The sequence below is a fragment of the Halomonas alimentaria genome, from assembly GCF_009902005.1.
GTDB classification, from domain to species: Bacteria; Pseudomonadota; Gammaproteobacteria; order Pseudomonadales; family Halomonadaceae; genus Halomonas; species Halomonas alimentaria.
Map to the genome: position 1 here is coordinate 2,693,862 of NZ_WUTT01000001.1, position 56,243 is coordinate 2,750,104.

Here is a 56,243-nt window from a genome sequence, read left to right on the forward strand (position 1 = left end):
GCCTATGGGTACCGCGACACGGAATACTTCTTCCTGAAGATCCGTGCCGCGTTTCCCGGCAAAATGCGATGAACCATTTTTCTTCCAGCTTCAAGCTTCCAGGCGCGAAGCGCCGCTCTTCAAGCTTCTGGCCCGGCGAAGCCGGGTCAGGGAAGGAGGATGGTGGAGCCGGTGGTCTGACGGCCCTGCAGGGCGTCCTGGGCCTTGCCCGCCTCGGCGAGCGGGTAACGGCTCGAGATATCGACCTTCACCTTGCCGCTCTCGAGCATCTCGAAGAGCTCGGCGGCCATCGCCTCCAGGCGCTCGCGGGTGTCGGCATAACCGTTGAGGCTGGGACGCGTGGTGTAGAGCGAGCCCTTCTGGTTGAGGATCCCCAGGTTGACGCCTTCCACGGCGCCGGAGGCGTTGCCGAAGCTGACCATCAGCGAGCGTGGCTTGAGGCAGTCCAGGGAGGTCTCCCAGGTATCCTTGCCCACCGAGTCGTAGACCACGTCGCACATCGCGCCGTCGGTCAGCTCGCGCACCCGCTCGACCACATCCTCCTTGGTATAGTCGATGGTCGCCCAGGCGCCGTTCTTCTCGGCCAGCGCCGCCTTCTCCGGCGAGCTGACGGTGCCGATCAGCCTGACGCCCAGCGCCCTGGCCCACTGGCAGGCGATGGAACCCACCCCACCGGCGGCGGCATGCCAGAGGATGGTCTCGCCGGCCTCGACCCGGTGGGTCTGGCGCATCAGGTACTGCACGGTCAGGCCCTTGAGCATGCTCGCCGCGGCGGTCTCGAAGTCGATACCGTCGGGCAGCACCACCACCTTGTCGGCGGGCAGGGTGTGCAGCTCGGCGTAGGCGCCCAGGGGGCCCTGGGCGTAGGCGACGCGATCGCCCGGCTTGAGGTGGGTCACTCCATCGCCCACGGCGTCGACCACGCCGGCCGCCTCGGTGCCCAGCCCGGAGGGGAGCGAGGGTGCCGGGTAGAGGCCGGTGCGGAAGTAGATGTCGATGAAGTTGAGGCCGACGGCACGGTTGGCGACCCTCACCTCGCCGGGGCCCGGCTCCGCCGGGGTGACGTCGACGAGTTCGAGGACCTCGGAGCCGCCGGTACGGGCAAACTGGATACGCTTGGCCATGAAGGTGTTTCCTTGTGCTGCCTGCTGGATGAGCCCACCAGTCAAGCGCCATGGCCCGGCAGGGTCAAGTCACCCCGCCTTTACAGCGTGGCAGGAAAGGCTTCCAGGCCACGGATAAAACGCGCCTTGTAGTCATCGAACTGCTGGCGGTCCTGCTTGAAGGACTGGATCACCGCCGCCTCGTCGAAGGTCAGCGCCCGAGGCAGGTCCTCGAGGGAGCTGGCCGGATGCCGGGGCCCCAGCCCGATGCGCACCCCGGCCTTGCCGTCCAGCCAGCGCGAGATGCCCGCCTCGCGAAAGCGTGCCTCCTGCTCGGCGTCCCGGGCATCGACACGCAGGGGCGCCTTCTGCGCCAGCTCGGCCACCAGCCTCTCGGCGGGTCTGGCCACGCCCGGCGGCTCCTGATCGAGTTCGGCCAGCAGCATCACGGTCATGCTGCTGCCACGCTCGTCGAGCACCAGCAGTGCCAGCGCCACCGGGCGTGAATGATCATCCACCAGCGCCAGCACCCTGGCTGCCTCCTGCTCGATCAGCACCCCCAGGGTACCGGCGAAGGTCGCCAGCGGCCGCAGTCCCGCCTCATGGCCATAGGATTCGGCACACAGCCGGGCCAGGCAGGCCTCGCGCTGCCCGGGATTCTTGATATGCACGACTCTCATCTCGCTCTCCTCGCATCGTGGGTACCGCTACCACCGGGGCCCAAAATCGCGCAGCCTACCATATCCAGGCCAGGGTGGATGGCGCTACGCTACCGGAAGGTTCCTCGCCGCCAGTGACGGCGCCTCGCTGACCAGGATGACGGCCCATGCCCCACCCCGACATTTCGCTTCCCCGCCTGATCGCCCACCGCGGCCTCTCCGCCCATGCCCCGGAGAATACCCTGGCCGCCGTGCGCGCCGCCCACGCCACCGGCTGCACCTGGGTCGAGCTGGATGTGCAGCTGCTGGGCGATGGCACCCCGGTCATCTGGCACGATGCCGGGGTGCGCCGCTGCTCGGACGCCAGCGGCCGACTCGCCGACCTGGACCTGCCCACGGCCCGCCGGCTCGACGTGGGGGCCTGGTTCGGCGACGCCTTCCGTGGCGAGCGCATCGCTACCCTGGCCGAGATGCTCAAGCTGATCGACGAGTGCGGGATGGGCCTCAACCTGGAGCTCAAGGTCAACCGCGGGCGCAGTGCCGCGGCGCTGGTCGAGGAGGCGGTACCCGCCGCCCTAGATGCCCTGCCGCCGGAGCGGCTGATCATCTCCTCCTTCAATGACGACGCCCTGGCCTGCACCCGCGAGCTGGCGCCCGCCTCACGGCTCGCGCTGGGTGTGCTCTTCGAGGGGATCGGTCGTGGCTGGCGGAGTCGCTGCACGGAGCTGGAGGCATTCAGCGTCCATGCCGACTGGCGTCGCCTGAGCCGGCGCGGGACCACGGCGGTCAAGGATGACGGCTACGCCCTGCTCTGCTACACGCCCAACGACCCGGCTGCCTTCGCCCACCTGTGGCAGTGGGGCGTGGATGCCGCGATCAGCGACGATCCGAGCCGCTTCATCTCTCACCTGCCCTGACTCTGCGCCGCGATCCTCCAACACGACGACGGGCCGCCCTTGGGCGGCCCGTCGTGGCTCGAACGCGGCCCAATCAGCGTGTGACGGGCTCAGGCTCCTCGCTTTCCACCGCCATGTCATCCTCGACATGGATCGGCTCCTGCTCTTCGGCCTCGCGGGCGCCCCGCAGGCGGTGCTCGACCATGAAGTAGAGCACCAGGCCGACGCCCAGGCCCCAGGCGGCACCGTGGGTGGCCAGCACCACGCCCATGATCCCGGCCACGCCCATGGCGGTGGCGTTCTTGATCTGCTCGACGGCCACGGCGATGCACAGGTAGCCGGTGATCAGCAGGGTGATGGAGAGCGCGATGGGCAGCACCGGACGGAACAGGGTGATCAGCGGCAGCATGAACAGGGCCAGGAAGCCGATGATCCAGAACACCGAGGCACCACCGTAGATGGTATCCATCGCCTTGCGCCCATACCGGTAGCGCTCGGCCACGGTGGCCATGGCACCGGTGAACAGCGGTCCGGCCAGGCCCGGATAGGGGGCCAGCAGCGAGTGCATCAGGTTGCGCAGGCCGGTGATCAGGTGGACCCGGTCCACGTTGACCTCGATCTGCTCATCGGGGCGCAGGTGATCGACGCGCTTGATCAGGCTCTGGCCGACGATGATGTCGCCGAAGGCGATGATATAGGCGATGATCGCGGTGGGGATCGCGGCAATCAGCAGTTCGATGCCGGGCAGCCCCACCGTGAAGGGCAGGTAGGCCCAGATGCCGCTGAAGTCCGGAACGGCCACGCCCCACTCAACGGTGGGCAGCGGATACTCGCCCATGCCCCAGCCAATGGCCATGGTCACCAGCATGCCGGGAACCATGCCGTAGGCGGCGATGTTGCGCGCCCAGCGATACTTCTCGGTGAGGTCGCGGAAGGAGAGCGAGAACAGCACGTAGAGGGTCACCAGGCCACCGATGCCCAGCGAGATCGGCGTGTTGTAGAGACGCCCCCCTTCGCTGATCTCGCCGCTGATGGCGGCGATGCCGGCGCCCAGCAGGATGCCCGCCTTGATCGAGTCAGGCACGTTGTTGACCAGCTTCGAGCCGAGTCGAGTGACCGCCATGATCAGGAAGATCGCGGTCACTACCAGCTGCAGCGCGACCATGGCGCGAATCGCTTCCGGGCCGGGCGTGAAGTCGCTCAGGAACAGCAGCACCACCGGAATCGCCGGGGTAATCCAGCCGGCGATGAAGGGCACCCCCAGCAGCGGCGGCAGCATGAAGCCGACCCCGCACACCACCACATAGGCCAGCGCCACCTCGTAGGGAAGCCCCAGGTACTGCTCGAGCAGCGGGATCATGCCCATGGCGATGACGAACATCACCAGCGCCTGGATGGTCTCGGGAATCTCCCAGCGGAAATGGATGAAGGGCAGGCGGAGCTTGAAGGGGCCCAGCGGCCAGTAGGGGTGTTCCTCACCGTGTTCACGTTTCAGCAGCACGTCGTATCCTCATGATTTCTGGTTATTCACCTGTGGGTCCTCTCGTCGTTGTTGTTATGGTCATGGGGTTTTACGTGCATGCTGCAGTTGCGAACATTCGACTTTGGGTCAGAGCCACAGGTGGGGATATCGCCGAGATTGTCGACAGAAATCCGCGACAACGATGGCTTGTCGACGGATAACGGCGTGTTAGACGCAAATAGGCGCCATTTCTGTCGACAGAAATGGCGCCTATCCGGCAGGTGACGTTGACGTAAACTTTAGTCCTGCTCGACCTTGGTCACCCCTTCTTCACCTTGCTGATCACCCACAGCAGGATCACCGCGCCGACCACGGCACTGAACAGCGAGCCCAGGAAGCCTCCGGTGCCCATGCCGAGGATCTGCTGAAAGATGAAGCCACCGATCACCGCGCCGACCACGCCGACGCCGATGTTGCCGAGGATGCCGAAGCCCCCTCCCCGCATGATATGGCCAGCGATCCAGCCGGCCAGCCCGCCGATGATCAACCAGGCGATGATTCCCATGGTGCCTCCTGTTTTCGTGGATAGGATGAGGAACGTGACATGGTGAAGATGCTAGAAGGAGGAGCCCGGCTGCGCCAGGAACGCCAGCTCCGCCGGAGTGGAAACCCGGCCGAGGATGGCGTTGCGATGCGGATAGCGTCCGAAACGCAGGATGATGTCGCGATGGCGATGCTCGAAACGCAGGTTTTCCTCGAGCCCCGGCTGAGTGAACAGCCGCAGTGCCTGCTCGTGGATCGCCGCCGACTCGCTGTGCATGAAGGGCATGTAGAGAAAGGCCCGCCACGCCGGTGGCAATGCCGCATCGTCGCCGCGGGCCACCGCCTCCTGAGCGAGCCCCAGGGCCAGCGGGTCGGCCGCGAAGGCGTCAGGCGTGTCGCGATGGACGTTACGCGAGAACTGGTCGAGCACGATCACCTCGGCGAGGCGACCCTCCGGGGTCTCGCGCCAGCCCCACAGCTCGGCGCGTCGGGCCGCCTCCAGGCAGGCAGCGAATCGCTCGGCGATCTCGGCGTCCAGCGCCGGATCCTTGCGAAACCACTGCGCCGCCTCGAGCTCGTCGAACCAGAAGCTCAGTACCTCGTCCGGCGTCGTCATCTTCACCTCCCTGTCCGCTGCCGCTGGGCCCGCTCTCCTGATACCATCCCCGGCGAGACACCACAAGCGAGGAGCGGCATCGCATGAATCCCGACCCCATCTGGTCGATGATCACCTACGTCTTCAACATCCTCGGCATGCTGGTCTGCCTCGGCGGCCTGACCCTGGCCCACACCACTCGCCATGTCTGGCCGGGGCGGGTGATAGCCGGCGCAGGATTCCTGCTGGCCGCCTCACCGACCCTCTACGGCCTCATCACCGGCTGACGGAGCCCACTGCATGCGCCAGCCCCTCGCCCGTGAACTCCAGGACCTGCTCGAGCGTGGCCGCGACCGTCAGCTGCGCCTGGCCGTCACCGGCCTCTCCCGCTCGGGCAAGACCGCCTTCCTTACCTCCCTGGTCAACCAGCTGCGCCATGCCGGCCTGGAGGCGCACCTGGACCTGCTGCCCGCCGCCAGGGAAGGCCGTCTGCTGGGAGCCCGTCGCGTCAACCAGCAGGACCTCGGCGTGCCGCGCTTTCCCTATGACCAGGCTATGGCGGCGCTGTCGGCGACGCCGCCGCGCTGGCCGGAGCCCACCCGAGGCATCAGCGAGCTGCGCCTGGCAATCCGCTATCGCCCGGCACGACGCGGCCTGCTCGGTGGCGATTCCCGCCAGCTGACTCTGGACCTCTTCGACTACCCGGGTGAGTGGTTGCTCGACCTGCCGCTGCTGGGGCTCGACTACCCCGGCTGGTGTGCGCGCCAGCGCGCCCTGGAGGGGCGACAGCGGGCATCCCACTTCAGCGCCTGGCAGGCCGCGGTCGCCAGGCTCGACCCCGCCGCCGAGGCCGACGAGGCGCAGCTGGCCGAGGTCGCCGACCACTTCGCCGCGGGACTGCGCGGCGCCCGGGAGGCAGGCTTCGCCGACCTGCAGCCGGGCCGCTTCCTGCTGCCGGGGGACCTCTCGGGTGCGCCGGTGCTGCAGTTCTTCCCGCTGCCCGGTGTCGCCGAGGCGGATCCCGAGACGCTGGCCGCTCTGCCCGATTCGAGCAACTACGCTACCCTGGCGCGACGCTTCCGCTACTACCAGCAGCATATCGTGCGTCCCTTCTACCGCGACCACTTCCGACGCTTCGATCGCCAGATCGTGCTGGTGGACCTGCTGGGGGCGCTGAACGCCGGGCCCGAACGCTTCCAGGACCTCTCCCGGGCGCTCGCCAACCTGATGCAGAGCTTCGATTACGGCCAGCGCAGCCTGCTCTCGCGGCTGTTCGCCCCGCGCATCGACCGCCTGGCCATCGCCGCCACCAAGGCCGACCATGTGACACCGGAGCAGCATCCCCGCCTGGTGGCACTGCTCGAGGCGCTTCTTGCCGAGCCGCTCAAGGACCTGCGCTATGCCGATGTCCCGGTGCGCGCGCTGTCGCTGGCGGCGATCCGTTCCAGCGAATCACGCGAGGTCGAGACCCAGGGGCGGCGCACGCCGGCACTGCGCGGCACCGACCTCGACGGCGAGCCGCTGCTGATGTATCCGGGCGAGGTACCGGAACGGCTCCCCGACGACGCCTTCTGGGCCCGCCAGGGCTTCGACTTCCCGGCCTTCCGCCCGCTCCCCCTGGAGAGTGGGGCCCTGCCCCATATCCGCATGGATGCCGCCCTCGACTGGCTGATCGGAGACAAGCTGACGTGAGCACGCCCCGCGACCCCCGCCCCGGTCGGCACTTCACCCCCGAGGAGCCGGCCCCGGCCTCCACGGCAGCCGACCCGCGCCCACCCCGGGCCTTCGCTCCCGATCTGCCGAGCCAGGCGCTGACACCGAGCGAGGAGCCGGCCGAGCCAGCGCTTGCGGCCAGCCTGGGCCGGCCACGCCGACGCCGCTGGGGGCTGCTCATGCTGCTGGGCGGTAGCCTCGGGCTGGGCGCGGTCGAGGCCGGCACCACCCTCTACGCCGCCGGCCTGGGCGGTGACTGGCTGGCCGGCGCCTGGAGCCTGCTGCTGCTGCTCGCCCTGGCACTGGGCGGAGGTGCCCTCGGCCGCGAGCTGTGGCGCCTGCGCCGGCTGCGTCGCCACGATCGGCTGCGCGAGCGACTGGGCGATCTCTCCGCGGCCTCCCGCCGCGAGGCCGATGCCACCGCCGAGGCCCTGCGTCGTGCCCTGGACCTGGAGACCGACCACCCTCATTGGCAGGCCTTCCTGGCCGCGAGACAGCCTCATCACGGCGGAGCCGAGCTCCATACCCTGCTCGACCATCACCTGCTGGCCCCCAGAGATCGAGCGGCTCGCCGCCTGGTGTCGCGGATGTCCGGCGAGACCGCGGTGATGGTGGCGGTGAGCCCGCTTACCCTGGTCGACATGGCGCTGGTGGCCTGGCGCAGCCTGGCCATGGTCGATCGCCTGTGCCGGCTCTACGGCCTGGAACTGGGCTATGCGGCGCGGCTACGCCTGCTGCGCGAGGTATTGCGCCAGATGGCCTTCGCCGGGGCCACCGAGATGGCCGGCGACGCCGGCATGGAGATGCTCTCGATGAACCTCGCCGGACGCCTCTCCACCCGGGCCGCCCAGGGCCTGGGTATCGGCCTGACCAGCGCCCGGCTGGGGCTGCGCACCCAGCGCCTGACCCGCCCGCTGCCCTTCCGCGCGGACCAGGCCCCGCGCCTGGCCGACCTGCGCCGGGAGCTGTGGCAGCAGCTGCGTCGCCTCGAGGCAGACGGCGAACGCCAGCAGCCGTGATGCAGGTCAAGGTTGCGCCTGCCGGGCGGCATGGCAGATGACCCCGGCGGGGAAAACCGCTAGGCTCGAGATAGCCCCCACCGACAAGGAGTCTCTCCATGTATACCTCCATCCTGGTTCCCGTCGACGGCTCCGAGCACGCCCAGAAGGCCCTCGCCGTGGCCTGCCAGCTGGCCCGCCAGGAGGGTAGCCTCCTGCACCTGCTGCATATCCCCGAGGAGCTCTCCCACGAGACCACCCTGGTATGGGGCATCGGCGCCATCGCCATCGAGGCCTCCCGCGAGGAGCGTGAGGAAGCCGGCAAGCAGGTGATCAGCCGCGCCGCCGAGGCGGCCCGCGAGCAGGGAGCGACCAAGATCGAGACGGTGATCGCCCAGGGCGACCCGGCCCGCGCCATCCTCAGCGAATCGCGCAAGCGCGGCGTCGATGCCATCGTCATGGGCAGCCGCGGCCTCAGCGACCTCAAGGGCTTCGTGGTCGGCAGCGTCTCTCACAAGGTGGCCCACACCGCCGAATGCACGGTGATCACGGTACGCTGATCCCGCTTCCCCGGGTGACTTGCGACGGCGTCGACAGGCGCCGTCATGCGTTCCGCAGCCCTGGCCTCGCGCCAAGCCACTGATTCGCGGTATCCCCCCGACGCCAGGTTTGGCGCGGCGCACGGGAATCCGTATAGTGGCCAGCCTACCCCCGCCACACGTTCGTGATCATGCTGCAGAACAACGCCCTGCTTGCCCAACTCAAGCAACAGATTCGCTCCACCACCCCTCGTGTCGAGGGCGTGATCAAGGCCACCGAGAAGGGCTTCGGCTTCCTCGAGACCGACGAGGGCGACTCCTACTTCGTGCCGCCCCCCGCCATGAAGCAGGTACTGCACGGCGATCGCGTCGCGGCGGTGCTGCATGAGGAGGGCGACAAGAAGAGTGTCGAGCCCGACACCCTGATCGAACAGGGCCTCGACCGCTTCATCGCCCGGGTCCAGAAGCGCGAGGGCCGTCTGGCCGTGGTGCCGGACCACCCCTCGATCAAGAATGTCCTCAAGGCACGCATCAAGCGCAGCCTCGATGAAGCCACCATCGGTGACGCCGACTGGGTCGTCGCCCGCCTGGTGCGCCACCCCCTCAAGGCCGACGATCGTGGCTTCTTCACCCAGATCGACGAGCTGGTGGCCAAGGCCGACGACCCCGCGGTGCCGTGGCGGGTGACCCTGGCTCGCCACGCGCTGGAGCAGGAGTGCCCGGATGCCGGCGACGACTGGCCGCTGCGCGATGAGGGCCTGGTGCGTGAAGACCTGAATGCCGAGCCCTTCTTCACCATCGACGGCGAGAAGACCCGCGACATGGACGATGCCCTGCGCATCGTGCCCCGCGCGGATGGCGGCTGGGACCTCAGCGTGGCCATCGCCGACCCCACCGCCTATGTCGAGGAGGGCCACGCCGCCGACCTCGAGGCCCGTACCCGCGCCTTCACCGTCTACCTGCCGGGGCAGAACGTCACCATGCTGCCCGAGCAGCTGGCCGACGACCTCTGCTCGCTGTGGGAGGGCAAGGAGCGCCCGGTGCTGGCCTGCACGCTGACCGTGCATGCCGATGGCAGCCTGGGCGACTATCGCTTCTTCGCCGCCACCGCCACCTCCCACGCCAAGCTGGTCTACGACCACGTCTCCGACTGGCTCGAGGGCCAGGGCGACTGGGCGCCGGCGGCGGAGATCGGCGAGCAGCTCAAGGCACTGCGCGACCTCACCGAGGCCCGTGCCGCCTGGCGCGCCGAGCATGCCCTGGTATTCAAGGACCGTCCCGACTTCGTCTTCGACCTGGATCCGGCCGGCAACGTGCTGGATATCCGCACCGAGGAGCGGCGCATCGCCAACCGCATGATCGAGGAGTCGATGATCGCCGCCAATGCCTGCTGCGCCCACCTGCTCGCCGAGCACGTCGGCCACGGCATCTTCAACGTGCACCGCGCCTTCGAGGACGACAAGGCCGAGGCCGCCCAGGAGTTCCTGGCCAGCCAGGAGATCGAGGTGGAGCGCGAGGCGCTCACCGAGCTCTCCCGCTACAAGGAGCTCAAGCGCGAGCTCGAGGGGCGCGACGATGCCTGGCTCGACGCCCGCCTGCGTCGCTTCCAGGGCTTCACCAGCATGTCGGCGAAGCCCGGCCCGCACTTCGGCCTGGGGCTGCCGGCCTACGCTACCTGGACCTCGCCGATCCGCAAGTATGGCGACATGGTCAACCATCGCCTGATCAAGCGGGTCCTCAAGGGCGAGCAGGCCCCGGCCGAGGCGAGCCTGGCGCTCACCGAGCAGCTCACCGAGCGTCGTCGCCTCAACCGCATGGCCGAGCGCGACGTCAAGGACTGGCTCTACGTGCGCTACCTGAGCCCCGCGGCCGAGGCCCAGGAAACCTTCGACGCCGAGGTCATCCAGATCAACCGTGGCGGCATGCGCGTGCGCCTCACCGCCAACGGCGCCACTGCCTTCGTGCCGGCACCGATGATGCACAGCGAGCGCAACAAGGTGGCCATCGACGACAAGGAGGGACGCATCCAGGTGGAGAGCGAAGAGCGCTACAAGCTGGGCGACCATCTGCGCGTGGCGCTGGTCGAGGCCCGCGAGGAGACCCGCTCCCTGGTGGCCCGCCCGGCCGACTGAGCCGCGCATCCCGGCCATTGGCAATGACCGACACCACGGCGGCCCTCGGGCCGCCGTGTTGCGTTATGGCCGGACACCCCGCCGCTGTCTTCGAAGTGTCGCATACAGGCCCTAGCCTGACGGTTCGACCCACCGCCAGGAGGCCAAGTGCACCTCGTCGATATCACCATGTTCCACGCCCCTGCCAGCGGCGGCGTTCGCACCTATCTGCAGGCCAAGCATCGCCTCCTGGCCCGCCACCCCGATCTGCGCACCAGCCTGCTGGTTCCCGGCGCGGAGCGCGGTTCGCTGGGCGGTGTGCACACCCTCCCCGCCCCGCGCCTGCCGCTGGGCCAGGGCTATCGCTTTCCGCTGCGCCGCGTGCCCTGGCGGGAGGCACTGATCGACATGGCGCCGGACCTTATCGAGGCGGGCGACCCCTACGTGACCGCCTGGGCCGCCGTGGAGGCGGGCCAGCGCCTCGGAGTGCCCACGGTCGGCTTCTTCCACTCCGACCTGCCACGGTTGATGGGAGATCGCTTCGGCGGCGGCGTCCGACGACGCCTGGAGCGCTATGTAGGGGAGCTATATGGCCACTTCGACAGCGTCCTGGCGCCCTGCACCGCCATGGCCGAACACCTGGCCGACTGGGGCGTGAGCAAGCTGCGTGTTCAGCCCCTGGGAGTCGATCTGGAGACCTTCCACCCCCGCCATCGCGATCCTGAACTGCGCCGACGCCTGGGGCTCGGCGATCAGCAGCATCTGCTGGTCTTCGCCGGGCGCCATTCACCGGAGAAGCACGTCGATGTACTGCTGGCGACGATGGGGCGGCTGGGAGCCGACTACCACCTGCTGCTGATGGGCCCGGGGATGCCCGCTCGGGTCCCCGCCAATGTCAGCGTGGTGCCTCGCTACTGCCCGCCAGGAGAGGTCGCCACGGCCCTGGCCAGCGCCGATGCCATGCTGCACGCCGGCACCCGCGAGACCTTCGGCCTGGTGGCCCAGGAGGCCATGGCCAGCGGGCTACCGGTCGTGGCGGCACGCGCCGGTGCCCTCAAGGAGTATGTGCCGCTGGGTGCCGGCATCCTCTGCCGCCCCCGTGATCCCGACGACATGGCGCGGGCGACCCGCGAGCTGTTCCTCAACGACCCGCAGGCCATGGGACGCCACGCCCGGCGTCACGTGGAACGCCACTTCGACTGGGAACGGGTCATCGATGATCTGCTGGGCCACTATCGGCAGCTGTGTCACGGCAACCAGGACCAGGCGACCTCCCGGAATGGCTGATCCTCGCCGCCATCTGCCACGCTGGCGGCCATGGCACGGCCTGCTGATCCTGATGGCACTGCTGGCCCCACTGGGGGTGACCGCCTGGCTGGGCGGTGCCGATGCCCTGGCGGCGGCCAGGGACTTCCCAGCGGCCATGCTCGCCCTGATGCTGCTGATCGCATTCCTGTGCTGGAACCTCAACGCCGCCCGGCTGCGCCTGATGCTGGACGGCCGCGCGGGCCGGCTCGGACAGCGCGGCGCCCTGGGCATCGAGCTGGCCTCCAAGTTTGCCTTGTGCGCCACCCCGGGAGGCGGCGGAGGCCCCGCCACCCTGCTGGTGCTGCTCTCCCGGCGCGGCCTTCCGGCCTCACGGGGAGCCGCCGTCTTCCTGCTCGACCAGGGCTGTGACCTGCTGTTCTTCCTGTGCATGCTGTCAGCAGTGGTGGCCTACTCCCTGTTGGGTGAGCCACGCTGGCCCTACCCTTCGCTGATCCAGCTGGCCCTGCTCGCACTCGCCCTGGTGACGCTTGGCGGCGGCCTGGCGATCGGCTGCCTGCCACGCCTGCTGCGCCGCCCCTCAGCATCGGTGGCACGCTGGCTGAGCGGCTACCGTCGCCGTTGGCTGGCACGCCGCCTGCTCAGGTGTCGGCAGGCGCTCAGGACGACCCTGGGGCTGCCCATCACCACGCTGTTGGCGGTGTTGATGCTCACGGCGGCGCATTGGCTGCTGCGCTACAGCCTGCTCTACCTGGCGGTGCTGGGTGCCGGTGGCAACATCGACTGGCTGTGGACCTTCCTGACCCAGATGCTGGCCATGGCCGCGAGCCAGTTCAGCTTCCTGCCCGGCGGTGCGGGAGCGGCCGAGCTGGGCGTCGGCGGGCTGCTGCTGCCGGTGGTCGGTCGCGAACAGGCCGCTGCCGCGGTGCTGGTATGGCGCCTGGTCTCCTACCATCTCTATCTGGTCGCCGGGGCGCCGATGTTCCTGCTGCTGGCCTGTCGACGACGCCTTTCGCTTTCACCCTGTCGGTAACTGCGATAGCCATGGGCTTGAACCGCCTACGGCGCATTCTCCGGACAAGCGTGTTGCATGTAACAAAGGATTGCTCTACTCTGTTGCATGAAACAAGGGGAGAATTCGCCATGGTAGCTACCAATGACGTGAACAACCGGGTGAAGAGGCACCGTGACGCCTTGCGTGCGGCCGGCCTGCGCCCGATCCAGATCTGGGTGCCGGATACTCGCCAACCCGGCTTCGCCGAAGAGGCCCGCCGCCAGTGCGCTGCCGTCGCGGCCGCCGACGCCGGGGATCAGGATCTGCAGGACTTCATGGATGCCGCTCTCCTGGACCTGGACGACGACGAGTGTGACGCATGAGACGTGGCGATCTGGTGACCATTGCCCTGTCGGGTGACTTCGGAAAGCCGCGCCCCGCTCTCATCGTCCAGTCAGACCAGTTTGCCGGAACCGGCAGTGTGACGGTGCTGTTGCTCTCCAGCACCCGGGTCGATGCCCCGCTGATCCGCCTCGATGTGGAGCCTACTACCGAGAATGGCCTGCGGCGACACTCCCAGATCATGGTGGACAAGCCCATGACGGTGAAGCGAGAGAGGGTGCGAGAGGCCTTCGGCCACCTCGATGACAGCACCATGGTCGCCGTCAACAGAGCGCTGGCTGTCTTCCTGGGCTTCGCGTGAGTTGCTGGAGAATGCCGCCGGCGCTCATCAACCGCAGCGGGCGGGGTCGGCATCGCGGTAGCGCGCCAGGGCCGCGTCCATGGCGGCCTCGAGGCCCTGGATGCGTGATTCATGGGCCGGGTGAGTGGAGAGGAACTCCGGCGGCTGACCATCGCCGGCGGCGGCCATGTTGCGCCACAGCGCGGTGCTCTCGCGGGGATCGAAGCCCGCCTCGGCCATGATGGCGAGCCCCATGGCATCGGCCTCCTCCTCGTGGGCGCGGCTGAACGGCAAGGCGATGCCCAGGTGGGCACCCAGACCCAGCGCCCGCATCAGGGGTTCGCCCGCCAGGTCGCCCCCGCTGAACAGCCCCACCACCAGCAGCACCGCGCGGATGCCGAGCTGCTGGGTGAGACGCTCGTTGCCGTGCTCGGCCAGCACATGGGCCACCTCATGGCCGATCACTGCCGCCAGTTGGGCGGGGGACTCGGCGACCCGCATCAGCCCGGTGTGCACGCCGATGCGCCCACCGGGCAGGGCGAAGGCGTTGGGGCTGGGATCCTCGAACAGCACCACCTCCCAGGCATCGGGCAGGGTGACACCGGGATAGACCGCGCCCGCGGCGGCCGCCACCTCGCGGGTGACGCACTGCACCAGGGCGTTGGCCGGCGTGCCGGTCACCGCGGGGCGCCGGCGGCGCATCTCCGCGAAGCTCTGCTCGCCCATCTGGGCCAGCATGCCCTCGGGCACCAGCGCCAGGCGCGAACGCCCGGTAGGGGCCTCGCTGCAGCCGGCGAGCAGCAACGCACCAGCCACCAGTATCCAGACGAACCGCGTCATGCCCCTCTCCCCTCCCAGGCGTCCTGTCGCCCTGGCATGATACGAGAAAGGGCGCCCGAAGGCGCCCTTTCAACATCGCTGGAGGAGCTCTCGGCTTACCAGCCGGTCACTTCCTTCAGGGCACTGCCGATCTCGGCCAGGGAGCGCACGGTCTTGACGCCGGCCTCCTCGAGGGCGGCAAACTTGTCGTCTGCGGTGCCCTTGCCGCCGGCGATGATCGCACCGGCGTGGCCCATGCGCTTGCCCGCCGGAGCGGTGACGCCGGCGATGTAGGAGACCACCGGCTTGGAAACATTGGCCTTGATGTAGGCCGCCGCCTCTTCCTCGGCGGTACCGCCGATCTCGCCGATCATCACGATCGCCTCGGTGGCCGGGTCCTTCTCGAACATCTCGAGGATGTCGATGAAGTTGGAGCCCGGGATCGGGTCACCGCCGATGCCCACACAGGTGGACTGGCCGAAGCCATGATCGGTGGTCTGCTTGACCGCCTCGTAGGTCAGGGTGCCGGAGCGCGACACGATACCGACCTTGCCGGGCTTGTGGATGTGGCCCGGCATGATGCCGATCTTGGTCTCGCCGGGGGTGATCACGCCCGGGCAGTTGGGGCCGATCAGGCGCACGCCCAGCTCGTCACACTTCACCTTGACGTCGAGCATATCGAGGGTCGGGATACCCTCGGTGATGCACACGATCAGCTTGATGCCGGCGTTGGCGGCCTCGAGGATGGAGTCCTTGCAGAACGGGGCCGGCACGTAGATCACGCTGGCCTCGGCGCCGGTCTTCTCCACGGCTTCCTTGACGGTGTTGAACACCGGCAGGCCGAGGTGCTCCTGGCCGCCCTTGCCCGGGGTCACGCCGCCGACCATCTGGGTGCCGTAGGCGATCGCCTGTTCGGAGTGGAAGGTCCCCTGGCCGCCAGTGAAGCCCTGGCAGATGACCTTGGTGTTCTTGTCGATCAGGATGCTCATTACTTGCCCTCCGCTGCCTTGACTACCTGTTGAGCCGCATCGGTGAGGCTCTCGGCAGCGATGATGTTGAGTCCGCTGGATGCCAGCTTCTCGGCGCCCAGCTCGGCGTTGGTGCCTTCCAGGCGCACCACGACCGGCACGTTGACACCGACCTGCTCGACGGCACCGATGATGCCCTCGGCGATCATGTCGCAGCGCACGATACCGCCGAAGATGTTGACCAGTACCGCCTTGACGTTGTCGTCGGAGAGGATCAGCTTGAACGCCTCTGCCACGCGCTCCTTGGTGGCGCCGCCGCCGACGTCAAGGAAGTTGGCCGGCTTGCCGCCATGCAGGTTGACGATATCCATGGTACCCATGGCCAGGCCGGCACCGTTGACCATGCAACCGATGTTGCCGTCCAGCGCCACGTAGTTGAGCTCCCACGCCGCTGCCTCGGCCTCGCGCTCGTCCTCCTGGGAGGGGTCACGCATCGCCTGCAGGTCCGGATGGCGATAGAGGGCGTTGCCATCCAGGCCGATCTTGGCGTCGAGACAGTGCAGGTTGCCCTCGTCGGTGATCACCAGCGGGTTGATCTCGAGCAGCGCCAGATCCTTGTCATGGAACAGCTTGGAGAGGCCCAGGAAGATCTTGGTGAACTGCTTGACCTGGTCACCCTTCAGCCCCAGGGCGAAAGCCAGCTCGCGGGCCTGGTAGGGCTGAGCACCCACCAGCGGGTCGATCTCGGCCTTGAGGATCTTCTCGGGCGTCTCCTCGGCGACCTTCTCGATCTCGACGCCGCCCTCGGTGGAGGCCATGAAGACCACGCGGCGAGTGCCACGGTCGACCACGGCACCCAGGTAGAGCTCGTCGGCGATGTCGGTGCAGGTCTCGACCAGGATCTTGGCGACCGGCTGGCCATTGGCATCGGTCTGGAAGGTCACCAGGTTCTTGCCCAGCCACTGCTCGGCGAAGGCCTTGGCCTCATCCGGGCTCTTGATCAGCTTGACGCCGCCAGCCTTGCCGCGACCGCCAGCGTGGACCTGGGCCTTGACGACCCACATGTCGCCGCCGATCTTCTTGCAGGCTTCCGCGGCTTCCTCGGGAGTGTCCACGGCGAAACCCTTGGACACCGGCAGACCATAGTCGGCAAACAGCTGTTTGCCCTGATACTCGTGAAGGTTCATCGATTCATGCCATTGGTTGCATGTGACTCGAACGGCGCCCCTGCTCGACCTCGAGGGACTGACTCACGGGACGCCACCGTCCCCTCCGATGCATGGCCGGAAGGGGCACGCCGCCCGGTGGGCGGCGCTTGTTATCCTTACTTCTTCTTCTTGCGGTTGGCCATGTGGATGGCATGGCCTTCCACGGCCAGCGCGGCCTCATGCACCGCCTCCGACATGGTCGGGTGGGCATAGCAGGTCAGCGCGAGATCCTCGGCGCTGGAGCCGAACTCCAGGGCAATGACGCCCTGGGCGATCATCTCGCCGGCGTGCTGGCCGACGATATGCATGCCCAGCACGCGGTCGGTCTCGGCGTCGGCGATGATCTTGGCCTGGCCCTCGGTGGCATTGTTGGCCATGGCGCGACCGCTGGCAGCGAACGGGAAGGACCCGGTCTTGACCTCGATGCCCTTGGCCTTGGCATCCTGCTCGGTCATGCCGACCCAGGCCACCTCGGGGAAGGTGTAGATGACGTTGGGAATGGCGTCGTAATTCATCTCCGCCTTGTGGCCGGCGATGATGTCGGCCACCATCACGCCCTCCTCGGAGGCCTTGTGGGCCAGCATCGGGCCGCGCACGCAGTCACCGATGGCGTAGACACTCGGCACGCTGGTGCGGCACTGGTCATCGACCTGGATGAAGCCGCGCTCGTCGGTCTCGACGCCCACACCCTCGGCGATGACGCCCTGGGTATAGGGCTTGCGGCCGACGCAGACGATCAGCTTGTCGAAGGTCATCTCCTGGTCGTTGTCACCGTCGCTGTACTTGACGATGACCTCGCCATCCTTGACCTCGGAGCCGGTGACGCGAGCGCCCAGCTTGATGTCCAGGCCCTGCTTCTTGAGCAGCTTCTGGGTCTCCTTGGCGATGGCGCCATCGACCATCGGCAGGAAGCTGTCCATGGCCTCGAGCACGGTGACCTCGGAACCCAGACGGTTCCAGACACTGCCCAGTTCCAGACCGATCACGCCGGCACCGATCACGCCAAGGCGCTTGGGCGTCTCGGTGAACTCGAGGGCACCGGTGGAGTCGACGATGATGTCGTCGGTGAGCGGGGTCGGCGGAATTTCCACCGGCACCGAGCCGGCGGCGATGATGATGTTGTCCGCTTCAAAGGTGGTGGCCTTGCCGTCCTGGTCGGTGACCTCGACCTGCTTGCTGCCGGTCACCTTGCCGGTGCCCTCGATGCCGGTCACGCCGTTGGCCTTGAACAGGCCGGCGATGCCACCGGTGAGGTTCTTCACGATCTTGTCCTTGCGGGCGATCATCTTCTTGACGTCCATCTGGACGTCGCCGGCCTGGATGCCCATGTCATCGAAGTCATGCTTGGCCTCGACGAACTTGTGGGAGGCCTCGAGCAGCGCCTTGGAGGGGATGCAGCCCACGTTCAGGCAGGTACCGCCGAACACCACCTTGCCTTCCTTGCCGATCCACTTCTCGACGCAGGCAGTCTTGAGACCCATCTGGGCGGCGCGAATGGCGGCCACGTAACCACCGGGGCCCGCACCGATCACGATCACATCATACTTGTCGGCCATGTTGGCTCCTGTTGCATGTCTTGGATTCAGGGGCCGCCGGGGTCAACCGGCGGCTCTTGCCGCTCAGATGTCCAGCAGCAGGCGCGCCGGATCTTCCAGCAGCTCCTTGATGGTGACCAGGAACTGCACCGCGTCCTTGCCGTCGATCATGCGGTGGTCATAGGAGACCGCCAGGTACATCATCGGGCGGATCTCGACCTTTCCGTTCACCGCCATGGGGCGCTCCTGGATCTTGTGCATGCCCAGGATGGCGGTCTGCGGCGGGTTGATGATCGGCGTGGACATCAACGAACCGAAGATGCCGCCGTTGGTGATGGTGAAGGTACCGCCCTGCATCTCGTCGATGCCGAGCTTGCCGTCACGGGCCCGCTTCCCGAAGTCGACGATGCCCTTCTCGACATCGGCGATCTTCATGCTGTCGGTATCGCGCAGCACCGGCACCACCAGGCCACGGTCGGTGGAGACCGCCACGCCGATGTCCTGGTAGCCGTGATAGACGATGTCGGTACCGTCGATGGAGGCGTTGACGTCCGGGAAGCGCTTGAGCGCTTCGCTTGCCGCCTTGACGAAGAAGCCCATGAAGCCGAGCTTGACGTCGTGGGTCTTGACGAAGGTGTCCTTGTACTGGGCACGCAGGTCCATGACTGCGCCCATGTCCACCTCGTTGTAGGTGGTCAGCATGGCGGCGGTCTGCTGGGCCTGAACCAGTCGCTTGGCGATGGTCTGGCGCAGGCGGCTCATCGGCACGCGCTTCTCGGGGCGCTCGCCCTCGACGGCGGGTGCCGCGGCGGCGGCCTTGGCGGCACCACCACCGGAAGCCTTGGCGGACTTGCTGGCCGAGCCCTCCTTCACGGCGCGCTGCACGTCCTCCTTGAGGATGCGTCCGCCCTTGCCGGTGCCCTCGATCTTGCTGACATCGAGGTCGTGCTCGGCGACCAGCTTGCGCGCGGCGGGGGCGAGGATCTTGTCGCCCACCTTCTCGTCACTGGCGCCATCATCGGCGGAGGCGGCCGGTTCGGCATCGGCGGAAGTGCTCGCCTCGCCGCCGGCGCCTTCGGCAAAGATCGCCAGCACCTGCTCGGAGGTGACCTGGCTGCCCTCCTCGGCCTTGATCTCGGCGAGCGCGCCATCGGCGGGGGCGACCACCTCGAGCACCACCTTGTCGGTCTCGATCTCGGCCAGCACCTCGTCGCGCTTGACCGCTTCGCCAACCTGCTTGCTCCAGCTGGCCACGGTGCCTTCCTGGATCGACTCCGGGAAGGTCGGCGCCTTCACTTCATGCTGCTTGCCACCGCCAGCCGGCTTCTCGACCTTGGCGTCGTCCTTCTTCTCGGCCTTGGCATCGGCCTTGTCGTTGCCCTGGGCCTGCGGCTTGTCGCCTGAGCCTTCACCGATACTTCCCAGCACCTGCTCGGACTCCACGGTCTCGCCCTCCTCGGCGAGCACTTCGGCGAGGACGCCCGCCTCGGGGGCCAGCACCTCGAGCACGACCTTGTCGGTCTCGATCTCGACGATCAGCTCGTCACGCTCGACGCTGTCACCCGGCTTCTTGTGCCAGGCAGCGACGCTGCCCTCGGCAACGGATTCCGGAAAGGTTGGGGCCTTGATCTCGGTAGCCATGTCGTATCCCTTGTGAGTTCTCTCTCGTCCTGGTGGGCGCCGTTATAGATTGAAGGCGTCTTCCACCAGCTGGCGCTGCTGTTCAGTGTGCACGGACATATAGCCGGCAGCGGGAGCCGCCGAGGCCGGCCGGCCGGCAAACTTGAGCTTGCCTCCCAGACCGTCCTTGAGCATGTCCGCCACGGCACGCATATGGTGCTGGCTCGGATACCAGGCGCCCTGGTTGAGCGGCTCCTCCTGACACCACACGATATCGGTAACGTTGGTATAGGCCTGGATCGCCTCGAACAGCTCCTCCTTGGGGAAGGGGTAGAGCTGCTCGACGCGCAGGATGGCCACGTCGTCCCGACCGTTCTCCTGACGCCAGGCCGCCAGATCGTAGTAGACCTTGCCGGCACACAGGATGATGCGCTCCACGCTGGCCGCCTCGAGGTTGGCCTGATCGGGCAGCACCATCTGGAACTTGCCCTCGGCCAGCTCGTCGAGGCTGGAGGTGGCATCCTTGTGGCGCAGCAGGCTCTTGGGCGACATCACCACCAGCGGCTTTCGCACCTTGCGGATCACCTGACGACGCAGCAGATGGAAGATCTGCGCCGGGGTGGTGGGCACACAGACCTGCATGTTGTGCTCGGCGCACATCTGCAGGAAGCGCTCCAGACGGGCCGAGGAGTGCTCGGGGCCCTGCCCCTCGTAGCCATGGGGCAGCAGCATGGTCAGGCCGCACAGCCGACCCCACTTGGTCTCGCCGGAGGAGATGAACTGGTCGACCACCACCTGGGCGCCATTGAAGAAGTCCCCGAACTGCGCCTCCCAGATCACCAGATCATTGGGGGCGGTGGTGGCATAGCCATACTCGAAGCCGAGCACCGCCTCCTCGGAGAGGAAGGAGTCATGGATGGTGAAGCGCGGCTGACCGTCCGCCATGTGCTGCAGGGGAACGTAGGCGCTGCCGTCCTTCTGGTTGTGCACCACCGCATGGCGGTGGGAGAAGGTGCCGCGACCCACGTCCTGGCCGGTGATGCGTACCGGATGCCCCTGGTCGATGAGGGTGGCGTAGGCCAGGGTCTCGGCGAAGCCCCAGTTGAGGGCCATGCCGCCGGCCTGCATCTTGCGGCGGTCGTCGTAGATCTTGGCCACCTGACGCTGGACCTCGACCCCGTCGGGAATCTCGCACATCTTCGCCGCCAGGCGCTGCAGCTTCTTCATCGGCACCGAGGTGTCGGCGTGGCCGGTCCACTCGTGTCCCAGGTAGGGCTTCCAGTCGACGAACAGCGAGGTGTTGGGCTCCTGAACCAGGGCATTGGCCACATGGTTACCGGCCATCAGGTCCTCGCGATAGGTCTCGATCATCGCCTTGGCCTCGTCCTCGGAGAGCACGCCCTGCTCTACCAGACGCTGCGCGTAGACGGCCCGCGAGGAAGGGTGATCCTTGATCTTGCGGTACATCATCGGCTGGGTGCCGCTGGGCTCGTCGGCCTCGTTGTGACCACGGCGGCGGTAGCAGACGAGGTCGATCACCACGTCCTTCTTGAACTGCTGGCGGTAGTCGAGCGCCACCTGGGTCGCGTGCAGCACCGCGTCCGGATCGTCACCGTTGACGTGGAAGATCGGCGCCTGGACCATCTTGGCGATATCGGTGCAGTACTCGGTGGAACGCGAGTCCTCGGGATGCGAGGTAGTGAAGCCGACCTGGTTGTTGATGACGATGTGCAGCGTGCCGCCGGTCTTGTAGGCACGGGTCTGGGACATCTGGAAGGTCTCCATGACCACGCCCTGACCGGCGAAGGCCGCATCGCCGTGCACGTTGATCGGCAGCACCTTGGTGCCGTCGCTGTCGTCACGGCGATCCTGGCGAGCACGCACCGAGCCCTCGACCACCGGGGAGACGATCTCCAGGTGGGAGGGGTTGAAGGCCAGTGCCAGGTGCACTTCGCCGCCCGGCGTCATCACGTTGGAACTGAAGCCCTGGTGGTACTTGACGTCACCGGAGCCGCGCTCGATCACCTTCTTGCCGTCGAACTCGTCGATCAGCTCGCCGGGGTTCTTGCCGAGGATGTTGACCAGCAGGTTGAGGCGACCGCGGTGCGCCATGCCGATCACGACTTCCTTGACGCCATACCCACCACCACGCTGGATCAGTTCGTCCATCATCGGAATGAAGGACTCGCCCCCCTCCAGGCCGAAGCGCTTGGTACCCGGGTACTTGGAGGCCAGGTAGTTCTCCAGGCCCTCGGCAGCGGTCAGGCGCTCCAGCACATGCTGGCGCACCTGATTGCTGAAGGTGGGCGCGCTGCGCACCGACTCGAAGCGCTGCTGCAGCCATCGCTTCTCCTCGGTGTCGACGATATGCATGATCTCGCAGCCGATGGAGCGACAATAGGTCTGCTCCAGGGCGTCGACGATCTCCTTGAGCGGAGCCTTGTCCATGCCCAGGAAGAACGAACCGGTCTGGAACTCGGTATCGAGGTCACTCTTCGACAGCTGATGGAAGGAGAGGTCGAGGTCGGGAACCGGCATCTGGCTGCGCAGTCCCAGCGGATCGATATTAGCCTTCTGGTGACCGCGGAAGCGGTAGGCGTTGATCAGCTGCAGGACCCTGACCTGCTTGCGATTTTCCTCGCCATCGGCAGCAGCGGGTGCCAGTGCCGTACGACGCTGCTTGCCGAGCTGGTGGAACTGTTCGCGGACCGGGGCCAGGGGAACATCGTGGGAGGGGCCGTCTTCGGGGCGCGGCAACTCGTCGAAGTACTGGCGCCACTCGTCGGGAACGGCGGAGGGGTCATCGAGGTACTGCTCGTAGAGCGCTTCCACGTAGTGGACATTGCTGCCAGTGACGTGGGAGGAGCGCCACATCAACTCCATTATGCCTTGTTGCATCTCTCGGTCACCCTGCACTGATGGGGTGTGATCGGCGTCACCGCGACGCGGCCACGGCGACATCGGGGGTGCCCTGCCGGCTGGGGCCTATGCGTATCCGGCGCTTCCGGCCGTCGCTGGCCGGAAACCTTGAATTTCATGGTCAGAAGCCGGCACCCAGGGCACCGGCTTCCAACACTGTGTCCCTGCTACCCGCGACCCATGGTCGCAGGAGATGGGCTGGACATATGATACCAAGCCCCGGAACACGATTTAAGTGCCATCGACTCAGCTACCGTTGGCCAACAGCATCTCGCGGATCTTGCCGATCGCGCGAGTGGGGTTGAGCCCCTTGGGGCACACCGCCACGCAGTTCATGATGCCGCGGCAGCGGAACACGCTGAACGGATCCTCGAGCTCGGACAGGCGCTCGCGGGTGGCGGTATCCCGGGAGTCCACCAGGAAGCGGTAGGACTGCAGCAGACCCGCGGGCCCCACGAACTTGTCCGGGTTCCACCAGAACGACGGGCAGGAGGTGGAGCAGCAGGCGCACAGGATGCACTCGTAGAGGCCGTCGAGCTTGTCGCGATCCTCCGGTGACTGCAGGCGCTCGATGGCCGGCGCCGGCTCATCGTTCTGCAGGTAGGGCTGGATGCGCTCGTACTGCTGGTAGAACAGCCCCATGTCGACGACCAGGTCACGGATCACCGGCAGGCCAGGCAGCGGGCGCAGCGTAAGCTTGTTGCCCTTCACCACCTCGGAAAGCGGCGTGATGCAGGCCAGACCGTTCTTGCCGTTCATGTTCATGCCGTCGGAGCCGCACACGCCCTCGCGGCAGCTGCGACGGTAGGCCAGGCCGTTGTCCTGCTCCTTCATCATGTGCAGGACGTCGAGCACCATGACGTCGCGGCCCTGGGTGTCGACCTGGAACTCCTGCATGTAGGGCGCGGAGTCGGTCTCCGGATTGTAGCGGTAGATGGATACCTGAAGCATCGTGGCTCACCCTCGTATTTGCTGAATTAGTAGGTACGGACTTTCGGCTCGAAGGTGTCGACGGTCCTGGGCTTGAAGTTCACATCACGCTGACCGACCGACTTGTCGGCCGGGAAGTAAAGCGAATGCTTCAGCCAGTTGACGTCGTCACGGTCCGGGTAGTCGTAGCGAGAGTGGGCGCCACGGCTCTCCTTGCGCTCAAGGGCGGCGATGGCAGTGGCCTCGGCGACCTCCATCAGGTTGTCCAGCTCCAGCGCCTCGACACGCGCGGTGTTGAAGGCGTTGGTCTTGTCGGGCAGGTAGGCGTTGGCGATACGGCCACGCAGTTCGGCCAGCTGCTTGACACCCTTCTGCATGTTCTCCTCTTCGCGGAACACGCCGAAGGAGTTCTGCATGATGGCCTGCAGTTCACGCTTGAGCTCGGGCACGGTCTCGCCGCCCTCGGACTCGTTCCAGCGCGTGATACGCTTCATCGCGGTCTCGACGTCGGACTCGGAGGCGTCGAGGTAGTCGATACCCTCGTTGAGTGCGCCTTCGATGAACATGCCCGCCGCGCGGCCGAACACCACCAGGTCGAGCAGCGAGTTGCCACCCAGGCGGTTGGCGCCGTGGACCGAGACACAGGCCGCCTCGCCACAGGCGAACAGGCCGTTGACGATCTGGTCCTTGCCGTCTTCACCACGCATGATGGCCTGGCCGTGCACGTTGGTCGGCACGCCACCCATCATGTAGTGACAAGTCGGCACCACCGGGATCGGCTCCTTGGCCGGATCCACGTGGGCAAAGGTCTTGGAGAGCTCGACGATGCCGGGCAGACGCTTGCCGAGGACTTCCTCGCCCAGGTGATCCAGCTTGAGGTAGACGTGGTCGCCGTTCTCGCCGCAGCCACGGCCCTCGAGGATCTCCATGACCATGGAACGCGCGACCACGTCGCGGCCGGCCAGGTCCTTGGCGTTGGGCGCATAGCGCTCCATGAAGCGTTCGCCATCCTTGTTGACCAGGTAGCCACCCTCGCCACGGCAACCCTCGGTGACCAGGGTGCCCGCACCGTAGATGCCGGTGGGGTGGAACTGCCACATTTCCATGTCCTGCATCGGGAAGCCGGCGCGCAGCGCCATGCCGATGCCATCACCGGTGTTGATCAGGGCATTGGTGGTGGAGGCGTAGATACGACCGGAGCCACCGGTGGCCAGCACGGTCGCCTTGGACTTGACGTGCACCACTTCGCCGGTCTCGATGTCCATGGCGATGCAGCCCACCACGTCGCCGTTGGCATTCTTGACCAGATCGACGGCATACCACTCGTTGAGGAAGGTGGTGTTGTTCTTCAGGTTGTTCTGATAGAGCGTGTGCAGCAGGGCGTGACCGGTACGGTCGGCCGCTGCACAGGTGCGTGCCGCCTGGCCACCGGCGCCGAAGTCCTTGGACTGGCCACCGAACGGACGCTGGTAGATGCGGCCGTTGTCGAAGCGCGAGAACGGCAGGCCCATGTGCTCGAGTTCGAAGACGGCCTTGGGACCCTCGGAGCACATGTATTCGGCGGCGTCCTGGTCGGCGATATAATCACCACCCTTGACGGTGTCGTACATGTGCCAGCGCCAGTCGTCGTTGGGATCGGCCGAGGCGATGGCACAGGTGATGCCACCCTGGGCAGACACGGTGTGCGAGCGGGTCGGGAAGACCTTGGAGAGTACCGCGGTCTTCTTGCCGGACTTGGCGAGTTCCAGGGCGGCCCGCAGGCCGGCACCGCCACCGCCGATGATGATGGCGTCGAAGGTCAGGCTACGCATGTTGGACATGAATCAGGCTCCCCACAGAATCTGAATGCCCCAGACCAGGAAGGCAAAAATGGCCAGGATGACAAGAAGTTGAACGGTCACGCGGATGGCGGTCGGCTTGAGATAGTCGGTGGTCACGGTCCACAGCCCCACCCAGGCGTGGCCAGCCAGAGAGACGAAGGCCAGCAGCGAGAAGATGCGCATCCAGGTCTGGGCGAACAGGCCGCTCCAGGTCGCGTAGTCGAGATTCGGGTTGAACAGCAGGTAGAGAACGATGAAGAGCGTATAGAGCGCCAGGATGATGGCCGAGACCCGCTGGATCAGCCAGTCGGAGAGGCCACTGCGGCCGAGGTTCGTGACGTTGGTTACCATACCCAGACTCCCGCCAGAATGATCAGTACGGCGCTCACCACCACGGTGATCTGCGCCTTCTTGTGGCCGCCCTCGAGGGTCACGCCGATATCCATGTCCATCAGCAGGTGCTTGATGCCGGCAACGAAGTGGAATGCCAGGGCAGACAGCAGACCCCAGGCGATCAGCTTGGCCAGGAAGTTGCCGGCCAGTGCATCGCTTACCGCGACAAAGCCTGCCGGGGAGGAGAGCGATGTGCTCAACGCCCAGAAGGCAAAGATCAGGCCAATGAAAAGGATGACGCCGGTGATGCGGTGAGCGATCGACGTCAGGGCGGGTAGCGGAAACTGTATCGTGGACAGATCCAGATTTACGGGTCGTTTGCTATTCACGGCTCTCTACACACTCTCTATGGCCCGCTTTGGGAAGCCTGGACAGGCGCCGGGCGGGCGGTGGTTTCGGGAAGGCATCGGCCGTTGCCGGAGGGCGGCAAGACCGGCTGTACCTGCCAGTCGCGCGGGGTGGATTATAGGGGCCCGCCCGCCCCATGACAAACCGGGCGGCCCCCGACTAGACCATGGTACAAAGCTCTCGCCCTTCCCTTTTCTCCGCTCTGCCGGCGTGAGCCGCCGGGCAGCCCCGCGTAATGGTGCTTTGCACCATTTCCTATGCAAGTCCTATGCAACAAGACGATCAGAGTAGATGAGAGCCCTCGCCATGGGCTAATTGACAATCGCTGGGACGCTTCTATAGTGGGCGAACCTTTTTCGCCGGCATCCCCCTGCGAAGACGCCAAAGAATGAATGACTTATCGCCCTAATCACGAACTCGAGAGGAGGCCTTTCATGGCTGACAGGAAAGCGACGCTGACGGTTGACGGCCTGGACAAGACGATCGAACTGCCCGTCTACTCGGGCTCCCTGGGCCCCGACGTCGTCGACGTCCGTGGACTCGGCGCCGAAGGCTTGTTCACCTATGATCCCGGCTTCATGGCCACCTCCTCCTGCCAGTCGGCCATCACCTACATCGATGGTGGCAAGGGCGTCCTGCTGCATCGCGGCTACCCCATCGACCAGCTGGCGAAGGAGTCGAACTTCGTCGAGCTCTGCTACCTGCTGCTGTTCGGCGAACTGCCCAACGACGAGCAGTACGCCGACTTCGAGTCGCGGGTCAGCAACCACACCATGGTCCACGACCAGATCAACAACTTCTTCAAGGGCTTCCGTCGCGATGCCCATCCGATGTCGATCCTGTGCGGCGTCGTGGGTGGCCTGGCCGCCTTCTATCACGACCACATGGACATCAACGTCGAGGAGGATCGCATCATCAGCGCGATCCGCCTGATCGCCAAGATGCCGACCATCGCCGCGATGTCCTACAAGTACAATGTGGGCCAGCCGTTCAACTACCCGCGCAACGACCTGAACTATGCAGAGAACTTCCTCTACATGATGTTCAGCACGCCGTGCGAGGAGTACAAGATCAACCCGGTCTACGCCAAGGCGATGGACCGCATCTTCATGCTGCATGCCGACCACGAGCAGAACGCCTCCACCTCCACGGTGCGCCTGGCGGGCTCCACCGGCGCCAATCCGTTCGCCTGCATCAGTGCCGGCATCGCGGCCCTGTGGGGCCCAGCCCACGGCGGCGCCAACGAGGCGGTGCTCAAGATGCTCGACGAGATCGGTGACGACTCCGAGGAGAACATCCAGCGCTTCATCGACAAGGCCAAGGACAAGGATGATCCCTTCAAGCTGATGGGCTTCGGCCACCGCGTCTATCGCAACTTCGACCCGCGCGCCAAGGTGATGAAGGAGACCTGCGATGAGGTCCTGGCCGAGCTCGGCATCGACGACCCGCAGCTCAAGATCGCCAAGCGTCTGGAGCAGATCGCCCTGGAGGACGAGTACTTCGTCGAGCGCAAGCTCTACCCCAACGTCGACTTCTACTCCGGCATCATCCTCAAGGCCATGGGCATCCCGACCAACATGTTCACCGTGATCTTCGCGGTGTCGCGCACCATCGGCTGGATCTCCCACTGGCACGAGATGCTCAGCGACAGCTACAAGATCGGTCGCCCGCGCCAGCTCTATACGGGCCACGACCAGCGCGACTATCCTGCCAAGTAAGTCGCTGGCAGGCATCGCGACCTATCACAGAAAGCCGCCTTCGGGCGGTTTTCTGCGTTATCCCAACCCGAAGAACAAGGAATTCTCCATGAGCCAGAAGATCTCCACCGTCGCCTTTATCGGCCTGGGCGTGATGGGCTACCCCATGGCCGGCCACCTCGCCCGCGCAGGCCTCGACGTGCGCGTCTACAACCGCACCCCGGCCAAGGCCGAGGCCTGGGCCGGGGAACACGGAGGCAGCCACCACGCAACGCCGTGCGAGGCCGCCAGCGGTGCCGACCTGATACTGGTCTGCGTGGGTAACGACGACGATGTACGTGAGGTCACCACCGGCGAGAACGGCGCCCTATCCGGCATGGCCGAGGGCAGCCTGCTGGTGGACCACACCACGGCTTCCGCTGATCTCGCCGAGGAGCTGGATGCCGCTTGCCGCGAGCGCGGCATCGGCTTCGTGGACGCTCCGGTCTCCGGCGGCCAGCAGGGTGCCGAGAACGGCGCCCTGACCATCATGTGCGGTGGCGATGACGCCGATTTTGCCTGCATCGAGCCGCTACTCGGCCACTACGGTCGCGCGGTGACGCTGATGGGCCCCGCCGGCAGCGGCCAGCTCACCAAGATGGTCAACCAGATCTGCATCGCCGGCCTGGTCCAGGGGCTGGCCGAGGGGCTGCACTTTGCCGAGCAGGCCGGTCTCGACCGCCAGCGGGTAGTGGACGTGATCTCCAAGGGGGCCGCCGGCTCCTGGCAGATGGAGAACCGCCACGGCACCATGATCGCCGACGAATATGAGCACGGCTTCGCCGTTGACTGGATGCGCAAGGATCTCGGCATCTGCCTGGAACAGGCACGCCGACTCCAGGCTCGCCTGCCGGTAACCGCCCTGGTCGACCAGTTCTATGCCGACGTCCAGGTGATGGGCGGCGGTCGCTGGGACACCTCCTCGCTGCTGCGTCGCCTGCGCGCCGTGAAGCCCGACTGACCCTTTCCCGCGGCGGCCTTCAGGGCCGCCGCAAGGTTGTTTTTCCACTGCCCCGGCGTTTTCCACACATTCTGTGGATAACCCTGTTCAAAACCCCTCGAAAAGGTCTCACAATCGCCATGATCAGCGGCCTGAGCTTAGATTGATCATTTTTTGATCGCGTATAAACTGTTGTTTTTAAAGGGATTTAATTAAAAGCCAGGCAGCGCGGGCCTTTGCGGCCGAACTATGCACAGACAGCCGCACGGAACCATGCCGAGTGGACAAGTCAAGCGGAAATCGCCACGAAATCGGCGTCAGGGAGGGGGTATAACGTGAGAAATGTCAACGCTGGCAACAGGCGCTTTGAGGTATCACCGGGGAACAAAAAGGGCACCCACAAGGGGGTGCCCTTTTTGAATCAAGATGGCGTCCCATAGGGGGTTCGAACCCCTGTTCCCGCCGTGAAAGGGCGGTGTCCTAGGCCACTAGACGAATGGGACGTGACCTTCACGCTGCGCACGAATTGGTGGAGCCTAGCGGGATCGAACCGCTGACCTCAACACTGCCAGTGTTGCGCTCTCCCAGCTGAGCTAAGGCCCCAACGTGCCGTGAAGACGAGGCGTATGTTACTGATCCGCCCCGACTTCGTCAACTCTTTTTCAGAGCTCCCTGTATTCCTTCTCGAAGCGCTTGGCCTGCTTCTTGGAGACACCGCCCAGCACCTCGATGGCGTGGCGCAGCCGTGCCCGGGTCATGTCCGAACCGAGGATCGCCATGGCATCCATCACCGAGGTGCTGGAGGGCGAGCCGGTCACGGCAATGAACACCGGAGCCAGGAACTCCTTCATCTTGAGCTCGAAGTGTGCCGCAAGCGCCTTGACCTCGGCGAGCAGCGCCTCCTTGTGCCAGGCGGGTAGCGTCTCGAAACGCCACACCAGGAACTGCAGCAGCTTGAGCAGGTCCTCGCGGCCCAGCTTCACACCGTCGAAGCTCTCCTCGCTGATGCGCGGCAGGCCGGAGAAGAAGTGACCCGCGAGCGGCACCACCTCGGAGAGGGTCTCCACGCGTGGGCGCACCTGGGGCAGGATCTCCCTGACGTAGGGCTCGTTGAAGGCCCACTCCATCAGCGCTTTGAGGAAACCCTCGTCGTCCAGCTCTTCGCGGATATAGAGGCCGTTGAGCCAGGTCAACTTCTCCAGGTCGAAGACCGGCCCGCCCAGCGAGACCCGCTGGATATCGAAGTGGGCCATCATCTCGTCGAGGCTGAACTTCTCGCGCTCATCCGGCATCGACCAGCCCATGCGGCCCAGGTAGTTGGTCACCGCCTGGGGCAGGTAGCCCATGCGCCGGTAGTAGTTGATGGAGGTCGGGTTCTTGCGCTTGGAGAGCTTCGACTTGTCCGGGTTGCGCAACAGCGGCATATGGCAGAGCTGCGGCATCTCCCAGCCGAAGTACTCGTAGAGCAGCTGGTGCTTGGGGGCGGAGTTGATCCACTCCTCGCCGCGCAGCACATGGGTGATGCCCATCAGGTGGTCGTCCACCACATTGGCCAGGTGGTAGGTGGGCATGCCGTCGGACTTGAGCAGGATCTGGGCATCCACCTGGGCCCAGTCCACCTCGATGCTCCCGCGCAGCATGTCCAGGACCACACAGGTGCCGCTGGCCGGCACCTGCATGCGCACCACATGCGGCCACCCCTCCTTCTCGCGGCGTGCCTGCTCCTCGGCGGGCAGAGCCAGGTCGGCGGGCTTGAGCGCCAGGTGCATGCCCGCGGCCTTGCGTGCCTCGCGCAGCTCGTCCAGCTCCTCGCTGGTGCGGTAGCAGCGGAAGGCGTGGCCCGACTCGATCAGCTGGCGGGCGTACTCCGCGTAGATATCGCCGCGCTCGCTCTGGCGGTAGGGGCCATGGGGGCCGCCCACGTCGGGCCCCTCGTCCCACTCCAGGCCCAGCCAGCGCAGCGAGTCGAGGATCATCTGTTCCGATTCGGCGGTGGAGCGCACCCGGTCGGTATCTTCGATGCGCAGGATGAACTGACCGCCGTGCTGGCGGGCGAAGCACAGATTGAACAGGGCGATGTAGGCGGTGCCGACGTGGGGGTCGCCGGTCGGTGATGGCGCGATACGCGTGCGTACGGTCATGTCGTTACGGTGTCCCGGGTCCGATGGTGGATGGATGGCGGCATTATACGCACCTGCCGACGCCTCGGCAGCCGTGGCCGGGAATCATCCTGCCTGACCGGGGTCAATGTCTGGTCATCTGCGAAGGAGAGCGTGATGCTCGGCCAACTCCCCGAGGGCTTTACCGCCCTGATTACCGGTGCCGGAGGCAGCATCGTCGCTGCCGTGGTGGACGCCCTGCTGGTGCGCCCCGGGCGGGTGATCGGCGTCGGGCGATACGCCGAGAGTGACAGCTTCTATGACTGGGCCGGCGAGCCGGTCGCCTGGTAGCCTTCGCAGTTGCAGCGTTGGCCGCACGCTATTGCACAGGCCCAGGTGATCGCAGATCATCTCGGGTCATCACAACAACCTCACGAAAGTCGACAGGATGGAGACATGCACCAACTAGGCCCGCGGATCAAAGCGTTGCGCGAGGAAGCCAAGCTCAACAAGGCCGCCCTCGCTCGCCGGGTGGGTGTCTCGGACGTGACCATCTCCTACTGGGAGTCCGGGGCTATCAAGCAGATCGGCCACGAGCGCCTGGTCGCCCTGGCTCGTGCCCTGGAGTGCCCGCTCTCCCGCCTGCTGGAGGGTGACAGCAGTAACCGCGCCGCGCCGCTCTATCTGCGGAGACACCCGCCGGCCCCCTGGCATGATCGCCACGCCGGTCGCATCGTCCTGCCCTTCGAACTGGTGCCCGAACTCGAGTGGGAGGGCGACTGCTTCCTGGTCACGCCGGCCCCCGACGAGCCCTTCGACTATCTCGCCCCCGGCGACCTGGTCGCCGTGGCGCCCACCGACATCTTCCGCCGCGCCGGCCTCTACCTGATCCAGCAGGAGGGCGAGCACCGGGTACGCCACGTCACCCAGGCCACGGACGGCGCCCTGCGCTTCGCCCACCCCGGCGCCGACACCTCCTCGGGCTACACCTCCGACACCCTGCTGCTGGGCAAGCTGCTGGCACGCTGGCAGCCCGGCCTGCTACAGACATGATCGGCTAGCGGCGCCCTTACGACGGGCGTCTACTCGACTCGCAGCACTTCCACCCGATCGTGGGTACGGCGCGTCTCGCTGCCCACCAGGAAACGCTGGCTGAAGCTGGCCACCTGCCCCAGGCCATGCCGGGATTGCCCCACCAGGGGACCGCTGAGATGCTCGTTCTCCTCGCCCAGGCGGTCACGCACCGAACGTGGCTGAACGCTGCTCTCCTGCACATCGACGGTGACGCGATAGCCACCATCCGGCAGCCCGCTGCCGGGGCCGAAGGGACCCGCCACGAAACCGCCAGCCTCCACCGACACGCGCTCGCGCCAGCGCACCCCGCTGAGTTCCCTCTCCACGATGACCTGCAGGCGAGTTGCCTCGGGCAGGTTGGTGCTGCCCTCCACCGTCAGGCGCCGATCGCTACCCAGTCGGGAGGTAATCTCGATCGCTACCGGCTGGTCGAAGGGCGGCACCTCGGGTGCCTCAGGCTCGGGCGCAGCCTGCGGCTCGGGAGTCTCGGCGGCGGAGCTCGTCTCGGCTGGCTCGCTCGCCGGCGGCTCGCCCTCGCCACCGCACCCGGCCGTCGCCAGCGCCATTCCTACCAGCAACGCCCACGAAAGTATCGCGCATCGAGCCCTTGCCATCTGCCATCTCCGACTATGTCATTAACTCTCAGGCTACCACTCCCGGGGGACTGGCGTCGTCCACCCCTCGGCCTGACCGCGGGGGACTGATAAACTATGCGCCTTCTCGACCGACACCCGTGATGCCGATGCCCCAGCTCGACCGTACCTTCTCCGTGGCGCCCATGATGGATTGGACGACCCGCGACTACCGCGCCTTCGCCCGGACCCTGACGCGCCACGCCCTGCTCTATACCGAGATGGTGACCACCGGGGCCATCCTGCACGGTAGTCCTCGCGAGCGCTTCCTGGGCTTTGATGAGGTGGAGCACCCCATCGCCCTGCAGCTGGGCGGCAGCGATGCCGGCGAGCTGGCCGAGTGCGCTGCCATCGCCGAGGCGTGGGGCTATGACGAGGTCAACCTCAACGTCGGCTGTCCCAGCGATCGGGTGCAGAACAACCTGATCGGTGCCTGCCTGATGGGCCACCCGGAGAAGGTCGCCAGCGCCGTGCGCGCCATGCGCGAGGCGGTATCGATCCCGGTCACGGTCAAGTGTCGCATCGGCATCGACGACCAGGACGAGGACAAGGATCTTTCGCGCTTCATCGACATCGTCGCCGACGCCGGCTGCGACACCTTCATCGTGCATGCGCGCAAGGCGTGGCTGGAGGGACTCTCCCCCAAGGAGAACCGCGATGTGCCGCCGCTCAACTACTCCCGGGTGCATCGACTCAAGGCGAGCCGCCCCGAGCTGCATATCGGCATCAACGGCGGACTGAAGACACTCGATGCCTGCCGCGAACAGCTCGAATACGTCGACAGCGTGATGGTCGGCCGCGAGGCCTACCAGAATCCCTGGCTGCTGGCTGGAGTCGATGAAGCGCTCTACGGCGAGCCGGGGCCGGCAGTGAGCCGCCATGCAGCGGCCCGTGCCCTGCGCCCCTATATCGCCCGACGACTCGAAGAGGGCGCCAAGCTCAACCACCTCACCCGCCACCTGCTGGGCCTCTTCCAGGGCCAGCCGGGCGGACGCAAGTTCCGCCGTCACCTCTCCGAGAACGCCCATCGTGAGGGCGCGAGCCTGGCGGTATTCGACGACGCCCTGGGCCTGGTCGCCGAACGCGAGGCCGCCGCCGTGGCCTGAGGCCACTCAGTACAGGGGGTCGGGCGGCGGCTCCAGGCTGGAGTGGAAGTCCTCGATGGCGCTCTCCGCCTCCTCGATGGCATCGAAGCGGGCGATATGGAACAACGCCTCGCCTTCGTTGGCCAGCGGCAAGCGGCTCATGCCGATGACGATGCCATCGGCCATGGCATGCACCTCCCCTTCCGCGTTACCGAAGGGATCCGCCACCCGGCCCAGCACATCGCCCTTGGCCACCCGGGCGCCCAGGCGCACCTTGGGGCGCAGGATGCCGTCGATGGGCGCCCGCGCCCAGCTCGAGCCATTGGCCACCTCGGCGGCCGGCGGATCGCGGCGACGCCGCTCGCCGGCCAGCATCCCCAGGCGGCGCATCACCCTGATCACCCCACGCACCCCGGGAGTGATCGCCCATTCGTCGAAGCGCAACGCCTCACCGGCCTCGTAGGTCAGCACCGGGATGCCACGATTCTGGGCGTAGTGACGCAGGCTGCCCTCGCGCAGCTCGGCGTTGAGGATCACCGGTGCACCGAAGGCATTGGCCATGAGTTCGGTCTCGCCACCCGCCACCAACTGGGCTCGGATCTGGGGCAGGTTGGTGCGGTGGATCGCCCCGGTGTGCAGGTCGATGATATGCGTGGCCTGATCGACGATCGCCTCGCGGAACAGCGCCGCCATGCGCCCGCCCAGGGAGCCCGACTCGCTGCCCGGGAAGCAGCGGTTGAGATCGCGCCGGTCGGGCAGGTAGCGACTGTGCTGCACGAAACCGAAGACATTGACGATGGGGGCGGCTATCAGTGTCCCGCGCAGTCCCTGGAGCTGCTTCGAACGCAACAGACGGCGCACGATCTCCACGCCGTTGATCTCATCACCGTGGATGCCGCCGCATACCAGCAGCGTGGGCCCTGCCTGGCGGCCATGCACCACCTCCACCGGAATCGAGAGCGGTGCATGGGTATACAGGCGTGCGGCGGGCACGTCGATCTGGGTCCGGGAACCGGCGGCAATCCTGATGCCGGCGAGATCGAAGGGGGCTCTGGCCATCGGGCGCTCCTTGAGCTGACGTTCACCGAATCCTTATACGCCCCGCGAGCGGCGATGGCGAGGGCTCTCGCGAACCATGACGTCGACAAGGGTGCCAGGCATACATGCTTGTATGTAAATACCCGAAGGGATCGGGTAGAATACTGGCATCTTTCCCCGCATGAGGCTCGTTCCATGGCCCGACGCACCAAGGCCGAGGCCGCTGCCACCCGCGAGGCACTGCTCGACGCCGCCGAGGAGGTATTCCTCGAGAAGGGGGTCGCCCGTACCTCCCTGGAACAGATCGCCCGCCACGCCGGCATGACACGCGGTGCTGTCTACTGGCACTTCCGCAACAAGGCCGACCTCTTCCAGGCGATGCTCGGCCGGGTGCGCATGCCCTTCCAGGAGCTGGTTGCGGAGATTGGTGATCCAAGCCTGGTGGAGCGCCCCCTCGAGGCCATTCGGCTGGCCATCCTCAAGGGCTTCGAGCGTCTGGAACAGCCCCAGTATCGGCGGGTCCACGCCATCCTGATCCACCACTGCGAGGTGTTCGGCGACATCGACCCGCTGGCCATGCAGAACGAGATGGCCGACGAGTCCTGCGGTGCGCTGGCCGACTACTTCACCTGCGCCGCCCGCCTGGGCCATCTGCGCGACGACCTCTCGCCGGTCATCGCCGCCGAGCTGATGCAGGCGATGCTCGGCGGCCTCTTCCACGACTGGCTGCGCAACCACGAGCGCTTCTCGCTGGTGGCCAAGGGCCGCGAGCTGGTGGATACCCAGCTCGCCCTGATGCGTCGCGCCTAACCACTCAGACCCATCAAACGGTGGCCGAGCGGCCTCCACCAAGGCGCAGGCGGTGGAGGTGTGAGCGCGCCTCACGAAACTCCCTGGCGTCGACGCTGCGATAGGCCCCCTCCTCCGCCACATACTTGACCAGCACCCGGTGTTCACCGACGCGTGGCATGCTGCCCTCCTTGCCGTGCAGACGCACCTCATGCTGCGGGTCATCGAGCAAGGCGGCGCGGGTCCACCCATCGCCATCCGGTTCGGCCAGTACCTCGACATGCTCACCGAGCAGGCAGCGCTGGTGGCCGAGCAGGTGGCGATGAAACCAGCGACGCATCGAACCGCAGAGTGCCGCGGCAAGCGGTGAGGCGATGGCGAAGGCGCCCCACAGCACCACCACCCCCAGTGGCACCCGGAACAGGCCCAGCTCCAGCCAGCGCAGGCCGAGCAGCTCCACCGCCAGGGTGATGGCCGCCGCCAGCAGCAGCAGTACCGAGAGCGAAAACGAGGCCGGCACGCCGGCGAAGCCCAGGGCGACCAGCGAGCTTGAGAGATAGTCCCCCTTCAGGCTGTCGTGCTCGAAGAGCTCCAGCGGCGCCAGGTGCAGCGCCACCAGTACCCAGTAGAGCAGTGCCAGCGGCAGCAGCACGCTGAACACCACCACCGGAAAACTCAGCGCAATCTCCATGACGAACTGCATGACTACCTCCTCGCGGTAATGCTTAGCCAACGAATCAACTCCTGCTCCTCACTATAGCCGATCCGCTGCGCCCCGTGGCGAGTCCTCCATGACCTGCGTCATGGCCCGTCGTACAAGGGCCCATGGCAACAGGGGGCGCCTCCTGTGAGGCGCCCCCTGTCATGGTGACCCGACCGCGGACAGGATTAGCCCTGTTCGGATGCCGGGGCCTGGTGTTGCCCCTCCTTGCCGCGCAGCTTGCGTCCCAGCCAGGCGGAGATCGAGGCGATCATGGCGTAGAAGCTGGGAATGAAGAAGCTGCCCAGCACGGCCACCGAGCCCATGCCCACCGCCACCGTGGTACCGATATGGTGGCTGCTGACGTCACTCGCCCCGCTGGCCAGGGCCAGTGGCAGGGTACCGAAGATAAAGGCCAGCGAGGTCATCACGATGGGCCGGAAGCGCAGCTCCGCCGCACTGATGGCCGCCTCGCGGATCGTCTTGCCCAGCTCCTTGCGCTGCAGCTCGGCGAACTCGACGATCAGGATGGCGTTCTTGGCCGCCAGGCCCACTACCACCAGCATGCCGATCTCCACATAGACGCTGGTATCCAACCCGCGCAGCACGATGCCACCGATGCCACCCAGGAAGGCGAAGGGCGTGGCGGTCAGTACCGCCAGCGGCAGCGACCAGCTCTCGTACTGGGCGGCGAGGATCAGGAACACCATCAGCAGGCCGAAAATGATCGCCAGACTGGCGGTGCTGCCCATCTGACTCTCCTGATAGGCGGTGCCGGTCCAGCCCATGCCCCAGTTGTTGCCGAGCTCCTCCGCGACGATCTCCTCCATGGCGGCAATCGCCTCGCCGGAGCTGTAGCCCGGTGCCGGGCCGCCCTGGAACTGGGCCCCCAGATAGACACCGAAGCGTGACACCACCGCCGGCTTGGCCTGGCGCTCCAGGGTCACGAACTCCGAAAGCGGAATGCGCTCGCCATTGCCTCCGCGCACATAGACCTTGCCCATGTCATCCGGCGTCTTGCGGAACTCGTCCTCGTTCTGCAGGTAGACCTGGAAGTTGCGGTTCTGGTAGCTGAAATAGTTGACGAAACCGTTGCCGAAGGTATTGGACAGAGTGGAGTTGAGCTGCTGCAGCGACACGCCATAGCTCAACGCCTTCTGCTGGTCGATCTCGGCGCGGTAACCCGGCACGTTGACATTGAAGGTGGTAAAGACGCGCTGCAGTACAGGATTCTCACCCGCCGCCTGCATCACCTTCAGCGAGGCCTGGAAGAGCTCCTGGGGAGTGGCACCCTCGAAGGACTGCAGGTAGCCGGTGAAACCGCCGGTGGTGGAGAGCCCCATGATCGGTGGCACGTTGAATGCCATGGCCGAGCCGCCGGGGACCTGTGCGCCCAGCTGCATGATCCTGCCCACCAGCTCATCGGCGGTCAGCTCGCGCTCCTCCCAGGGCAGCATGTTGATGAACATGACACCGCGGGCGGAGTTGACCGCACTGGAGAGGATGTCATAGCCCGCCACGGCGGAGCTGTACTCGACCCCCTCGATCTCCTCGATTCGGGAGCTCAGTTCGTCCATGTAGGCACGAGTCCGGTCCAGCGAGGCAGAATCGGGCAACTGTATGCTGGCGAGCACCACGCCCTGGTCGGTCTCCGGCACCAGCGTCGAAGGGGTGGTCTGGTACAGCCACCAGGAACCGCCGATCACCAGGCCGGTAAGCAGCAGCGCCAGGCCCCAGAAGCGCACCAGTACCTTGACCACCCACATGTAGCCGGCGGTGATTCCGGCAAACAGGCTATCGAACAGACGCAGCGGGGTGTTCACGGCGCGCATCAGTTTCGACTCACCCAGCTGCGGCTTGTGCTTGATGAACACGGCCGACAGGGCCGGGGTGAAGGTCAGCGCCATCAGCGCCGAGAAGGCCACCGAGATCGCCACGGTCAGAGCGAACTGCTGGTAGATCTGTCCGGTGAAACCGCCCAGGAAGGCCACCGGCACGAATACCGCCGCCATGATCAGCGAGGTAGCGATGACTGGGCCACCGACCTCCTTCATGGCACGGATGGTGGCCTGAGTGACCGTGATCTCCTCGTCCTCGCTGAGCACCCGCTCGACGTTTTCCACCACCAGGATGGCGTCGTCCACCACGATGCCGATGGAAAGCACCAGGGCGAACAGCGTCAGCAGGTTGATCGAGAAGCCGAACATGTAGAAGCCGGCGAAGGTGGCCAGCACCGAGACCGGCACCACCGACATGGCGATCACCGTGAAGCGCCAGTTCTGCAGGAAGATAAACAGGATCACACCGACGATCAGGAACGCCTCGATGAATACCTTGGTCACGGTGTCGACGGAGGCGCCGATGAACAGGGTGGTGTCGTAGGGCACCACGTACTCGAGTCCCGGCGGGAAGCGCTCCTCCAGCTCGGCCATGGTGTTGTGGACCGTCTGGGCGGTCTCCAGGGCGTTGGCGCCGGGCTGCTGGTTGATAATGATCGGCGTCATGGTGGCGCCGTTGAGCTTGGCACCCACCCCGTAGAATGACGCGCCCAGCTCGATGCGCGCCACGTCCTGCAGACGCAGCGACGAGCCGTCGGGGTTGGTGCGCAGGAAGATCTCGCGGAAGTCGTCGACGTTGTTGAGACGACCACCGGCGGTGATGGTGTAGGTGAAGGCGCGTGGCTCGCTCTGGGGCGTACTGGCCAGGCTGCCCGCCGGCACTTCGGTGTTCTGGGAGCGTATCGCCGCCGCCACTTCGGTGGGTGTGAGGTCGTACTGGGCCAGCTTGTCGGGATCCATCCAGATGCGCATGGCGAACTCGCCGCCCCCTAGCACCTCGGCCTCACCTACGCCGGGAACCTGGCGCAGCTCGTCGAGGATGTTGAGGGTGGCATAGTTCTGCATGAAGACGTTGTCGTAGTCGCCTTCCGGCGAGATCAGCGCGACCAGCATCAGGATCGAGCTGGAGCGCAGTTCCACGGTCACGCCCTGGGACTGCACCTGCTCGGGCAGCTGCGACAGCGCCCCCTGCACCCGGTTATTGACGTTGATGGTGTTGATATCGCCATCGGTGCCGATATCGAAGGCCACGCTGAGGCTCATCATGCCGTTGTCGGCACTGGTCGAGGTCATGTAGAGCATGTCCTCGACGCCATTGATGGCCTCGGCCAGGGGGGCGGCCACCGTCTGGGCCACCGTCTCGGCGTCGGCACCGGGGAACTGGGCGGTCACCGAGACGGTGGGGGGCACCACGCTGGGATACTGCTCGATGGGCAGCACGCGCATGCTGGCCACCCCGACCACTGTCAGGATGATCGCCAGTACCGTGGCGAAGATCGGCCGCTTGATGAAGAAGTTGGAGAAGCTCATGAGGCGTTGTCCTCAGCGCCCTCCGCGGGTGCCCCCGACTCGGCCTCGGCCGCCGCTTCCACTTCCTGCTGCTCGGCCTGGCGTTCCTGCTCCTCGACCTCCTCGACGATCTCGCCGGCCTCGCCATCGAAGGGCTGCGGGTCGATGGTCACCCCCGGCTCGATGCCAGCCAGGTCACCGACCACCACGCGCTCGCCCTCCTCGACGCCGTCGCGCAGGATCTGCCAGGGTCCGGCCACCTCGCCCAGGCCGACCGGACGGGCACGGGCCACATTGTCCTCGTCGAGCACGAATACCTGGGGCCCCATCAGGCCCTGGCCGACGGCGATCTCGGGCACCGCCAGCACCTCGAAGCGCTTGAGTCCCTCGAGCCCGACACGCACGAACTGCCCGGGAAGCACACGCCCCTCGGGGTTGGTGAAGGTGGCACTGGCCTGAACGGTACTGGTGCCCTCCTCCACACGGGAGCCGAGGAAGTCCAGGCGCCCCTCGAGGCGCTCGCCGGCGTTGCCATCCAGGCCAGGCACCTGCAGAACCGCTCTGATCTCGGCGATATCTCCGCTGCCCGCCAGCTGGCGGCGCAGCTCGAAGGCATCGCGTTGGGGCAGCTGGAAGCGCACCTCCAGCGGGTCCAGCGGCGTGATGGTGGCAAGCTGGGTGCCGTTGCTCACCAGATTGCCCACGTTGACCCGGGAGAGGCTGATCATTCCCGACACCGGCGCGGTGACCTCGGCGTAGTCGAGATCAATGCGCGCGCTGGCCAGGGCCGCCTCGGCCTGGGCCACCGCTGCGCGCGCCACGCCGAGTTCGGAACGTGCCTGGTCATACTGCTGTCGGCTCACCGAGTTCTGGCTGAGCAGGCGCTCGAAGCGGGTGGCATCGCGCTGAGCACGCTCCAGTTCGGCGCGAGCGCTCTGCAGGTCGGCCTCACGCTGATTGACCACCGCCTGGTAGACGTCCGGCTCGATGGAGTAGAGCACCTGCCCCTCCTCCACCATCTCGCCGGGTTCGAAGTGTCGCTGCTCCAGGGTGCCGGTGACGCGCGCCACCAGGGTGACCTCGTCGTCGCTGCGCAGCAGCGAGGGATAGGAGCGCTCCAGGGCAACATCCTGGCGGGACAGCTCGGCCACCTCCACCGGGTGCGGCGGCTTCTCCTGCCCGCCCTGCTGGGCCTGCGCAGGAGCCTCGTCCTGACCACAGGCGGCCAGGAACAGGCCGGCGACCAGGACGAGGAGGCCCGCCCGGCCGAATCGGAATGCAGTCTTCATGTGCGTGGGGTTCCCGTTATGACGTCAAGGTGGAACGAATCTTACATTCATTCTTGTATGGATGTAAACATTAGCCGCCTAAGCAAAGCCCAGACGGCCAATGCCCGCGATACCTGCCGCTAGGGCGTGGGGCGCTCGCCGATATCCATCACCGGGTCGCCCCCCCCCTCGTCCGGTAGCTGAAAATCAACGCTGCCGCCATCGAGCCAGGCGTTGACCTCGGCCAGGGCCTCCTCGTCGAGGGTGCCGGCCTGCTGACGCAGCGTCAGCAGGTTGATCACGTAGTCGTAGCGGGCGCTGGCCAGGTCGGCGATGGCATCGTAGAGGCTCTGCTCGGCGTTGAGCACATCGACGATATTGCGGGTGCCCACCTCGTAGCCGGCGCGGGTAGCATCCAGGGCGCTCTGGTTGGAGACCACCGCCTGGGCGCGCGCCTCCACCGTGGAGACGTCGTTGGTCACCCGGGTATAGCTGGAGCGTACGTCCTGGATGGTGCTGCGCCGCTGAGCCTCGAAGTCATACTGGGAGGACTCCAGCAGATAGGTGTTCTGACGCACCGAGGCACTGGTGCGTCCACCGGTATAGAGCGGCAAAGTCGCTTCCAAGCCAATCCGGCTATCCGAGTCGTAACCAGTTAGACCATCGGTATCGCTATCCGAATAGTTGTAGTTGGCGAAGGCGTTGACCTGCGGGAGGCGCCCGGCGCGGGCGATCTCCACCGCACTGCGCGACACCTCGATGCCGGCCTGGCTGGCCAGTACCTGGGGGTTGTTCTGCATGGCCAGCTCCACCCAGGCACCGCGATCGGTCGGTGTAGGTGGGGCGATGGCAAGCTCCTCGCCCAGGGCATCGATGCTGTCGTAGCGCTGGCCGGTAAGCCGCTCCAGGGCCTCGAAGCGCACCTGCAGGTCGCTCTCGGCGGCGATGCGGACCGCCCTGGCCTGGTCGAAGGCCGCCTTGGCCTCCTCCACTTCGGTGATGGCGATCAGGCCCACCTCGAACTGCTCACGGGCCTGCTCGAGCTGGCGATTGATGGCGCGCTCCTGGGCGCGGCGCGCCTCCAACACCTCATGGGCACGCAGGATCTCGAAGTAGGCGCTGGCCACCTCGATCAGCACGCCCTGCTCGGTGGCGGCCAGGAGATAAAGTTGCTCATCAATCTGGCGCTCACTGCGCTCCACCTGGCGACTATCGATGGCATTGAATAGAGCCTGAGTAGCACGAAGCTCAAGTCCAACACTGTTGATATTGTCATCTTGCGGTTGAGAACCGCTCGATTGTGCGGCAGCAAACGCTTGCAGTTCATCACTGAACCCGCTGAGATCTGGGCCAGAGCCAGATCTGGCCTGACTCTCGTACTCTCGGCTGTGGGCCAGGTTACCGGTGACACTGACCTGGGGCAGCAGGTCGGCCCGCTCCACGTCGCGCCCGGCCTCGACGCCGCTGGTCTGGGAGCGCGCCGAGGCCAGCTCGGCGTTGTTCTGCAGGGCGTCCTGGGCGATGGTCAGCAGGTCCGCCGCCTGGGCAGGTGCCGCCAGGGCGGAAGCCACCATCATCGGCAGCAGGGCGCGGCGCAGCACTCGTGCAGGGCGGGCACAACGCGACGGGCAGGGTGACGTCATCGGCTCATCCTCGATCGATGGAAGGTTGATATACATACATTGTCGCATGTTCGTGGATCGATTCCACCTTATCATCGAGGATAAATATGGCATATCGTGGACTCCCAGGCGGCGGAGGCGCAGCATGCAGCACCTTGAATGGATCAGCGTAGACGATCTCGACGTGGCCGTGAGGGTCTGGCACCCCGGCGCCTCCCGCACACTGGTGGCCTGGCACGGCCTGGCCCGTCACGGTGGTGACTTCGCGGCCCTCGCCCACCGCCTCGGCCCCGGGTGGCGGGTGCTGGCACCGGACACCCCGGGACGCGGCCTCTCCACCTGGTCGCCTCGGCCCGAACGCGACTACACCTACGCCCGCTACGCCGAGATCGCCCGCGTCATGCTCGACCACTTCGCTCTCGAGCGAGCGGCCTGGCTGGGCACCTCCATGGGCGGCCTGCTGGGCCTGCGCCTGGCGGCCGAGCCGGCCACCGCCTCGCGCATCGAGCGCCTGGTGCTCAACGATATCGGGCCCGAACTCGAGCCGGCCGGCCTGGAGGAGCTCGGCGACTATTTCTCGCGCCCCCATGAGTTTTCGACCTTCCAGGACCTCGCGGTGGAGCTGCGCCATCACTATGCCGGCTTCGGCATCGCCGATGACGACACCTGGCGTCGCCTGGCGCTGGAGAGCGCACGCCGCCTGCCCGACGGGCGCTGGAGCTTCCACTACGACCCTGACATCACCGCGCAGTTTGCCCACGATACCCCGCGGGACCTGTGGGCCGACTGGCACGCCCTGCGTTGCCCGGCGATGGTGATCCGCGGCGCCGACTCGCCCCTGCTTGCCGCCACCACGGTGGCGCGCATGGCCGAGACGCAGCCCGGGCTCATCACCCTGGAGGCGGCCGGCTGCGGCCATGCCCCCTTCCTCGATCGCGACAGCCAGGTCGAGCCGCTGCGTCGCTTCCTCGCCGCCGAGGAGCCCTGAGGTGGCATCGCAACCCGGAGAGCTTCTCCTCGAGGCGGGCACCCCGCACCCGCGTGGCGACTGGACCCTCGAGCACCACACCAACCTGCGCCACCGCATCGATGCGGCGCGCCGTGCGGGGGCCGGCGCTCCCGAGTCGCTTGACGAGATCGCCGCCATCGATACCGCTGGCGCCGCACTGCTTGCCGAGCTCACCGGTGCCGAGTATCTGGCAGGAATCGATGAGCGGGCCCCGGGACTTCCCGCCGAACGCCGAGCCCTGCTGCGGGCGGTGGGCGAGGCACTCACCCGCTGCGAGACTCCGGCCGCGCCACGCCCCCATCCCCTGCGTGGCCCGCTGGCCGATATCGGACGCCGCATGGAAGGCATCGGCCGCCAGCAGACGCAACTGCTCGGCTTTATCGGCCAGGTACTCGCCACCCTGGCCACCAGCCTCTGGCGGCCCAGGCGCTGGCGCCTCACCTCGGTGGTCTCCCAGGTTCACCAGACCGGCCTGGATGCCCTGCCCATCGTCGCCCTGCTCACCTTCCTGGTGGGGGCGGTGGTGGCGTTTCTCGGCGCCACGGTGCTGCGCGACTTCGGCGCCACCCTCTACACGGTCCACCTGGTGGCCTACGCCTTCCTGCGCGAGTTCGGTGTGATCCTGGCCGCCATCCTGCTGGCCGGGCGTACCGCCAGCGCCTTCACCGCCCAGCTCGGCGCCATGAAGGCCAACGAGGAACTCGACGCCCTGCGCACCCTGGGCCTCGACCCGGTGGAACTGCTGGTGCTGCCGCGGGTGGTGGCACTCTGCATCAGCCTGCCGATCCTCACCTTCGTGGGAATGCTCAGTGGCATCCTCGGCGGCGCCATGGTCTGCCTGGTGGCCCTGGACATCTCGGCGGCCCAGTTCCTGGCCATCCTCGAACGCGACATCGCCGTGCAGCACTTCCTGGTGGGCATCGGCAAGGCCCCGTTGTTCGCCTTCGTGGTCGCGGTGATCGGCTGCCTGGAGGGCTTCAAGGTCAGCGGTAGCGCCCAGTCGGTGGGCGAACACACCACCTCGAGCGTGGTGCAGTCGATCTTCATGGTGATCCTGCTCGATGCGGTGGCCGCGCTGTTCTGCATGGAGATGGGCTGGTGAGCGAGACGCCGCAACCACTGATTCGCGTGCGCGACCTGGAGAACCGCTTCGGCCGCCATGTCGTGCACCAGGGGCTGGACCTGGACCTCTACCCCGGCGAGATCCTCGGCGTGGTGGGCGGCTCCGGCACCGGCAAGTCGGTACTCTTGCGCAGCATCGTCGGCCTGCTACGCCCCAGCGCCGGCAGCATCGAGGTGTTCGGCCAGGACCTGCAGCGCCTGCCCGCCGCAGAGCGCTCGCACCTCGAGCAGCGCTTCGGCGTGCTCTTCCAGCGCGGGGCACTGTTCACCTCGCTGACCCTGGCCGAGAACGTCGCCCTGCCGCTGATCGAGCATGCCGGCCTGCCCCGGCCCGAGGCCGAGGCGCTGGCCCGGCTCAAGCTGGCCCTGGCCGGACTGCCGGGCCAGGCCGCCACCCAGTACCCGGCCGAGCTCTCCGGCGGCATGATCAAGCGCGCCGCACTGGCCCGCGCCCTGGCGCTGGACCCCGAGGTCCTGTTCCTGGATGAGCCCACCGCGGGCCTGGACCCGATCGGGGCGGCCGCCTTCGACCAGCTGCTGCTGACCCTGCGTGACGCCCTGGGGCTGAGCGTGTTCCTGGTCACCCACGATCTGGATACCCTCTACACGGCCTGCGACCGGGTAGCGGTGCTGGCCCGCGGGCACGTGCTGGTGGCCGACCGCCTCGAGAGCGTGGCGGCCACCGATGACGACTGGATTCGCGACTACTTTCACGGCCCACGTGGCCGCGCGGCCGAAGGCGCCGCTCGCACCGCCAAGGAGAGTTGACCATGGAGCCCCGCGCCCACCACGTGCTGATCGGCCTGTTCACCGTGCTCGCCCTGGGTGGCGCCCTGCTGTTCGCGTTATGGATGGGCAAGTCGAGTCTCGACCGCAATGACACCTGGTACGAGGTAGTCTTCGACCGGGCGGTCAGCGGCCTGGCCGAGGGCAACGCCGTGCAGTACAGCGGCATCGAGGTGGGTAACGTGGCCGAACTGCACCTCGACCCCAAGGATCCACGCCGGGTGCGCGCGCTGATCCGTATCGATGCCAGCGTGCCGATCAAGGCCGATACCCGCGCCAGCCTGGCACTCGCCAATATCACCGGCAGCATGAACATCCAGCTCTATGGCGGCACCCCGGAGAGCGAGCGCCTGGTGGGCAATCGCGAGAATCCCCCGGTGATCCGGGCCCGCCCCTCACCGCTGAGCTCGCTGCTCAGCAACAGCGAACAGCTGATGATCCGCTTCAATCGCCTGCTCGATGGCGCCAGTGAGCTGCTCTCCGACGACAACGTCGCGCACCTGTCACGGAGCCTGGCCAACCTGGAGCAGGCCACCGCCCGCCTCTCCGGCGACGAGCTCGACCTGGCGGCCCTCGGCGAGCGCGTCGAAGCCACCCTGATCCAGGCCGAGGCGACGCTTGAGACCTACGCCCGGTTTGGCGAGCGTGCCGACCGGCTGCTCGACGCGGAGGGCCGGCGCACCCTGAGCCACGCCGAACGCGCCATGGCCTCCCTGGAAGAGGGTGCCGGCCGGCTGGCCCGCCTGACCGCCGACCACGAACAGGAGATCGCCCGCGGACTGCAGGGCATCGGCGAGCTCGATCCTGCCATGCGGGAACTGCACGCCGCGCTGCGCGCCCTCAACCGCCTGGTGCGGCGCCTCGAGGATAGCCCCGCCGACACCCTGCTGGGCCGCGACCCGCTGCCCCAGTACGAACCTTGAAAGTACACCCCTTGAAAGTACGCCCCTTGAACATACACGCCATGAGAGTCCAGCCCATGAGCCCACGCCACCTTGCCCCCACCCTGCTGGCCCTGCTGCTGGTGCTTGCGGCCGGCTGCACGATCCTGCCCGAGCGCGAGCCCCAGCGGCTGTTCGCCCTGCCCGGGGGTACCGATATCGATGCCTTGGGCCCGACCACGACCGCTACCCTGCGCATCGATTCGCTTACTGCCAGCGCGCCTCACGGCGGCAACCGGCTGCTGGTGATGCCGCGTGCCAATGAGTTCGAGGCCTGGGCCGGGGTGCGCTGGCGGGACGACGCCCCGCGACTGCTGCAGGAGCGATTGCTCGAGGCCTTTCGCCACGCCGGGCGCCTGGGCGGCGTGATCGACGATACCAGCAGCGCACGCAGCGACGCGGTCCTGGGCGGCCATCTCGCGGCCTTTCACCTGCGCCTCGACGGTGATGCTCGCCGGGCCGTGGTGCGCCTGGACGCCCAGCTGATCGACGAATCCAGTCGCAAGCTGCTGGCCAGCCGCCGCTTCGAGACCATGGCCGAGGCCAGCGACGCCACGCCCGAGGCGGCGGTGATGGCCTTCGGTGTGGCAAGCGATGAGCTCGCCGAAGTTCTGACAGGCTGGGCGATAGAGGTTCTGGAGGACCAGTAGATCATCAGGATGCCACAGTTCCTTGATATAGCTCACGGCACCTCCGGCGGATAACGTGCATCATCAAGGGAGTTCCAGGAATGGGGAGAATCGGCATGGACAAACGCGTTACCAGGCGCTTGCTGAAGGCGGTCCTTGTCATGGCAGCGCTTGCCTTGCTGGCAGGGGTAGCCTGGTGGGCGCTGCAGCCGGAAACCGAGCATCCGGGCCTGACATCGGGAAATGGCCGAATTGAAGCCACCGAGATCGATGTTGCCACGCGGCTTCCCGGCCGCCTTGCTGAGGTACTGGTCGACGAAGGCGAGATCGTCGAGACCGGCCAAGCAGTTGCCCGCATGGATACCGCAACCCTGGAGGCCGAACTCGCCCAGGCCCAGGCCCAGCGGCGCCGCGCCGAGAATGCCCTGGAAACGGCCCGGGCCATGGTGGCACTCCGCGAGAGCGAGCTGAGCGCCGCCCAGGCGGTGGTCAGCCAGCGCCAGGCCGAGCTCGAAGCAGCGCGCAAGCGCTACGAGCGCGCCACCAGCCTGGTGGAGCGTAATGCCATCTCGCGACAGCAGTTCGACGACACCCTGGCCGCCTGGCAGAGCCAGCAGGCGGGCCTGGCCTCGGCGAATGCCCAGGTACTCTCCGCCCGTGCCGCCATCCGCGCCACCGAGTCACAGGTCATAGAAGCCCAGTCCCAGGTCGAGGCCAGTGAGGCGACCCTGACGCGTATCCAGGCCGACCTGGATGACAGCGTGCTGACGGCAGACCGCCTGGCCCGCGTGCAGTACCGGATCACCGAGCCCGGCGAGGTACTGGGGGCCGGGGGCAAGGTGCTCAACCTGGTCGATCTCACCAACGTCTACATGACCTTCTTCCTGCCCACCCGCGAAGCGGGCCGGGTGGCCATCGGCGACGAGGTCCGCCTGGTGCTGGACGCCGCGCCGGAATACGTGATCCCCGCGCGTGTCAGCTACGTGGCCAGCGTCGCCCAGTTCACCCCCAAGAGCGTGGAGACCGAGAGCGAGCGAGAGAAGCTGATGTTCCGCGTGCGCGCCAGGATCGATCCCGAACTGCTGCGCCGTCATATCGAACAGGTCAAGACCGGGCTGCCGGGCCTGGCCTACCTGAAGCTCGACGACGCAGCCAACTGGCCCGACACCCTCGAGATCCGAGTCACGCCATGAGTCCGCAGCAGGCAGCTCAGGTCGCCAGCATCGCGGGGGTAACCCAGCGCTACGGCGAAATCCTCGCCCTGGACAATATCAGTCTGGACCTTCCGGCCGGCCAGATGGTCGGCCTGATCGGCCCCGACGGGGTGGGCAAGTCCAGCCTGCTGGCGCTGCTCGCCGGGGCTCGACGCCTGCAGCAGGGTCAAATCGTGGTACTGGGCGGTGATATGCGCGATGCCCACCACCGGCGCCTGACCTGCCCGCGCATCGCCTATATGCCCCAGGGACTGGGTCGGAACCTCTACCCCACCCTATCGGTACGCGAAAATCTCGAGTTCTTCGGCAGGCTATTCGGTCAGGATGGCGCCGAACGGGATCGGCGTATCGCGACACTGACCCGCGCCACGGGGCTGGCTTCCTTTACTGAGCGACCGGCGGCCAAGCTCTCCGGCGGCATGAAACAGAAGCTGGGGCTGTGCTGTGCGCTGATCCACGACCCAGACCTGTTGATTCTCGACGAACCCACCACCGGCGTCGACCCGCTATCACGCAGTCAGTTCTGGGCGCTGATCGCAAGCATCCGCAGAGCGCGCCCGGAAATGAGCGTGATCGTTGCCACCGCCTATATGGATGAGGCCCAGCACTTCGATCACCTGGTCGCCATGGATGCCGGCCGGCCCCTGGCCAGCGGGTCGCCTGCAGAATTACTGGAACGCACCGGGACGCACGATCTGGAGAACGCCTTCATCGGCTTGCTGCCCGAGGCGAGGCGCCGCCAGCATCACCCCATCAGCATCCCGCAACGCACCGCCTGTGACAGCATCGCCATCGCGGCCCGCGGGCTGACCAAGCGCTTCGGCCACTTCACCGCCGTTGACAGCGTGGACTTCCGCATCGAGCGTGGTGAGATCTTTGGTTTCCTGGGCTCCAACGGCTGCGGCAAGAGCACCACCATGAAGATGCTCACCGGCCTGCTGCCGGCAAGCGAAGGCGAGGCCGAGCTGTTCGGCCAGCGGGTCGATCCCCGGGATCTGGCGATCCGACGCCGGGTGGGCTACATGTCCCAGGCATTTTCCCTGTATGGCGAGCTCAGTGTGCGCCAGAACCTCGCCCTGCACGCGCGGCTCTTCCATCTGCCCCAGGCCGAACACGAGGCGCGTATCGAGGAGATGCTCGAGCGCTTCGCATTGACAGTGGTTGCCGACAGCCTGTCGGGCGGGCTGCCGCTGGGCATTCGGCAGCGGCTCTCCCTGGCCGTGGCCGTGCTGCACCGCCCCGAGATCCTGATCCTCGACGAACCCACCTCCGGGGTCGATCCAGTGGCCCGGGATGCCTTCTGGCGGGAACTGGTCAGGCTCTCGCGGGAAGAGGGCGTGACCATCTTCATCTCCACCCACTTCATGAACGAGGCCCAACGCTGCGATCGGATCTCACTGATGCACGCGGGACGTGTACTGGCCTGTGACACTCCCGAGGCGCTGCGCAAAGAACGCGGCACCGACACCCTCGAGGAGGCCTTTATCGCCTGGCTCGAGGAGGCCTCCGACGAGCCTCCCGCCGACCTGCAGGCCACGCCCCGTGCAACCGGGTCGAACGCTCCCCAGCGCGATCCGCCGGCCTTCAGTCTCAAGCGTCTTATGAGCTACGCCCGGCGGGAGAGCATGGAGCTGCGCCGCGACCCACTGCGCGGCATCCTGGCCCTGTTCGGCAGCGTACTGCTGATGTTCATCATCGGCTACGGCATCAGCCTGGATGTCGAGAACCTCGACTATGCGGTCCTCGACCACGACCAAACCACCACCAGCCAGGCCTATGCCCTCAACCTGTCCGGTTCGCGCTACTTCACCGAACGCCCGGCATTGACCAGCCAGGCCGAGATGGAGGCACGAATGCGCAGTGGCGATATCAGCCTGGCGGTGGAGATCCCACCCGGCTTCGGTCGTGACCTCAAGCGCGGCGCGGTTCCCGAGATTGCCTTCTGGATCGACGGTGCCATGCCCACCCGAGCCGATACCATCAAGGGCTACGCCCTGGGCCTGCACGCCCACTACCTGCAGACCCTGGCTCGCGAGTCGGGGGCACCCATGGCAACCCCGGGCGTGGAGATCGTCCTTCGCTATCGCTACAACCCAGAAGTGGAGAGCCTGCCCGCCATGGTGCCGGCGGTAATTCCACTGCTGCTGATGATGATTCCGGCCATGCTCACCGCGCTCGGCGTGGTGCGCGAGAAGGAGATGGGATCGATCACCAATTTCTATGTCACGCCGGTCACCCGTACCGAGTTCCTGCTCGGCAAGCAGCTGCCCTACGTGGCCATGGGCATGGTCAACTTCGTCACCCTGGTGGCACTTTCGGTATGGGTCTTCAAGGTCCCCATCAGCGGCAGCCTTGCAACCCTTGGCCTGGCCGCCCTCCTCTATCTGCTGTGTGCCACCGGCCTGGGGTTGCTGATCTCATCGCTGCTGCGCAGCCAGATAGCTGCCATCTTCGGCACCGCGGTTCTCACCCTGATCCCAGCGGTGCAATTCTCGGGGATGCTCCACCCGGTCTCGGCCATGGAGGGCATCAGTGCCCTGGTCGGCCAGGCCTACCCCACCACGCACTTCCTGATCATCACGCGGGGAGTATTCTCCAAGGGCCTGGGCTTCACCGAGCTGTGGCCCTACTTCGTGCCGCTGCTGGTGGCGATTCCCCTACTGTCGCTGGCCAGCGTGGCCGGCCTACGCGACCAGGAGAAATAAGATGCCATCACTGGGCAATATCCTGCAGCTGGGGATCAAGGAGCTGCGCAGCCTGGCCGGGGACCCGGCGATGGTACTGCTGATCCTCTATGCCTTCAGCCTGAGTATCCATACCAGCGCCACGGCCGTCCCCGAGTCGCCGCATCGCGCCACCGTCGGGGTGGTGAACGAAGACGCCTCGGCCCTCTCCTGGCGGCTGATCGACGCCCTGCAAATGCCCTACTTCCTACCCCCCGAATCAATTACCCGGGAACAGATGGACACTGGCATGGATAGTGGTCGCTTTACCTTCACCCTGGACATTCCCCCCGACTTCCAGCGCGACCTGCTAGGTGGGCGCGGTGCCGAAATCCAGCTCAACGTCGACGCCACCCAGATCTCCCAGGCCTTTACCGGCGCCGGCCATATACAGCAGATCATGAACGCCGAGGTGGCCGAGTTCCTGGCCCGCCACCGCGCCGAACCGGTCATGCCGGTGGAGGCGGTGATACGCACCGCCTACAACCCCAACCTGGATCGTGCCTGGTTCGGTGCGATCAACTCGGTGATCGACCAGATCACCATGCTGTCGATCATCCTCACCGGGGCTGCGCTGATCCGCGAACGCGAGCACGGCACCATCGAGCACCTGCTGGTGATGCCGATCACACCACTGGAGATCATGCTGGCCAAGGTATGGTCCATGGCCGCTGTAGTGCTGGTCGCCTCGGCGCTGGCCCTGCGCCTGGTAGTCCAGGGCTGGCTGGAGGTGCCGGTGCGAGGTTCGTTGGAACTGTTCCTGCTCGGCGCCGCTCTGCACCTTTTCGCCACCACCTCCATGGGCATCCTGTTCGGCACCCTGGCCCGATCGATGCCTCAGCTGGGCCTGCTGATCATCCTGGTGCTTATCCCACTGCAGATCCTCTCAGGTGGCATGACACCCCGCGAGAGCATGCCCGAGCTGGTGCAGCAGATCATGCTCGCTGCCCCCACCACCCACTTCATCCAACTGGCCCAGGCGGTGCTGTTCCGCGGCGCCGGGGTCGCGGTTATCTGGCCCCAACTGCTGGCCCTGGCCGCCATCGGTGCCGGCTTCTTCGTGATTGCCCTGTCACGCCTGCGTCGCTCGCTGCAGTAACATTCACGATATGCCGGCCTCCAGCCGCGATACCGCACGTTCCACGGCTCCACGGTAGCCGCCGCCGAACAGCAGCAGGTGGTTGAGCAGCGGGTAGAGCTGGAACAGCGTCTCGCGTCGCGGCCACTCCACAGGCGGCTCGCCATCCCAGTAGGCCTCGAGGAAGGCCTCGCCCGGCGCACCGAACAGGGTCAGCATCGCCAGGTCCACCTCCGGATAGTGGCGATAGACCGCCGGGTCGATCAGCGCGGGCCCCGACGGCGTGAAGAGCACGTTGCCCGACCAAAGGTCCCCATGCACCAGGCTCGCCGGGGCGTCAGGCAGCCATGTCTCCAGGCCTTGGGCGATGGCCTCCACCCGGGCGCGCAATCGATGATCGAGTAGACCTTTCGCATGGCACGCCTCGGCCAGCGGCAGCAGCCGACGCTCGCGCTGGAAGGCACGGCCATCGGAGAGCGGCGCATTGGGCTGGGGAGTCCGCCCGCAGGCGTTGTCACAAGGCCAGCCATGGGACTCGCCGGTAGCCTCATGCAACCGTCGCAATCCCTCGCCCAGGGCCACCGGATCACGGCGGCCGGATGACACCTCAAGCGCCTCCATCACCAGCCAGCCATCGCCTTCGGCCAGCACCTCGGGCACCACCAGCCCCGAGCCTGCCGCCGCCAGGGCACGCAGCCCATCGGCCTCACCCGCCAGGCGCTCGGCGGCGTCACGCTTGACCACCACCTCGCCACGGTCGGTGGCCAGGCGATAGACCGCGGCGATATCGCCACCCGAGAGGGGCTCGAGCCCACCTCTCGGCGTCAGCCCGGCTGCGGCCAGGCAGCTCTGCAGACTCGACTCCATGCGTTTCCTCCCACTGTGACCAGAAGCACCAGGCTTGCCGCCGCAGAGACGGCCGTCAAGGGGGCACCCGGCACAAAAAAGCCGCCCGGGGCGGGGCGGCAAGCAGGGACAGAGCATGGACTAGCAGATCAGCGGTCTACCGCTGGGACTCACTCAGGCATCAGCACACTGTCGATCACGTGGATGACACCGTTGCTGGTCTCGATATCGGCCTGGATGACGGTGGCGTCGTCGATCATCACACTGCCATCCATGGTGGTAATGGTCAGGTCCTGACCCTGGACGGTGGTAGCGCTGTCGGCGGCCATGGCGTCCTCGGCCATGATCTTGCCAGACACCACGTGGTAGGTGAGGATCGCCTGGAGCTGATCGCGATTCTCCTCCTCCAGCAGCGACTCCACCGTGCCCTCGGGCAGGGCGGCAAAGGCCTCGTCGGTGGGTGCGAAGACGGTGTAGGGCCCCTCGCCCTTGAGGGTCTCGACCAGGTCGGCGGCCTGGACCGCGGCCACCAGAGTCTCGAACTGACCGGCCTCCACGGCGGTATCGACGATATCCTTCTTCATTCCGTGATGGTCGGCCTGGGCGGCGGCAGAAAGCAGCACGCCGGCGGCAGCGGAGGTCATCCAGCCAACGGTCTTCATCTTCTTGTGGATCATGGTCTCACCTCGTTCACGGTGGCCCCGGCAAGGGGCCTGGTGTGGTCAGGGGAACGACCCGGCGGCGACTGCCGCATAGCTGTACAGGTCAACTTATTTGTACATGTATTGAACAAGAAGTTCACCCCTGTCGCAGAATTTTTTTTCGACGCCAGGCGAGAGGCTGACGAGACGGCCCGGGGTATGGCACAAGGGAGTGGATGACAGACAGTCGAGGAGAGCGATCATGTACAAGCTGGCCTTCTTCGTCCCCGTGGAGGACGCCGAGGCGGTCAAGGAGGCGGTATTCGCCACCGGCGCCGGGCGCATCGGTGACTACGAGGCGTGCTGTTTCCAGACCCGGGGCACGGGCCAGTTTCGCCCCCTGGAGGACGCCGACCCGCATATCGGCCGGGTCGGCGACCTGGAGCGGGTGGAGGAGCTCAAGGTGGAGCTGGTCTGCGAGGATGCGCTGATCCGCGCGGCAATCGCGGCGTTGCGCCTCGCCCATCCCTACGAGGAGCCCGCCTTCGACGCCTGGCGGCTGGAGACGTTCGACTGAGTGGGGCGTGATCCACACCCCTCGAGTCCACTGCTGAGGCCCGGCTTCGTCGGGCCGAGCCGGGCGTATTCACGCGGAACCCCAGTCAGGCGGAACCAAAGTAGCGCTCGCGATCCTCGGCGGTGATGTCGCTGATATGCAGCGGATAGTCACCCTCGACACGGTCGCGATAGAAGTGCCGAAGGGTACGCTCGATGGTCGGGAAGGCGAGCTCGTCCCAGGGGATCTCATGCTCCTCGAAGAGCGCCACCTCGAGGCTCTCGGGGCCGGCATCGAAGCCACCGACCAGGTCGGCCAGGAACATCATGTAAACCTGGTTGATATGCGGCAGGTTGATCAGGGTGTAGAGGCCATGCACCGTCACCTCGGCGCAGGCCTCCTCGAGGGTCTCCCGGGCGGCCGCCTCGACGGTAGTCTCGGCATTCTCCATGTAGCCTGCCGGCAGGGTCCAGTAGCCCTTGCGCGGGGCGATGGCGCGGCGACACAGCAGAACCCGGCTGCCACTCACCGGCAGCGTGCCGGCGACGATCCGCGGGTTCTGGTAGTGGATGGTGCCGCACTCGTCGCACAGGTAGCGGGGGCGATCATCCCCTCGGGGGATCGCGAAACGCACAGTATGGCCACAGTGGCTGCAGAAGTTCATGGGGCTCCCAGGCAGGCGGGCGGACTTGACGCCGCGGAAGTCGGCCGGGTAGAAGATAGCAAACCCGACGGAAACTCCATGTTAGAGAAACTTCGTGAACGCCTGCAAGCACACCGCCCGAGCCGCCTGACACTGCGTCTGGCCGAGGCGGCGGTGCTGATGCCCATCGTCGACCGCCCCGAGCCGACCCTGCTGTTTACCCGCCGTGCCGCCCACCTCAATACCCACAGCGGCCAGGTGGCCTTTCCCGGTGGCAAGCGCGAAGCCCACGATCCCGACCTGCTGACCACCGCCCTGCGCGAATCCGAGGAGGAGATCGCCCTGCCCCCCCAGCGCGTGGAACTGCTCGGCCGGTTATCGGAGGTGGTCTCGCTGCATGGCCTGAGAGTCACTCCCTTCGTGGGGCTTATTCCGCCCGACCTGCCACTGGTCGCCGATCCCACCGAGCTGGACATCATCTTCGAGGTGCCGCTGGCGCTGTTCCTGGAGGATCGCCGCCACCATACCGACGTCATACCGGTGGACGGCCGCCCCTGGTATGTGCCCAACTACCACGTCGACGGCCAGGTGATCTGGGGGCTCTCGGCGATGATGCTGGTGGAGCTGCTGGCCGAGGGCTTCGGCCAGCCGATCGACCTGCATCGCGAACCTCCGGGGCCGCTGTGCTATTTTCCCGATCGCCTGCTGCGCATCCAGCAGCACGCCACCACCTGAGCCGCGGACCCGACGCCGAATGCAGATTGCCACGCCGAATGCCCCTCCCGTGCTGTCCCCCGCGACCCTGCCCCACCTGATCGACGCCCTGGTGGAACAGGGCTGGTACCTGGGCGAAGGGGTACTCGATGCCGGAGTCTGCGCCGCCCTGCATGCCGAGCTCTGCGACCGCGCCAAGCGCGATGCCCTGGCCGCGGCCGGTATCGGCCGCGGCAACGAGCACGCCCTGCGCCGCGACATCCGCGGTGACGCCATCCACTGGCTCGACCGCGAGAGTCAGGCCCAGCGGCGCTACCTGGCCGCCATGGGCGAGCTGCAGCATGCGCTCAACCAGGCGCTGTTCCTGGGGCTCTTCGAGTACGAGGCGCACTTCGCCCACTATCCGCCCGGGGCCTTCTATCGCAAGCATCTCGACAGCTTCCGTGGCCGCGCCAACCGGGTGATCTCCACGGTGGGCTACCTCAACCCCGACTGGCCCGAGGATGGCGGCGGCGAGATGCTGATATTCGCTGCCGACGACCCCGAGCGCGAGGTGGCTCGAGTCCGACCGGCGGCCGGCAACTTCGCCTGCTTCCTCTCCGAGACGGTACCCCATGAGGTGCTCCCCACCCGCCTGCCCCGCGCCAGCATCGCCGGCTGGTTCCGGCGCAATGCCTCGCTGGGCGGCCTGGTCGACCCGGCGCGCTGATGACCAGGCAAGGCGACACCACCCGCCTGGCCGACCTGGAGGCGCGTTGTGCCGAGCTGGAGGAGCACAACCGCGCCCTCGCGGCGCAGCGCGACCACTACCAGTGGCTGGCCGAGAGCAGCACCGACCTGATCTCGCGCCATGCCCGGGATGGCACCTTCCTGTACGCCTCCCGCGCCGC

Annotated in this window: 53 protein-coding genes and 2 tRNA genes (1 of these 55 only partly in view); 28 read left to right on the forward strand and 27 right to left on the reverse strand. The window is 66.7% G+C overall.

Annotated elements, in window-relative coordinates:
• Nucleotides 1-146: 146 nt before the first annotated feature.
• Nucleotides 147-1,124: an NADPH:quinone reductase gene (locus GRB96_RS12745; protein ID WP_161432490.1), complete on the reverse strand. Its 978-nt coding sequence runs from the start codon at nt 1,122-1,124 to the stop codon at nt 147-149.
• 80 nt (nt 1,125-1,204) lie between these two features.
• On the reverse strand, nt 1,205-1,783 hold the full coding sequence (locus tag GRB96_RS12750) for a hypothetical protein (RefSeq protein ID WP_161432491.1): 579 nt from the start codon (nt 1,781-1,783) through the stop codon (nt 1,205-1,207).
• A 146-nt stretch (nt 1,784-1,929) separates the two neighbouring features.
• Between GRB96_RS12750 and GRB96_RS12755 the strand changes: the two genes are divergently transcribed.
• Complete coding sequence (locus tag GRB96_RS12755; protein WP_161432492.1) at nt 1,930-2,679, forward strand: glycerophosphodiester phosphodiesterase family protein; 750 nt, start codon at nt 1,930-1,932, stop codon at nt 2,677-2,679.
• Nucleotides 2,680-2,752: 73 nt separating this feature from the next.
• Here the strand turns inward: GRB96_RS12755 and GRB96_RS12760 are convergent, their stop codons facing one another.
• From GRB96_RS12760 to GRB96_RS12770, 3 genes are all read right to left on the reverse strand, one after another.
• Nucleotides 2,753-4,159, reverse strand: coding sequence for a xanthine/uracil/vitamin C permease (locus GRB96_RS12760; protein ID WP_161432493.1), 1,407 nt, complete (start codon nt 4,157-4,159; stop codon nt 2,753-2,755).
• Nucleotides 4,160-4,439: 280 nt separating this feature from the next.
• Entirely contained in the window at nt 4,440-4,685 is a 246-nt protein-coding gene (locus GRB96_RS12765) for a GlsB/YeaQ/YmgE family stress response membrane protein (RefSeq protein WP_161432494.1), read from the reverse strand.
• A gap of 51 nt (nt 4,686-4,736) precedes the next feature.
• Entirely contained in the window at nt 4,737-5,279 is a 543-nt protein-coding gene (locus GRB96_RS12770) for a DUF924 family protein (protein WP_161432495.1), read from the reverse strand.
• A gap of 83 nt (nt 5,280-5,362) precedes the next feature.
• Between GRB96_RS12770 and GRB96_RS12775 the strand changes: the two genes are divergently transcribed.
• The 9 genes from GRB96_RS12775 to GRB96_RS12815 all read left to right on the forward strand — a co-directional run bounded on the left by GRB96_RS12775 (nt 5,363) and on the right by GRB96_RS12815 (nt 13,582).
• Nucleotides 5,363-5,545, forward strand: coding sequence for a hypothetical protein (locus tag GRB96_RS12775; protein WP_161432496.1), 183 nt, complete (start codon nt 5,363-5,365; stop codon nt 5,543-5,545).
• 13 nt (nt 5,546-5,558) lie between these two features.
• Nucleotides 5,559-6,950 carry a YcjX family GTP-binding protein gene (locus tag GRB96_RS12780; protein ID WP_161432497.1) on the forward strand — a complete coding sequence of 464 codons (1,392 nt, stop codon included), beginning with the start codon at nt 5,559-5,561 and terminating at the stop codon, nt 6,948-6,950.
• Nucleotides 6,947-7,990 carry a TIGR01620 family protein gene (locus GRB96_RS12785; protein WP_161432498.1) on the forward strand — a complete coding sequence of 348 codons (1,044 nt, stop codon included), beginning with the start codon at nt 6,947-6,949 and terminating at the stop codon, nt 7,988-7,990. The genes GRB96_RS12780 and GRB96_RS12785 overlap by 4 nt, the downstream gene beginning before the upstream one ends.
• Nucleotides 7,991-8,088: 98 nt before the next feature.
• On the forward strand, nt 8,089-8,529 hold the full coding sequence (locus GRB96_RS12790; RefSeq protein ID WP_161432499.1) for a universal stress protein: 441 nt from the start codon (nt 8,089-8,091) through the stop codon (nt 8,527-8,529).
• Nucleotides 8,530-8,699: 170 nt separating this feature from the next.
• Complete coding sequence (locus GRB96_RS12795; protein ID WP_161432500.1) at nt 8,700-10,640, forward strand: exoribonuclease II; 1,941 nt, start codon at nt 8,700-8,702, stop codon at nt 10,638-10,640.
• Between the two features lie 147 nt (nt 10,641-10,787).
• On the forward strand, nt 10,788-11,906 hold the full coding sequence (locus GRB96_RS12800; protein WP_161432501.1) for an N-acetylglucosaminyl phosphatidylglycerol synthase: 1,119 nt from the start codon (nt 10,788-10,790) through the stop codon (nt 11,904-11,906).
• Nucleotides 11,899-12,918, forward strand: a complete 1,020-nt coding sequence (locus GRB96_RS12805) for a glucosaminyl phosphatidylglycerol flippase (RefSeq protein ID WP_161432502.1) — start codon at nt 11,899-11,901, stop codon at nt 12,916-12,918. Before GRB96_RS12800 ends, GRB96_RS12805 begins: the two co-directional genes overlap by 8 nt.
• 110 nt (nt 12,919-13,028) lie before the next feature.
• Entirely contained in the window at nt 13,029-13,262 is a 234-nt protein-coding gene (locus tag GRB96_RS12810; protein ID WP_161432503.1) for an antitoxin MazE family protein, read from the forward strand.
• Nucleotides 13,259-13,582 carry a type II toxin-antitoxin system PemK/MazF family toxin gene (locus GRB96_RS12815; protein WP_161432504.1) on the forward strand — a complete coding sequence of 108 codons (324 nt, stop codon included), beginning with the start codon at nt 13,259-13,261 and terminating at the stop codon, nt 13,580-13,582. The genes GRB96_RS12810 and GRB96_RS12815 overlap by 4 nt, the downstream gene beginning before the upstream one ends.
• Nucleotides 13,583-13,609: 27 nt before the next feature.
• Here the strand turns inward: GRB96_RS12815 and GRB96_RS12820 are convergent, their stop codons facing one another.
• The 10 genes from GRB96_RS12820 to sdhC all read right to left on the reverse strand — a co-directional run bounded on the left by GRB96_RS12820 (nt 13,610) and on the right by sdhC (nt 26,102).
• A complete protein-coding gene (locus tag GRB96_RS12820; protein WP_161432505.1) occupies nt 13,610-14,401 on the reverse strand; it encodes a M48 family metallopeptidase in 792 nt (263 codons plus the stop codon).
• Nucleotides 14,402-14,496: 95 nt separating this feature from the next.
• The gene (sucD, locus tag GRB96_RS12825) at nt 14,497-15,369 is read right to left on the reverse strand and encodes a succinate--CoA ligase subunit alpha (protein WP_161432506.1); all 873 of its coding nucleotides are present in this window, start codon (nt 15,367-15,369) and stop codon (nt 14,497-14,499) included.
• Nucleotides 15,369-16,535, reverse strand: coding sequence for an ADP-forming succinate--CoA ligase subunit beta (gene sucC / locus GRB96_RS12830; protein ID WP_161432507.1), 1,167 nt, complete (start codon nt 16,533-16,535; stop codon nt 15,369-15,371). Before sucC ends, sucD begins: the two co-directional genes overlap by 1 nt.
• Nucleotides 16,536-16,672: 137 nt before the next feature.
• Nucleotides 16,673-18,112: a dihydrolipoyl dehydrogenase gene (lpdA, locus tag GRB96_RS12835; protein ID WP_161432508.1), complete on the reverse strand. Its 1,440-nt coding sequence runs from the start codon at nt 18,110-18,112 to the stop codon at nt 16,673-16,675.
• 63 nt (nt 18,113-18,175) lie between these two features.
• A complete protein-coding gene (gene odhB, locus GRB96_RS12840) occupies nt 18,176-19,732 on the reverse strand; it encodes a 2-oxoglutarate dehydrogenase complex dihydrolipoyllysine-residue succinyltransferase (RefSeq protein ID WP_161432509.1) in 1,557 nt (518 codons plus the stop codon).
• Nucleotides 19,733-19,774: 42 nt separating this feature from the next.
• Nucleotides 19,775-22,609, reverse strand: a complete 2,835-nt coding sequence (locus tag GRB96_RS12845) for a 2-oxoglutarate dehydrogenase E1 component (protein WP_161432510.1) — start codon at nt 22,607-22,609, stop codon at nt 19,775-19,777.
• 267 nt (nt 22,610-22,876) lie between these two features.
• On the reverse strand, nt 22,877-23,581 hold the full coding sequence (locus GRB96_RS12850; protein ID WP_161432511.1) for a succinate dehydrogenase iron-sulfur subunit: 705 nt from the start codon (nt 23,579-23,581) through the stop codon (nt 22,877-22,879).
• 26 nt (nt 23,582-23,607) lie between these two features.
• Nucleotides 23,608-25,380, reverse strand: coding sequence for a succinate dehydrogenase flavoprotein subunit (gene sdhA, locus GRB96_RS12855; RefSeq protein WP_161432512.1), 1,773 nt, complete (start codon nt 25,378-25,380; stop codon nt 23,608-23,610).
• Between the two features lie 3 nt (nt 25,381-25,383).
• Nucleotides 25,384-25,731 carry a succinate dehydrogenase, hydrophobic membrane anchor protein gene (sdhD, locus tag GRB96_RS12860; RefSeq protein WP_161432513.1) on the reverse strand — a complete coding sequence of 116 codons (348 nt, stop codon included), beginning with the start codon at nt 25,729-25,731 and terminating at the stop codon, nt 25,384-25,386.
• Nucleotides 25,725-26,102, reverse strand: coding sequence for a succinate dehydrogenase, cytochrome b556 subunit (gene sdhC, locus GRB96_RS12865; RefSeq protein WP_161432514.1), 378 nt, complete (start codon nt 26,100-26,102; stop codon nt 25,725-25,727). Before sdhC ends, sdhD begins: the two co-directional genes overlap by 7 nt.
• Nucleotides 26,103-26,555: 453 nt before the next feature.
• On the opposite strand from sdhC, the gene gltA reads away from it, so the two are divergent.
• Both gltA and GRB96_RS12875 read left to right on the forward strand, forming a co-directional pair.
• Nucleotides 26,556-27,839 (forward strand): citrate synthase, encoded by a 1,284-nt coding sequence (gene gltA, locus GRB96_RS12870; RefSeq protein ID WP_161432515.1) that lies wholly within the window; start codon nt 26,556-26,558, stop codon nt 27,837-27,839.
• 88 nt (nt 27,840-27,927) lie between these two features.
• Nucleotides 27,928-28,818, forward strand: coding sequence for an NAD(P)-dependent oxidoreductase (locus tag GRB96_RS12875; protein WP_161432516.1), 891 nt, complete (start codon nt 27,928-27,930; stop codon nt 28,816-28,818).
• A 406-nt stretch (nt 28,819-29,224) separates the two neighbouring features.
• Here the strand turns inward: GRB96_RS12875 and GRB96_RS12880 are convergent.
• The 3 genes from GRB96_RS12880 to gltX form a co-directional block, all read right to left on the reverse strand.
• Nucleotides 29,225-29,300 (reverse strand) — tRNA-Glu (locus GRB96_RS12880).
• 24 nt (nt 29,301-29,324) lie between these two features.
• Nucleotides 29,325-29,400, reverse strand: a tRNA-Ala gene (locus GRB96_RS12885).
• 59 nt (nt 29,401-29,459) lie between these two features.
• Nucleotides 29,460-30,938, reverse strand: a complete 1,479-nt coding sequence (gene gltX / locus GRB96_RS12890) for a glutamate--tRNA ligase (protein WP_161432517.1) — start codon at nt 30,936-30,938, stop codon at nt 29,460-29,462.
• Between the two features lie 135 nt (nt 30,939-31,073).
• On the opposite strand from gltX, the gene GRB96_RS12895 reads away from it, so the two are divergent.
• A complete protein-coding gene (locus GRB96_RS12895) occupies nt 31,074-31,247 on the forward strand; it encodes a hypothetical protein (protein WP_161432518.1) in 174 nt (57 codons plus the stop codon).
• Nucleotides 31,248-31,352: 105 nt separating this feature from the next.
• Nucleotides 31,353-31,949, forward strand: coding sequence for a helix-turn-helix domain-containing protein (locus tag GRB96_RS12900; protein WP_161432519.1), 597 nt, complete (start codon nt 31,353-31,355; stop codon nt 31,947-31,949).
• Nucleotides 31,950-31,978: 29 nt separating this feature from the next.
• Here the strand turns inward: GRB96_RS12900 and GRB96_RS12905 are convergent, their stop codons facing one another.
• On the reverse strand, nt 31,979-32,584 hold the full coding sequence (locus GRB96_RS12905) for a hypothetical protein (protein WP_240894165.1): 606 nt from the start codon (nt 32,582-32,584) through the stop codon (nt 31,979-31,981).
• A 128-nt stretch (nt 32,585-32,712) separates the two neighbouring features.
• Between GRB96_RS12905 and dusA the strand changes: the two genes are divergently transcribed.
• Entirely contained in the window at nt 32,713-33,708 is a 996-nt protein-coding gene (gene dusA, locus GRB96_RS12910; protein WP_161433120.1) for a tRNA dihydrouridine(20/20a) synthase DusA, read from the forward strand.
• 6 nt (nt 33,709-33,714) lie between these two features.
• Here dusA and GRB96_RS12915 read toward each other — a convergent pair whose 3' ends face one another.
• Nucleotides 33,715-34,746: a succinylglutamate desuccinylase/aspartoacylase family protein gene (locus tag GRB96_RS12915; RefSeq protein ID WP_161432520.1), complete on the reverse strand. Its 1,032-nt coding sequence runs from the start codon at nt 34,744-34,746 to the stop codon at nt 33,715-33,717.
• A gap of 174 nt (nt 34,747-34,920) precedes the next feature.
• Between GRB96_RS12915 and GRB96_RS12920 the strand changes: the two genes are divergently transcribed.
• The gene (locus GRB96_RS12920; protein ID WP_161432521.1) at nt 34,921-35,535 is read left to right on the forward strand and encodes a TetR family transcriptional regulator; all 615 of its coding nucleotides are present in this window, start codon (nt 34,921-34,923) and stop codon (nt 35,533-35,535) included.
• A 13-nt stretch (nt 35,536-35,548) separates the two neighbouring features.
• On the opposite strand, the gene GRB96_RS12925 is transcribed toward GRB96_RS12920, so the two are convergent.
• The 4 genes from GRB96_RS12925 to GRB96_RS12940 all read right to left on the reverse strand — a co-directional run bounded on the left by GRB96_RS12925 (nt 35,549) and on the right by GRB96_RS12940 (nt 42,472).
• A complete protein-coding gene (locus tag GRB96_RS12925; protein ID WP_338074037.1) occupies nt 35,549-36,247 on the reverse strand; it encodes a hypothetical protein in 699 nt (232 codons plus the stop codon).
• Between the two features lie 155 nt (nt 36,248-36,402).
• Nucleotides 36,403-39,582: an efflux RND transporter permease subunit gene (locus tag GRB96_RS12930; RefSeq protein WP_161432522.1), complete on the reverse strand. Its 3,180-nt coding sequence runs from the start codon at nt 39,580-39,582 to the stop codon at nt 36,403-36,405.
• Nucleotides 39,579-40,850 carry an efflux RND transporter periplasmic adaptor subunit gene (locus GRB96_RS12935; protein ID WP_161432523.1) on the reverse strand — a complete coding sequence of 424 codons (1,272 nt, stop codon included), beginning with the start codon at nt 40,848-40,850 and terminating at the stop codon, nt 39,579-39,581. Before GRB96_RS12935 ends, GRB96_RS12930 begins: the two co-directional genes overlap by 4 nt.
• Before the next feature lie 119 nt (nt 40,851-40,969).
• Complete coding sequence (locus tag GRB96_RS12940; protein ID WP_161432524.1) at nt 40,970-42,472, reverse strand: TolC family outer membrane protein; 1,503 nt, start codon at nt 42,470-42,472, stop codon at nt 40,970-40,972.
• A gap of 124 nt (nt 42,473-42,596) precedes the next feature.
• Between GRB96_RS12940 and GRB96_RS12945 the strand changes: the two genes are divergently transcribed.
• The 8 genes from GRB96_RS12945 (at nt 42,597) to GRB96_RS12980 (ending at nt 51,974) form a co-directional block, all read left to right on the forward strand.
• Complete coding sequence (locus GRB96_RS12945) at nt 42,597-43,439, forward strand: alpha/beta fold hydrolase (RefSeq protein WP_161432525.1); 843 nt, start codon at nt 42,597-42,599, stop codon at nt 43,437-43,439.
• Nucleotide 43,440: 1 nt separating this feature from the next.
• A complete protein-coding gene (locus GRB96_RS12950; RefSeq protein ID WP_338074038.1) occupies nt 43,441-44,562 on the forward strand; it encodes an MlaE family ABC transporter permease in 1,122 nt (373 codons plus the stop codon).
• Nucleotides 44,559-45,350, forward strand: coding sequence for an ABC transporter ATP-binding protein (locus tag GRB96_RS12955; RefSeq protein ID WP_338074039.1), 792 nt, complete (start codon nt 44,559-44,561; stop codon nt 45,348-45,350). Before GRB96_RS12950 ends, GRB96_RS12955 begins: the two co-directional genes overlap by 4 nt.
• Before the next feature lie 2 nt (nt 45,351-45,352).
• Nucleotides 45,353-46,291 (forward strand): MlaD family protein, encoded by a 939-nt coding sequence (locus GRB96_RS12960; protein WP_161432527.1) that lies wholly within the window; start codon nt 45,353-45,355, stop codon nt 46,289-46,291.
• Between the two features lie 56 nt (nt 46,292-46,347).
• Nucleotides 46,348-46,959 carry an ABC-type transport auxiliary lipoprotein family protein gene (locus tag GRB96_RS12965; RefSeq protein WP_161432528.1) on the forward strand — a complete coding sequence of 204 codons (612 nt, stop codon included), beginning with the start codon at nt 46,348-46,350 and terminating at the stop codon, nt 46,957-46,959.
• A gap of 140 nt (nt 46,960-47,099) precedes the next feature.
• A complete protein-coding gene (locus GRB96_RS12970; RefSeq protein WP_240894166.1) occupies nt 47,100-48,131 on the forward strand; it encodes an HlyD family secretion protein in 1,032 nt (343 codons plus the stop codon).
• Nucleotides 48,128-50,857, forward strand: a complete 2,730-nt coding sequence (rbbA, locus tag GRB96_RS12975; RefSeq protein ID WP_161432530.1) for a ribosome-associated ATPase/putative transporter RbbA — start codon at nt 48,128-48,130, stop codon at nt 50,855-50,857. Before GRB96_RS12970 ends, rbbA begins: the two co-directional genes overlap by 4 nt.
• Before the next feature lies 1 nt (nt 50,858).
• Nucleotides 50,859-51,974: an ABC transporter permease gene (locus GRB96_RS12980; protein WP_161432531.1), complete on the forward strand. Its 1,116-nt coding sequence runs from the start codon at nt 50,859-50,861 to the stop codon at nt 51,972-51,974.
• 3 nt (nt 51,975-51,977) lie between these two features.
• Here GRB96_RS12980 and GRB96_RS12985 read toward each other — a convergent pair whose 3' ends face one another.
• The gene (locus GRB96_RS12985; RefSeq protein WP_161432532.1) at nt 51,978-52,820 is read right to left on the reverse strand and encodes a fructosamine kinase family protein; all 843 of its coding nucleotides are present in this window, start codon (nt 52,818-52,820) and stop codon (nt 51,978-51,980) included.
• 149 nt (nt 52,821-52,969) lie between these two features.
• On the reverse strand, nt 52,970-53,476 hold the full coding sequence (locus GRB96_RS12990) for a fasciclin domain-containing protein (RefSeq protein ID WP_161432533.1): 507 nt from the start codon (nt 53,474-53,476) through the stop codon (nt 52,970-52,972).
• Nucleotides 53,477-53,702: 226 nt separating this feature from the next.
• Between GRB96_RS12990 and GRB96_RS12995 the strand changes: the two genes are divergently transcribed.
• Nucleotides 53,703-54,017, forward strand: a complete 315-nt coding sequence (locus tag GRB96_RS12995; protein ID WP_161432534.1) for a YqfO family protein — start codon at nt 53,703-53,705, stop codon at nt 54,015-54,017.
• 85 nt (nt 54,018-54,102) lie between these two features.
• Here GRB96_RS12995 and GRB96_RS13000 read toward each other — a convergent pair whose 3' ends face one another.
• Entirely contained in the window at nt 54,103-54,660 is a 558-nt protein-coding gene (locus tag GRB96_RS13000; RefSeq protein WP_161432535.1) for an NUDIX hydrolase, read from the reverse strand.
• A gap of 78 nt (nt 54,661-54,738) precedes the next feature.
• On the opposite strand from GRB96_RS13000, the gene GRB96_RS13005 reads away from it, so the two are divergent.
• The 3 genes in view from GRB96_RS13005 to GRB96_RS13015 are tightly spaced (at most 19 nt apart) and all read left to right on the forward strand, a layout consistent with a single transcriptional unit that may run on beyond the window.
• The gene (locus GRB96_RS13005) at nt 54,739-55,374 is read left to right on the forward strand and encodes a CoA pyrophosphatase (RefSeq protein ID WP_161432536.1); all 636 of its coding nucleotides are present in this window, start codon (nt 54,739-54,741) and stop codon (nt 55,372-55,374) included.
• A 19-nt stretch (nt 55,375-55,393) separates the two neighbouring features.
• Entirely contained in the window at nt 55,394-56,062 is a 669-nt protein-coding gene (locus GRB96_RS13010; protein ID WP_161432537.1) for a 2OG-Fe(II) oxygenase, read from the forward strand.
• Nucleotides 56,062-56,243, forward strand: the 5' end (the start) of a protein-coding gene (locus GRB96_RS13015) for a PAS domain-containing sensor histidine kinase (protein WP_161432538.1). Its footprint extends 1,381 nt past the window's final position; only the first 182 of its 1,563 coding nucleotides appear in the window; the start codon lies at nt 56,062-56,064; its stop codon lies beyond the right edge, outside the window. Before GRB96_RS13010 ends, GRB96_RS13015 begins: the two co-directional genes overlap by 1 nt.

Bases quoted from the DNA above. Each gene is read 5' to 3' on its own strand.
- GRB96_RS12745 (WP_161432490.1), bottom strand. From the start codon at position 1,124: ATGGCCAAGCGTATCCAGTTTGCCCGTACCGGCGGCTCCGAGGTCCTC.
- GRB96_RS12750 (WP_161432491.1), bottom strand. From the start codon at position 1,783: ATGAGAGTCGTGCATATCAAGAATCCCGGGCAGCGCGAGGCCTGCCTG.
- GRB96_RS12755 (WP_161432492.1), top strand. From the start codon at position 1,930: ATGCCCCACCCCGACATTTCGCTTCCCCGCCTGATCGCCCACCGCGGC.
- GRB96_RS12765 (WP_161432494.1), bottom strand. From the start codon at position 4,685: ATGGGAATCATCGCCTGGTTGATCATCGGCGGGCTGGCCGGCTGGATC.
- GRB96_RS12770 (WP_161432495.1), bottom strand. From the start codon at position 5,279: ATGACGACGCCGGACGAGGTACTGAGCTTCTGGTTCGACGAGCTCGAG.
- GRB96_RS12775 (WP_161432496.1), top strand. From the start codon at position 5,363: ATGAATCCCGACCCCATCTGGTCGATGATCACCTACGTCTTCAACATC.
- GRB96_RS12780 (WP_161432497.1), top strand. From the start codon at position 5,559: ATGCGCCAGCCCCTCGCCCGTGAACTCCAGGACCTGCTCGAGCGTGGC.
- GRB96_RS12790 (WP_161432499.1), top strand. From the start codon at position 8,089: ATGTATACCTCCATCCTGGTTCCCGTCGACGGCTCCGAGCACGCCCAG.
- GRB96_RS12795 (WP_161432500.1), top strand. From the start codon at position 8,700: ATGCTGCAGAACAACGCCCTGCTTGCCCAACTCAAGCAACAGATTCGC.
- GRB96_RS12805 (WP_161432502.1), top strand. From the start codon at position 11,899: ATGGCTGATCCTCGCCGCCATCTGCCACGCTGGCGGCCATGGCACGGC.
- GRB96_RS12810 (WP_161432503.1), top strand. From the start codon at position 13,029: ATGGTAGCTACCAATGACGTGAACAACCGGGTGAAGAGGCACCGTGAC.
- GRB96_RS12815 (WP_161432504.1), top strand. From the start codon at position 13,259: ATGAGACGTGGCGATCTGGTGACCATTGCCCTGTCGGGTGACTTCGGA.
- GRB96_RS12820 (WP_161432505.1), bottom strand. From the start codon at position 14,401: ATGACGCGGTTCGTCTGGATACTGGTGGCTGGTGCGTTGCTGCTCGCC.
- sucD (WP_161432506.1), bottom strand. From the start codon at position 15,369: ATGAGCATCCTGATCGACAAGAACACCAAGGTCATCTGCCAGGGCTTC.
- sucC (WP_161432507.1), bottom strand. From the start codon at position 16,535: ATGAACCTTCACGAGTATCAGGGCAAACAGCTGTTTGCCGACTATGGT.
- lpdA (WP_161432508.1), bottom strand. From the start codon at position 18,112: ATGGCCGACAAGTATGATGTGATCGTGATCGGTGCGGGCCCCGGTGGT.
- odhB (WP_161432509.1), bottom strand. From the start codon at position 19,732: ATGGCTACCGAGATCAAGGCCCCAACCTTTCCGGAATCCGTTGCCGAG.
- GRB96_RS12845 (WP_161432510.1), bottom strand. From the start codon at position 22,609: ATGCAACAAGGCATAATGGAGTTGATGTGGCGCTCCTCCCACGTCACT.
- GRB96_RS12850 (WP_161432511.1), bottom strand. From the start codon at position 23,581: ATGCTTCAGGTATCCATCTACCGCTACAATCCGGAGACCGACTCCGCG.
- sdhA (WP_161432512.1), bottom strand. From the start codon at position 25,380: ATGTCCAACATGCGTAGCCTGACCTTCGACGCCATCATCATCGGCGGT.
- sdhD (WP_161432513.1), bottom strand. From the start codon at position 25,731: ATGGTAACCAACGTCACGAACCTCGGCCGCAGTGGCCTCTCCGACTGG.
- gltA (WP_161432515.1), top strand. From the start codon at position 26,556: ATGGCTGACAGGAAAGCGACGCTGACGGTTGACGGCCTGGACAAGACG.
- GRB96_RS12875 (WP_161432516.1), top strand. From the start codon at position 27,928: ATGAGCCAGAAGATCTCCACCGTCGCCTTTATCGGCCTGGGCGTGATG.
- gltX (WP_161432517.1), bottom strand. From the start codon at position 30,938: ATGACCGTACGCACGCGTATCGCGCCATCACCGACCGGCGACCCCCAC.
- GRB96_RS12895 (WP_161432518.1), top strand. From the start codon at position 31,074: ATGCTCGGCCAACTCCCCGAGGGCTTTACCGCCCTGATTACCGGTGCC.
- GRB96_RS12900 (WP_161432519.1), top strand. From the start codon at position 31,353: ATGCACCAACTAGGCCCGCGGATCAAAGCGTTGCGCGAGGAAGCCAAG.
- GRB96_RS12905 (WP_240894165.1), bottom strand. From the start codon at position 32,584: ATGGCAAGGGCTCGATGCGCGATACTTTCGTGGGCGTTGCTGGTAGGA.
- dusA (WP_161433120.1), top strand. From the start codon at position 32,713: ATGCCCCAGCTCGACCGTACCTTCTCCGTGGCGCCCATGATGGATTGG.
- GRB96_RS12915 (WP_161432520.1), bottom strand. From the start codon at position 34,746: ATGGCCAGAGCCCCCTTCGATCTCGCCGGCATCAGGATTGCCGCCGGT.
- GRB96_RS12920 (WP_161432521.1), top strand. From the start codon at position 34,921: ATGGCCCGACGCACCAAGGCCGAGGCCGCTGCCACCCGCGAGGCACTG.
- GRB96_RS12930 (WP_161432522.1), bottom strand. From the start codon at position 39,582: ATGAGCTTCTCCAACTTCTTCATCAAGCGGCCGATCTTCGCCACGGTA.
- GRB96_RS12935 (WP_161432523.1), bottom strand. From the start codon at position 40,850: ATGAAGACTGCATTCCGATTCGGCCGGGCGGGCCTCCTCGTCCTGGTC.
- GRB96_RS12940 (WP_161432524.1), bottom strand. From the start codon at position 42,472: ATGACGTCACCCTGCCCGTCGCGTTGTGCCCGCCCTGCACGAGTGCTG.
- GRB96_RS12945 (WP_161432525.1), top strand. From the start codon at position 42,597: ATGCAGCACCTTGAATGGATCAGCGTAGACGATCTCGACGTGGCCGTG.
- GRB96_RS12960 (WP_161432527.1), top strand. From the start codon at position 45,353: ATGGAGCCCCGCGCCCACCACGTGCTGATCGGCCTGTTCACCGTGCTC.
- GRB96_RS12965 (WP_161432528.1), top strand. From the start codon at position 46,348: ATGAGCCCACGCCACCTTGCCCCCACCCTGCTGGCCCTGCTGCTGGTG.
- GRB96_RS12970 (WP_240894166.1), top strand. From the start codon at position 47,100: ATGGCAGCGCTTGCCTTGCTGGCAGGGGTAGCCTGGTGGGCGCTGCAG.
- rbbA (WP_161432530.1), top strand. From the start codon at position 48,128: ATGAGTCCGCAGCAGGCAGCTCAGGTCGCCAGCATCGCGGGGGTAACC.
- GRB96_RS12980 (WP_161432531.1), top strand. From the start codon at position 50,859: ATGCCATCACTGGGCAATATCCTGCAGCTGGGGATCAAGGAGCTGCGC.
- GRB96_RS12985 (WP_161432532.1), bottom strand. From the start codon at position 52,820: ATGGAGTCGAGTCTGCAGAGCTGCCTGGCCGCAGCCGGGCTGACGCCG.
- GRB96_RS12990 (WP_161432533.1), bottom strand. From the start codon at position 53,476: ATGATCCACAAGAAGATGAAGACCGTTGGCTGGATGACCTCCGCTGCC.
- GRB96_RS12995 (WP_161432534.1), top strand. From the start codon at position 53,703: ATGTACAAGCTGGCCTTCTTCGTCCCCGTGGAGGACGCCGAGGCGGTC.
- GRB96_RS13000 (WP_161432535.1), bottom strand. From the start codon at position 54,660: ATGAACTTCTGCAGCCACTGTGGCCATACTGTGCGTTTCGCGATCCCC.
- GRB96_RS13005 (WP_161432536.1), top strand. From the start codon at position 54,739: ATGTTAGAGAAACTTCGTGAACGCCTGCAAGCACACCGCCCGAGCCGC.
- GRB96_RS13010 (WP_161432537.1), top strand. From the start codon at position 55,394: ATGCAGATTGCCACGCCGAATGCCCCTCCCGTGCTGTCCCCCGCGACC.